This window comes from uncultured Fibrobacter sp. (assembly GCF_947305105.1).
GTDB lineage: Bacteria > Fibrobacterota > Fibrobacteria > Fibrobacterales > Fibrobacteraceae > Fibrobacter.
On record NZ_CAMZCS010000021.1, the window covers coordinates 1 to 56,492 of the forward strand.

At 51.3% G+C, this 56,492-nt stretch carries 53 protein-coding genes; 24 read left to right on the forward strand and 29 right to left on the reverse strand.

Translation table 11 applies throughout. From position 1 onward, the window contains the following. Positions 1-270 precede the first annotated feature (270 nt). The 9 genes from Q0Y46_RS10025 to Q0Y46_RS10065 all read left to right on the forward strand — a co-directional run bounded on the left by Q0Y46_RS10025 (position 271) and on the right by Q0Y46_RS10065 (position 9,734). On the forward strand, positions 271-1,578 hold the full coding sequence (locus Q0Y46_RS10025) for a deoxyguanosinetriphosphate triphosphohydrolase (protein ID WP_295679174.1): 1,308 nt from the start codon (positions 271-273) through the stop codon (positions 1,576-1,578). Then, positions 1,578-2,231 carry a pyrimidine 5'-nucleotidase gene (locus Q0Y46_RS10030; RefSeq protein WP_297947093.1) on the forward strand — a complete coding sequence of 218 codons (654 nt, stop codon included), beginning with the start codon at positions 1,578-1,580 and terminating at the stop codon, positions 2,229-2,231. The genes Q0Y46_RS10025 and Q0Y46_RS10030 overlap by 1 nt, the downstream gene beginning before the upstream one ends. Before the next feature lie 21 nt (positions 2,232-2,252). Continuing rightward, positions 2,253-3,377, forward strand: a complete 1,125-nt coding sequence (locus Q0Y46_RS10035; protein ID WP_295679178.1) for a hypothetical protein — start codon at positions 2,253-2,255, stop codon at positions 3,375-3,377. A gap of 95 nt (positions 3,378-3,472) precedes the next feature. Continuing rightward, positions 3,473-4,285, forward strand: coding sequence for a PDZ domain-containing protein (locus tag Q0Y46_RS10040; protein WP_295679180.1), 813 nt, complete (start codon positions 3,473-3,475; stop codon positions 4,283-4,285). Positions 4,286-4,418: 133 nt separating this feature from the next. Next, a complete protein-coding gene (locus Q0Y46_RS10045) occupies positions 4,419-6,887 on the forward strand; it encodes a putative LPS assembly protein LptD (RefSeq protein ID WP_297947095.1) in 2,469 nt (822 codons plus the stop codon). Between the two features lie 11 nt (positions 6,888-6,898). Beyond that, positions 6,899-7,507, forward strand: a complete 609-nt coding sequence (locus Q0Y46_RS10050; RefSeq protein ID WP_297947098.1) for a Maf family protein — start codon at positions 6,899-6,901, stop codon at positions 7,505-7,507. Further along, positions 7,504-8,496, forward strand: a complete 993-nt coding sequence (locus Q0Y46_RS10055) for a helix-turn-helix domain-containing protein (protein ID WP_297947100.1) — start codon at positions 7,504-7,506, stop codon at positions 8,494-8,496. The genes Q0Y46_RS10050 and Q0Y46_RS10055 overlap by 4 nt, the downstream gene beginning before the upstream one ends. Beyond that, positions 8,496-9,080 (forward strand): imidazoleglycerol-phosphate dehydratase HisB, encoded by a 585-nt coding sequence (gene hisB / locus Q0Y46_RS10060; protein WP_295679193.1) that lies wholly within the window; start codon positions 8,496-8,498, stop codon positions 9,078-9,080. Before Q0Y46_RS10055 ends, hisB begins: the two co-directional genes overlap by 1 nt. A 75-nt stretch (positions 9,081-9,155) precedes the next feature. Further along, positions 9,156-9,734 carry a hypothetical protein gene (locus Q0Y46_RS10065; protein ID WP_295679194.1) on the forward strand — a complete coding sequence of 193 codons (579 nt, stop codon included), beginning with the start codon at positions 9,156-9,158 and terminating at the stop codon, positions 9,732-9,734. Positions 9,735-9,782: 48 nt separating this feature from the next. Here the strand turns inward: Q0Y46_RS10065 and Q0Y46_RS10070 are convergent, their stop codons facing one another. Next, positions 9,783-11,543, reverse strand: a complete 1,761-nt coding sequence (locus Q0Y46_RS10070) for a glycosyl hydrolase (protein ID WP_297947102.1) — start codon at positions 11,541-11,543, stop codon at positions 9,783-9,785. Positions 11,544-11,713: 170 nt separating this feature from the next. Between Q0Y46_RS10070 and Q0Y46_RS10075 the strand changes: the two genes are divergently transcribed. Continuing rightward, a complete protein-coding gene (locus Q0Y46_RS10075) occupies positions 11,714-12,559 on the forward strand; it encodes a TIGR02147 family protein (protein WP_290958738.1) in 846 nt (281 codons plus the stop codon). Then, a complete protein-coding gene (locus Q0Y46_RS10080; RefSeq protein WP_297947104.1) occupies positions 12,556-13,764 on the forward strand; it encodes a hypothetical protein in 1,209 nt (402 codons plus the stop codon). The genes Q0Y46_RS10075 and Q0Y46_RS10080 overlap by 4 nt, the downstream gene beginning before the upstream one ends. 15 nt (positions 13,765-13,779) lie before the next feature. On the opposite strand, the gene Q0Y46_RS10085 is transcribed toward Q0Y46_RS10080, so the two are convergent. The 6 genes from Q0Y46_RS10085 to Q0Y46_RS10110 form a co-directional block, all read right to left on the reverse strand. Beyond that, positions 13,780-14,376: a phosphatidylglycerophosphatase A gene (locus tag Q0Y46_RS10085; RefSeq protein WP_297947106.1), complete on the reverse strand. Its 597-nt coding sequence runs from the start codon at positions 14,374-14,376 to the stop codon at positions 13,780-13,782. A gap of 38 nt (positions 14,377-14,414) precedes the next feature. After that, positions 14,415-15,641 (reverse strand): GTPase HflX, encoded by a 1,227-nt coding sequence (gene hflX / locus Q0Y46_RS10090; RefSeq protein WP_297947108.1) that lies wholly within the window; start codon positions 15,639-15,641, stop codon positions 14,415-14,417. Positions 15,642-15,648: 7 nt separating this feature from the next. Continuing rightward, a complete protein-coding gene (locus Q0Y46_RS10095; RefSeq protein ID WP_297947110.1) occupies positions 15,649-15,789 on the reverse strand; it encodes a hypothetical protein in 141 nt (46 codons plus the stop codon). A 74-nt stretch (positions 15,790-15,863) separates the two neighbouring features. Beyond that, positions 15,864-17,963 carry a radical SAM protein gene (locus tag Q0Y46_RS10100; RefSeq protein ID WP_295679211.1) on the reverse strand — a complete coding sequence of 700 codons (2,100 nt, stop codon included), beginning with the start codon at positions 17,961-17,963 and terminating at the stop codon, positions 15,864-15,866. 63 nt (positions 17,964-18,026) lie between these two features. Further along, the gene (locus Q0Y46_RS10105) at positions 18,027-18,485 is read right to left on the reverse strand and encodes a hypothetical protein (protein WP_297947113.1); all 459 of its coding nucleotides are present in this window, start codon (positions 18,483-18,485) and stop codon (positions 18,027-18,029) included. Positions 18,486-18,752: 267 nt separating this feature from the next. Beyond that, positions 18,753-19,244 carry a hypothetical protein gene (locus Q0Y46_RS10110; RefSeq protein WP_297947115.1) on the reverse strand — a complete coding sequence of 164 codons (492 nt, stop codon included), beginning with the start codon at positions 19,242-19,244 and terminating at the stop codon, positions 18,753-18,755. A 157-nt stretch (positions 19,245-19,401) separates the two neighbouring features. Between Q0Y46_RS10110 and Q0Y46_RS10115 the strand changes: the two genes are divergently transcribed. From Q0Y46_RS10115 to Q0Y46_RS10135, 5 genes are all read left to right on the forward strand, one after another. Next, positions 19,402-20,481, forward strand: a complete 1,080-nt coding sequence (locus tag Q0Y46_RS10115; RefSeq protein WP_297947117.1) for an ABC transporter permease subunit — start codon at positions 19,402-19,404, stop codon at positions 20,479-20,481. 28 nt (positions 20,482-20,509) lie between these two features. After that, on the forward strand, positions 20,510-21,328 hold the full coding sequence (locus Q0Y46_RS10120; protein ID WP_366522518.1) for a patatin family protein: 819 nt from the start codon (positions 20,510-20,512) through the stop codon (positions 21,326-21,328). Between the two features lies 1 nt (position 21,329). After that, positions 21,330-22,463 (forward strand): ABC transporter ATP-binding protein, encoded by a 1,134-nt coding sequence (locus Q0Y46_RS10125; RefSeq protein WP_297947121.1) that lies wholly within the window; start codon positions 21,330-21,332, stop codon positions 22,461-22,463. Positions 22,464-22,641: 178 nt separating this feature from the next. Continuing rightward, a complete protein-coding gene (locus Q0Y46_RS10130) occupies positions 22,642-23,757 on the forward strand; it encodes a hypothetical protein (RefSeq protein WP_297947123.1) in 1,116 nt (371 codons plus the stop codon). A gap of 134 nt (positions 23,758-23,891) precedes the next feature. Next, positions 23,892-24,833, forward strand: a complete 942-nt coding sequence (locus tag Q0Y46_RS10135) for an Rpn family recombination-promoting nuclease/putative transposase (RefSeq protein WP_297947125.1) — start codon at positions 23,892-23,894, stop codon at positions 24,831-24,833. Positions 24,834-24,861: 28 nt separating this feature from the next. Here the strand turns inward: Q0Y46_RS10135 and Q0Y46_RS10140 are convergent, their stop codons facing one another. After that, positions 24,862-25,548: an NAD-dependent deacylase gene (locus tag Q0Y46_RS10140; protein ID WP_295679236.1), complete on the reverse strand. Its 687-nt coding sequence runs from the start codon at positions 25,546-25,548 to the stop codon at positions 24,862-24,864. After that, positions 25,545-26,930 carry a M20/M25/M40 family metallo-hydrolase gene (locus Q0Y46_RS10145; protein WP_297947127.1) on the reverse strand — a complete coding sequence of 462 codons (1,386 nt, stop codon included), beginning with the start codon at positions 26,928-26,930 and terminating at the stop codon, positions 25,545-25,547. The genes Q0Y46_RS10140 and Q0Y46_RS10145 overlap by 4 nt, the downstream gene beginning before the upstream one ends. A 35-nt stretch (positions 26,931-26,965) precedes the next feature. Here Q0Y46_RS10145 and Q0Y46_RS10150 point away from each other — a divergent pair, with 35 nt between their 5' ends. The 3 genes from Q0Y46_RS10150 to Q0Y46_RS10160 are packed head-to-tail and all read left to right on the forward strand — an operon-like array spanning position 26,966 to position 29,489. Then, the gene (locus tag Q0Y46_RS10150) at positions 26,966-28,141 is read left to right on the forward strand and encodes a dihydroorotate oxidase (RefSeq protein WP_297947130.1); all 1,176 of its coding nucleotides are present in this window, start codon (positions 26,966-26,968) and stop codon (positions 28,139-28,141) included. After that, a complete protein-coding gene (locus tag Q0Y46_RS10155; protein ID WP_297947131.1) occupies positions 28,138-28,704 on the forward strand; it encodes a hypothetical protein in 567 nt (188 codons plus the stop codon). Before Q0Y46_RS10150 ends, Q0Y46_RS10155 begins: the two co-directional genes overlap by 4 nt. Positions 28,705-28,715: 11 nt before the next feature. After that, a complete protein-coding gene (locus Q0Y46_RS10160) occupies positions 28,716-29,489 on the forward strand; it encodes a thioredoxin-like domain-containing protein (RefSeq protein WP_295679243.1) in 774 nt (257 codons plus the stop codon). Positions 29,490-29,551: 62 nt separating this feature from the next. Here the strand turns inward: Q0Y46_RS10160 and Q0Y46_RS10165 are convergent, their stop codons facing one another. After that, positions 29,552-29,908 (reverse strand): hypothetical protein, encoded by a 357-nt coding sequence (locus tag Q0Y46_RS10165; RefSeq protein WP_295679246.1) that lies wholly within the window; start codon positions 29,906-29,908, stop codon positions 29,552-29,554. Positions 29,909-29,932: 24 nt separating this feature from the next. Between Q0Y46_RS10165 and Q0Y46_RS10170 the strand changes: the two genes are divergently transcribed. After that, a complete protein-coding gene (locus Q0Y46_RS10170) occupies positions 29,933-30,466 on the forward strand; it encodes a hypothetical protein (RefSeq protein WP_297947133.1) in 534 nt (177 codons plus the stop codon). A 167-nt stretch (positions 30,467-30,633) separates the two neighbouring features. Here Q0Y46_RS10170 and Q0Y46_RS10175 read toward each other — a convergent pair whose 3' ends face one another. Genes Q0Y46_RS10175 through Q0Y46_RS10200 form a run of 6 tightly spaced genes read right to left on the reverse strand, consistent with a single transcriptional unit; the run spans position 30,634 to position 38,497 of the window. Then, the gene (locus tag Q0Y46_RS10175) at positions 30,634-31,890 is read right to left on the reverse strand and encodes an SUMF1/EgtB/PvdO family nonheme iron enzyme (RefSeq protein ID WP_297947135.1); all 1,257 of its coding nucleotides are present in this window, start codon (positions 31,888-31,890) and stop codon (positions 30,634-30,636) included. Between the two features lie 23 nt (positions 31,891-31,913). Further along, entirely contained in the window at positions 31,914-32,735 is an 822-nt protein-coding gene (gene cdaA / locus Q0Y46_RS10180) for a diadenylate cyclase CdaA (RefSeq protein WP_295679254.1), read from the reverse strand. Beyond that, positions 32,722-33,636 carry a dihydropteroate synthase gene (gene folP, locus Q0Y46_RS10185; protein ID WP_295679256.1) on the reverse strand — a complete coding sequence of 305 codons (915 nt, stop codon included), beginning with the start codon at positions 33,634-33,636 and terminating at the stop codon, positions 32,722-32,724. Before folP ends, cdaA begins: the two co-directional genes overlap by 14 nt. Before the next feature lie 20 nt (positions 33,637-33,656). Continuing rightward, positions 33,657-35,768, reverse strand: coding sequence for an ATP-dependent zinc metalloprotease FtsH (gene ftsH / locus Q0Y46_RS10190; RefSeq protein WP_366522520.1), 2,112 nt, complete (start codon positions 35,766-35,768; stop codon positions 33,657-33,659). Between the two features lie 5 nt (positions 35,769-35,773). Continuing rightward, a complete protein-coding gene (tilS, locus tag Q0Y46_RS10195) occupies positions 35,774-37,264 on the reverse strand; it encodes a tRNA lysidine(34) synthetase TilS (RefSeq protein ID WP_297947138.1) in 1,491 nt (496 codons plus the stop codon). Between the two features lie 9 nt (positions 37,265-37,273). Next, entirely contained in the window at positions 37,274-38,497 is a 1,224-nt protein-coding gene (locus tag Q0Y46_RS10200; RefSeq protein ID WP_297947139.1) for a hypothetical protein, read from the reverse strand. A 57-nt stretch (positions 38,498-38,554) separates the two neighbouring features. On the opposite strand from Q0Y46_RS10200, the gene Q0Y46_RS10205 reads away from it, so the two are divergent. Beyond that, positions 38,555-38,770: a hypothetical protein gene (locus Q0Y46_RS10205; RefSeq protein ID WP_295679267.1), complete on the forward strand. Its 216-nt coding sequence runs from the start codon at positions 38,555-38,557 to the stop codon at positions 38,768-38,770. Here Q0Y46_RS10205 and Q0Y46_RS10210 read toward each other — a convergent pair. Genes Q0Y46_RS10210 through Q0Y46_RS10240 form a run of 7 tightly spaced genes read right to left on the reverse strand, consistent with a single transcriptional unit; the run spans position 38,767 to position 45,557 of the window. Then, positions 38,767-39,738 carry a hypothetical protein gene (locus tag Q0Y46_RS10210; protein ID WP_297947140.1) on the reverse strand — a complete coding sequence of 324 codons (972 nt, stop codon included), beginning with the start codon at positions 39,736-39,738 and terminating at the stop codon, positions 38,767-38,769. The genes Q0Y46_RS10205 and Q0Y46_RS10210 overlap by 4 nt on opposite strands. Positions 39,739-39,750: 12 nt before the next feature. Further along, positions 39,751-41,091 carry a histidine-type phosphatase gene (locus Q0Y46_RS10215; protein WP_297947142.1) on the reverse strand — a complete coding sequence of 447 codons (1,341 nt, stop codon included), beginning with the start codon at positions 41,089-41,091 and terminating at the stop codon, positions 39,751-39,753. Between the two features lie 17 nt (positions 41,092-41,108). Further along, positions 41,109-41,648: a hypothetical protein gene (locus Q0Y46_RS10220; RefSeq protein WP_295679273.1), complete on the reverse strand. Its 540-nt coding sequence runs from the start codon at positions 41,646-41,648 to the stop codon at positions 41,109-41,111. A 35-nt stretch (positions 41,649-41,683) separates the two neighbouring features. Beyond that, positions 41,684-42,040, reverse strand: coding sequence for a phosphoribosyl-AMP cyclohydrolase (gene hisI, locus Q0Y46_RS10225; protein WP_297947144.1), 357 nt, complete (start codon positions 42,038-42,040; stop codon positions 41,684-41,686). 27 nt (positions 42,041-42,067) lie between these two features. After that, positions 42,068-44,140 carry a hypothetical protein gene (locus tag Q0Y46_RS10230; protein WP_297947146.1) on the reverse strand — a complete coding sequence of 691 codons (2,073 nt, stop codon included), beginning with the start codon at positions 44,138-44,140 and terminating at the stop codon, positions 42,068-42,070. Then, the gene (locus tag Q0Y46_RS10235) at positions 44,140-45,009 is read right to left on the reverse strand and encodes a PHP domain-containing protein (protein ID WP_295679281.1); all 870 of its coding nucleotides are present in this window, start codon (positions 45,007-45,009) and stop codon (positions 44,140-44,142) included. The genes Q0Y46_RS10230 and Q0Y46_RS10235 overlap by 1 nt, the downstream gene beginning before the upstream one ends. Further along, positions 45,009-45,557, reverse strand: coding sequence for a hypothetical protein (locus Q0Y46_RS10240; RefSeq protein WP_295679285.1), 549 nt, complete (start codon positions 45,555-45,557; stop codon positions 45,009-45,011). The genes Q0Y46_RS10235 and Q0Y46_RS10240 overlap by 1 nt, the downstream gene beginning before the upstream one ends. A 48-nt stretch (positions 45,558-45,605) precedes the next feature. Here Q0Y46_RS10240 and Q0Y46_RS10245 point away from each other — a divergent pair, with 48 nt between their 5' ends. Beyond that, positions 45,606-46,214: a ribonuclease H family protein gene (locus Q0Y46_RS10245; protein WP_297947149.1), complete on the forward strand. Its 609-nt coding sequence runs from the start codon at positions 45,606-45,608 to the stop codon at positions 46,212-46,214. An 8-nt stretch (positions 46,215-46,222) separates the two neighbouring features. Here Q0Y46_RS10245 and Q0Y46_RS10250 read toward each other — a convergent pair whose 3' ends face one another. From Q0Y46_RS10250 to Q0Y46_RS10260, 3 genes are read right to left on the reverse strand one after another with little or no spacing between them, the layout of a single operon-like run. Beyond that, positions 46,223-47,518 (reverse strand): hypothetical protein, encoded by a 1,296-nt coding sequence (locus tag Q0Y46_RS10250; protein ID WP_297947151.1) that lies wholly within the window; start codon positions 47,516-47,518, stop codon positions 46,223-46,225. Positions 47,519-47,530: 12 nt separating this feature from the next. Continuing rightward, positions 47,531-48,811, reverse strand: a complete 1,281-nt coding sequence (locus tag Q0Y46_RS10255; protein WP_297947153.1) for a hypothetical protein — start codon at positions 48,809-48,811, stop codon at positions 47,531-47,533. 14 nt (positions 48,812-48,825) lie between these two features. Further along, complete coding sequence (locus Q0Y46_RS10260; RefSeq protein WP_297947155.1) at positions 48,826-49,848, reverse strand: agmatine deiminase family protein; 1,023 nt, start codon at positions 49,846-49,848, stop codon at positions 48,826-48,828. 116 nt (positions 49,849-49,964) lie between these two features. Here Q0Y46_RS10260 and Q0Y46_RS10265 point away from each other — a divergent pair, with 116 nt between their 5' ends. Continuing rightward, complete coding sequence (locus Q0Y46_RS10265; protein WP_297947157.1) at positions 49,965-51,569, forward strand: fibrobacter succinogenes major paralogous domain-containing protein; 1,605 nt, start codon at positions 49,965-49,967, stop codon at positions 51,567-51,569. 108 nt (positions 51,570-51,677) lie between these two features. After that, complete coding sequence (locus Q0Y46_RS10270) at positions 51,678-52,715, forward strand: fibrobacter succinogenes major paralogous domain-containing protein (RefSeq protein ID WP_297947159.1); 1,038 nt, start codon at positions 51,678-51,680, stop codon at positions 52,713-52,715. A 95-nt stretch (positions 52,716-52,810) separates the two neighbouring features. Here Q0Y46_RS10270 and Q0Y46_RS10275 read toward each other — a convergent pair whose 3' ends face one another. The 3 genes from Q0Y46_RS10275 to Q0Y46_RS10285 all read right to left on the reverse strand — a co-directional run. After that, positions 52,811-53,875: a Fic family protein gene (locus Q0Y46_RS10275; protein ID WP_297947161.1), complete on the reverse strand. Its 1,065-nt coding sequence runs from the start codon at positions 53,873-53,875 to the stop codon at positions 52,811-52,813. Positions 53,876-54,017: 142 nt separating this feature from the next. Beyond that, positions 54,018-54,881 carry a carbon-nitrogen hydrolase gene (locus Q0Y46_RS10280; protein WP_297947163.1) on the reverse strand — a complete coding sequence of 288 codons (864 nt, stop codon included), beginning with the start codon at positions 54,879-54,881 and terminating at the stop codon, positions 54,018-54,020. A 54-nt stretch (positions 54,882-54,935) separates the two neighbouring features. Further along, positions 54,936-56,492, reverse strand: a 1,557-nt coding sequence (locus tag Q0Y46_RS10285) for a proline--tRNA ligase (RefSeq protein WP_297947165.1), incomplete at its 5' end; no start/stop codon positions are given.

Consider the following 56,492-nt stretch of genomic DNA (forward strand, 5'->3'; position numbering starts at 1 on the left):
AACGCTTGCGTTTCGGCATGGCTGAGCCGACGAGTCATGCGCCTGCGAATGACAATTTTTTTTTAGGCTCCAGGCTCGAGCAATGAGCAGTGAGCAATGAGGTTTCAGATAATTGGTAAGCAGTTAAAGGGCAAATGCAGAATCCCCCTAACCACCAACCACTAACCACTGTCTACTTCCTACTGCCTACTTCCTACTTCCTACTTCCTACTGCCTACTTTCTCTCGTCTCTCGTCTTTCGTCTCTCGTCTAAATTTTATATTTTCCCCCATGTTACAATGGGACACGCTTCTTTCTGCGACTCGCTACGGGCACCCGGCCGATCCGGACCCGAACCGCTCCGATTTCCATCGCGACTATGACCGCATCGTTTTCTCGACGGCATTCCGTCGCCTTGGCCGCAAGACTCAGGTTCACCCGTTCTCGGTGAACGACCATGTTCATAGCCGCCTCACGCACAGTCTGGAAGTTTCCAGCGTGGGCCGCAGCCTTGCCATTACAGTCTACCACTTGATCAAGGAACACTTGCCCAAGTACGTGAATGAGTACCAGTTCGGTACGATTGTCCAGTCGGCGTGTCTCGCTCACGATATCGGCAATCCGCCGTTTGGCCATGCGGGCGAGGCGGCAATTCGCGAGTGGTTCCGCAAGAACCGCAACAGCGCTCCGCTCAGGGATTTGGGCGACCGTGAAATGGCCGATTTCGAGAATTTTGACGGCAATGCCCAAGGGCACAGAATCCTGAGCAAGCTGGAATATCACTTTTTAGACGGCGGCATGCGCCTCACGTACGCGACCATCGGTTCGATGATCAAGTACCCGCGCCTCGCCATGTACGGCACGCCGACGAGCCTGTTCTCGACCGAGGCGGACCTTTACCGCGAAACGGCGGATACGCTCGGCTTGCCGGAAGTTGCCAAGGGCCAGTGGGTGCGCCATCCGCTGGTGTACCTGATGGAAGCTGCCGACGACATTTGCTATTCCATCCTTGACGTCGAAGACGCTATTGAACTGGGTATCCTTTCTTTTGCCGACGTGCGTGGCATGTTCTCGTACCTTTGCGGCCCCGACGTGGATATCGACCGCGAATACGAAGAAAACGGCCAGAACTTCCGCGACTTCTTGAGCAGCATCCGCGGGCACGCCATCCAGAACCTGATTGACGACGTGGCCGTCCTTTTCATGAAGCATTACGAAGAAATCATGAACGGGGCGCTCCAGAAGCATTTGATTGACCTCTCGCGCAGCGAGACGATGGAAGGTATCCGCATCGCGAAGCGCCTGGGCGTGGAGCGCATCTACCCGGACCGCCGCAAGACGGAACTGGAAGTGGGCAGCTACACGACGCTCAGCACCGTGCTCGATGCCTTCATCAACGGCGTTCACGATTATCGCCTGAACGGCAAGAATTCTTACCGTGCCGACCGCATCGTGCGCCTGATTGGTCAAGCAAAAATCGGCCAGAGTGTCACAGCTGCAGAAGCGTACCACCAGGTGCTTGACTTTGTGAGCGGGATGACGGACAACTATGCGACCTACCTGGCGCGCCAGATTGGCGGGTTGGTCATGGGGCTTTAATGGTCTGGTTGTTCGACTACGACCTGACTTTGTACGGCGAAGAGGAACGCCATGTCCTCGTTTCCCTGGACCGTCGCATTTCGGCTTACGTGCAAAAGACGATTGGTGGTACGTTCGAACATGCCTCGGAAATCCGGACGGAGTATTTGCACCGCTACGGCACGACCCTTGCGGGGCTCATGGCTTTGCACGGTACCGATCCGGACGACTTTTTTGATTTCATCCATGATGCTCAATATCTGGTGTACCCGGTCCCGGCACCGGCGAAGCGAGACCTGCTGCTTTCGCTGAAGGGCCCGCGCGGTGTGTTTACGAATGGCCGCCACGATTGGAGCGAGGCGGGGATGCGCTCGATGGGAATTCTGGACTGCATGGATTTCGTGTTCGACCTGAAGGCCCTCGGTTGGGTCGGCAAACCCCATGACATCGCTTACGAGAAGATGGAAAACTTCCTGAAAGGGCGCCTTGGTGCCGATTTTAACGCATCCGGCATCGTCCTTCTGGAAGATTCCTTGCGTAACTTGGAACCTGCCCATGCCCGCGGCTGGATCACGATTCTTGTCAATCCGGTTGAAAACGCTCCCGATTGGGTGGATTTTCATATTCCCCATTTGCTAGATTTAGACAAGATAGTCAATAAATTACCTTGCTAGAAACGTTTTTGAAAGACTCTTATGAATAGAATTTCTCTCTCCGTGATTTGCCTCCTGTGCCTGATGTTGTCCCCGCTGTTTGCGTCCCCGGCTATTCCGGTCGCTGCGCGTAACGGGTTTAAGAACATGACCGTGACGACGGAGTATTCCGACCTGCTCAAAGAAAAGAACGCGAGGAACGATTCCCTGCTCCCCGCACTCGATGGCGACAAGGCTTTTGCCGAGGTGCTCCGCCTGAACCCGAATTTCTGGAGCCTGGGTGGCGCTATCGACAAGGAAGCTTCGCTTGTGACAAAACTGAATGCGAAGGTCATTTTTATCGACGGTATCCGCGAGGAACCGTACTGCGAACTGGAAAAGGGCTCGTCGAGCGATGCCGGCACCTGGAACGTGCGCATCGGTGTCGACTTTGTGTCGGGTGGCTCGAACATCGTGCATATCCACGTGCAGCAGTGCTTGGACTATGTCCGCGACGAACTGGGTTATGCCGTAAAGAAGGGCGACAAGGTCATTGTGGTCCCGCCCAAGAAGGTTCTTGACAAACTCAAGAAAAGTGAAATTCCCGATGCCATTGACCTTGACTTGCAACAGACGCTCCTCAAGGCTCACGAAGAAGTCGAACTTGACGGAAAGTGCCCGAAGAACATTGAGGCCTATGTCATCCTGATGAACGTCTACAATCAGGTGAAAGACAAGAAAATGGATTACGTTGTCATCAACGACCAGTTGAATAAGCAGAAAAACGGTGGCTTGCGTGTGCAGAGCTGCGCCTTCAGTCGCGAATGGAACAAACGCTACCAGGAAAGCGCAAGTTTCGAATGCGATATCGACAATGACCGCTGCCTGTACCGCCAGGAAAACGACGGCGATACGGAATGGCATATAAACTATGACCAGGACCGTTTTGAGTATATCAACAAGAAATTCTTGTTCTTCAATCGCAACCCCAAGAGCATCCACAAGGGCGGAACCATGCTGGATTTGCGCCTGATCCGCCTCTCTACGACTCTTTATCTGGAAGCCTATATCAACCTGAAGGGTGAACCTGTGACACTCGGGCTCGTGATTGTCCCTGGCGAGAAGACCATCAAGGATTACGAAGATAACAGCGCCACTGCCGAAGAAGATGGCGAAATGATGGAATAGATACGTTTTTTTTCATAAAAAATTACTTTGATTGTCGGATTTCCGACAATTTTTATTATATATTTAGAATGGAATCTAATTTATAAGGAGTCCTTATGAAGAATCTTGTCAAGTTGTCCCTTTTGGCCGCAATGGCCGTTGCTCCTGTTATGGCCGATGAATCTTTCGGTGGTATCGGAGTGACTATTTATCAGATCCACGAAGGAGTCAAGGTGGCCGAGGTCATCCCGGGTACTCCCGCAGCCGAGACTAAGCTCCAGGCGGGCGACGTGATTACCGCTGTCGACGGTGTCAGCCTCCAGGGCAAGGATATCGAAGCTTCCAAGGAAATGCTCCGTGGCCAGGTGAACAAGCCGCTCGAGATTACTTATGTGAGCGCAGGCGAAACCTACAAGGAAACGGTCCGCCGCACCCAGATTACCGTGAAGGAATTCGAAGGCAAGTCTGTGCAGAACTGGTATGGTGACAAGGAAAATGTGAACTCTCACGAACTTGAAGCCTTCGCCAGCGCAAAGCAGAGCGACAAGCAGCTCGTGGCTGTCCTCCAGAACGGCAACCTCGTGAAGGAAGACGTCAAGGCCGCTTCTGCTGGCATCAACGGTGTCTACATCGAAAGGGTGAACGAATTTGAACCCAAGGTCCAGAAGAAGAATGTCGTTCGTTCCAGCGACGCTCGCCTCCGTGGCTTTACGCGCAAGGCTGTGAGCTTCGGCCTCAAGTCTTCGGGCAAGGCTGTTGTCTCCATCTTGAACGCTGATGGCGAATTGGTTGCCACCCTCCGTGCCGACGACGCTAAGGCCGGCATCAACACGATTGCTTGGGACGGTAGCCAGCTGACGAGTGGCCGCTACATGGTGAGCATTGACCATAACGGTTCCGTTAGCGGAACGATGGCTGTGCTGAAGTAGCTCCAGTCCATAACTTTTAATGGGACCGGTCAGAAGTGGCCGGTCTTTTTTTGTCGTGTTTGTTTGAAAAAAAATCAATTTGGTTCCTACTGAAGAACTGCGATTTTCTATCTTATCGCGCAACGTGTTTTTATTGAGAACCCATAGTCTCCTGTGGGCCGTTTTGCTGTTTGCATTGGCTGCCCTCTGTGCTCCTGCCGCGTTTGGCGAGGAGATGACCCGCTTTGAACTTGAAGAGCGAGTCCAAGAGGAAGAGGACACGACGGAAGTCACCTGGATGAATGACACTTCTGGAGTGGATACAATCGAGTATCGTGCTGTAGACCTTGTATATGATGTGGAAAAATCCACTTTCAACTTGAACAACAACGCCCAGCTGAAATACCGCACTGCGACGTTGGATGCCGATACCATCCTTTTTGACCAAGAGAATAGCATGCTCGTGGCGAGCGGCGAACCCGTACTCCGAGAGACGAAGAACCCTTCGTTGTCAGGGATGCGCCTCAAGTACAACATGAAAAGCCGCATCGGCGAGATTTACTATGCGACGACGTATCAGGATAACCAGCAACTGAACGGCATGGAGGTGCGGCGTCTGCCAGACACGCGTATCCAGATTGCCCGAGGGGATTTTAGTACTTGTAACGATTCAACGCATCAGCACTTCTACTTTTACGGACGGCGCATGGTCGTGAAGCCGAAAGAGACCATCACAGCACGTCCCGTGGTTCTGAATATTGCCGATGTCCCTGTGGCGGTCCTCCCGATGATTGTTTCTCCCTTGAAGAGTGGTCGCCGTTCTGGTTTGCTGACTCCGAAGTTTGGTGGCGACCAGAAGCAGGGCTTTTACATTAGCAATCTGGGTTACTATTACGCACCCAATGACTACTGGGATGCAACGATGAAGGGCGATATCATCGAAGGCGAGGAGGGACGGTTCGAACGTTCCACGTTGACGGGGGAAGCGCGTTACAAAATCCGCTACGTTCTTGATGGGAACATTTCGTACACCAGTTACCTTGAAGAATTTGATTTGGCGAATAGTGGCTACGATGTGAGGTTTACGCACAACCAGAATTTGACTCCCGACGGCAAGAATACGTTGAGCGGCTCCGGTTCGTTTGTAAGTGACCGCAGCGTGCGTAAGAAAAACGCCCTGGATGCAGAAACGATTTTGAATCAACAGGCGAATGCTCAGTTGACGTATTCCGGTAAGTACGGCACCAATAAGAGCCTCACGGTGAAGTTGAGCCAGCAGCACAACTTGACGACCGATTTGATGGAACGCCAAATTCCCGACGTGCAGTACAGGCAGAGTGGCCCGCTTTTCAACTTTGAACTCGATGAAGACGAGCTTGCGTCTGACGATGGTTCAATTGAGACGTACTTGGAAAAGTTCAATTACAGCTTTACGAATAGGGCGAACATCTTTACGCGTCGTGCCCAGGATACCGTCAACAATGTGGACACGACGGCGAAGTATTATGGTTATACGGGTAACTACTCGTTGGACTATTCTGGTTCGCTGTTCGATGTCATCAACCTCACGCCGAGGGCGTCGTTCACGGGTTACTGGACGGGCCGCTCCTGGATCAACCCTGAAGATTCGGCAAAGTACCGCAGGGCGCGCACGACGCTTGAACCTTCCGAAGGAAATTTTGGTGAGGTGGCGTACAACCACAACTACAGCCTCACCGCCGATACGAAATTGTACGGAATATGGGTGCCTGAATTAGGCCGATTTACGGGTGTGCGACATGTGCTTTCGCCAAGTGTCTCGTACACGTATGCCCCCGAAATCGATACAGTGAAAACTTTTGCACCGCACCCGTTGCTAGGGCAAACTCCATACCAGATTGAGCAGAAAACGGTGGGATTCGGCTTGAACAACGACTTTGACCTCAAGTACCTGAAGGTGGTCGGGCACAAGGCCGACACGACCAAGGGGGATACGGCCAAGTCCGTCGAAGACCAGTATGGGACACGCCGCTTGCTCACGACCCGTCACAGCACTTCGTACAACTTTGCCGCCGATTCGTTGCAGTGGTCCGATATCTCGTCCAGTTTCGGTCTCCAGGTATTGCCCGATTACATGTTCACGGTCCGTACCACGCACAGTGTATATCACAAGTACACCGATAACCCGACCAAGGCGCAGTTCCCTGAACTCACATATTGGGGCTACGAACTTTCTCGTGCATTCCACTGGAACGGTCAATTCAACGCGGGGTTGCCTTCGCAGATGGGCAAGTACGAGATGCTCAAGTGGGGCTTTGGCCTAGATTACCGCTATACGTTCTCGAGTACGCGCGTGGCGAGGGACTTGTTCAAGGACAACGTTTCACATTCCACTGAAATTTCGGCTTCATTCCAGCCTACGGTTAACTGGGAAATGACTTACAGGACGCGCTACGACTATAACGAGGGCCGTTTCGTGACTCATGCGTTTACGTTCAATCGTTCCTTGCACTGCTGGCAACTTGATTTCAGTTGGACTCCGACCGGGCCTGCTGCTGGCTGGAGCTTCTCCATCTACGTGAAGGAACTCCCGGATATCAAACTGAATGCTGGCAGCACCGACACGAAGACTGGCAGCTACTAAGTGATTGAAAAATGGAAATTACAAACAAAATAACAGATTTGAAGCCGTCCGCTTTTGACGAAGTCGTGCTTGCGAGCGGCTCTCCCCGCCGCAGGGAAATTCTCTCGCAAATCGGGATGAAGTTTAGGGTGGTTGTTTCCAATGACGAAGAATCCCCCAAGTCGAATAATCCTCTGGATTTTCCGCGTGAAAATGCGAGCGCAAAAGCGCTTTCGGTTTCGGCCAAGGAGCACGATTCTTTGGTGTTGGGCTTTGACACCCTGGTTTTTCTGGACGGCGAGCCTCTCGGCAAGCCCGGAACCCCCGAAAAGGCCCTGGAAATGCTCAAACGTTTGAACGGCCGGTCCCATAAAGTGATTACCGGGGTGGCTGTAGCCTGGAATGGAGCCATTCTCAGCGCTACAGAAGAGGAAACGGAGGTGTTTTTCAGGAACAACACCTTACAAGAACTCGAAGATTATGTAAATTCTAAAGACCCGATGGATAAAGCGGGGGCTTACGGCATCCAGACGCAGGGTGCGAGGCTCATTAGCGGAATCCGAGGGTGTTACTACAACGTTGTCGGGTTGCCGGTAGCCCGGCTCCTGGATGTTTTGGGAAGGTTGAAGGAAAAAACATGATTCCTGTTGAAGATAAACGTACTGACGAATCTTTAGGTGCCTATTTTGCGCGTGTCCGCGAGGCACATTCCCTGACTGTCGAAAAACTTTCTGCCGAGACAAAGATTTCGGTCAAGCATATCACTTCTATAGAAAAGAGTGATTGGAAGGCGTTCCCTGTCGAAGCCTATTTGCGTAGTTATTTGAACTCTCTTTGCTCCAAACTTGGCCTGGAAACCAAGAAGGTGATGGAGTGGTATACGAAGGAAAGTGGATCCCAGTATATGAACGTATCTCTAGATACGGCAATAACTTCCACGATTTCACCCATGGCCGAGGAGAACGTGAAAAAGCATAGCAAGGCGATTCCTATCGTCATCATTTTGCTTGGTCTTGGGTTCTTGGCCGCAATGCATTTCATGGACCAGCTAGGCCGGTTCGACGAGTCTGGCGATGCCGCCAAGAGTGATTCTGCTGTTGTCGACGAGTCCGAAAATGTCACTCCGTCCGAAATTCCTGAGGGTGCTGAGGCTGTTCCTGCAGATTCCCTGCGCGCCGATTCCATCGCTGCTGCCAAGAAGGATTCTGCCGAACGCAACGGCTCGGTGAGTCAGGCTGTCGTGGACGAGGCCATCAAGAAATCCGATCGTCCTGCATCGGCCACGATTTTCATTTCGTCTACGTCCAAGAAGGAAGACAAGGCTGAGCAGCCAGCGTCTAACGACGGCAATACAAGGTTTGAACTTATCGGTTCCGGCAACGCCCGCACGTGGATTGGCCTCAAGCATCACGACGAGGATGATGCATTCCTCAAAGAATCGAACATTTCTGTTGCAGGGACAAAGATGGTTTACAACACGAAGGACACAATCCTCGTGATTATCGGTGAACCTCGCGCTATCGCGAAGATGATCCTGAATGGTGTGGAAACTCCGCTCCCGGAAATGCAGTTTGGCCGCGTGACCCGTTTCCATGTGTATGACGGAAAAATTGTCCGCAGGGGTAACTGATGCGAATTTCGAAAATTTCTCGCAAGACGAGCGAAACCTCCATTGAACTCGCTCTGAACTTGGATGAGGCCGGTCGCGGAAAGATTGATTCCGGCAATGCTTTTTTGGACCACATGCTCGATTTGTTCCAAGTCCATGGCGGATTCCGCTTGGATTTGACCTGCAAGGGCGACGTCGAAGTCGACATGCACCACAGCATGGAAGATATCGCCATTGTGCTCGGACAGGCACTGGTGGAATGCCTGGGCGACAAGAAGGGTATTGAACGTTACGGATTTTACTTTGTTCCAATGGACGAGGCCCTGAGCCGCGTTTGCATTGATTTCAGCAATCGCATTGGCTTTGTCTGGAATGTGCAACTCCCTGCCGCAATGGCTGGTGGTATTGAAGCGAGCATGTTTGAACACTTCTTCAAGAGCCTTGCCGAAAATGCCCGCATGAACTTGCATGTGGAACTGTTCTACGGTAGCGATAACCACCATTGCCTTGAATCGATTTTCAAGGCGTTTGCCCGCGCCGTGGCGATGGCTGTTGCTCCTGGCCGCAACAAGAATGCTATCCCCAGCAGTAAAGGTGTGCTTTAGACCGGCGTGGGGGACCTTCTAGGTTCCCTCGTTAGCGCTGGTTTCTGATGCGTCACTTTTGCTATCTTGATTTCCATGCGTTTATTTCAATTTTTCTTGCTCGTATTAATTCTTGTTTCCGCAAGCTTTGCGGTGACGGCTCCGAAGTCTTCTGCTGCGGCGAATAAGCCCCAGCAAGTTCCCGCAATTTCCATTTCTCCCGAGGAAATGATGATTTTCATGGCTCTCCTGCAGAGCCCTGCATTCAAGGATAATTTTGTGCGTTCCTGCTCGGCACAATCGGAGGAATGGCTTGGAGCTACGCAGGCGAACAAGTCGTGTGCTTGTGCTTTTAATCGGCTTGCTGGCGACCAGGCTGCTTTGAATAAACTTGTTAACGCGGTCGCTCTTGATGGCAGCGGGATTAATTTCGAAAAGATTGGCTTTAGTGTCGTGGAACCTTGTATTCCTAACGAATATCCTTCTGAAACGGATAACGCCTTTGTGAAGGAATGCCTTAAGCAGAAAGATTTGAACAAGCCTACATGTGAATGTATTCTCAAGTCGGTCAAGAGGGATTATACGGTCCATTCCCTGATAAAGCTCGCTTTTGAAAACCAGAGACAACTGGAAACGGATCTCAATTTGAAAACGGCTCAGTGCCTTTCCAAATAAAAAAGATTCCGACCTAATGGCCGGAATCTTGGAGAGGAGTGCACATTTCTATTTCTTGATGTACAGTGTGTTCACGGTAGAACCCTGTATTTTGGAGCGGACGACGTAGCGGCCCTGCGGCAGTGCGTTTACGCTTTTGCCCATGAAGTGGCCGTTCATATCGAAAATTCCGATGGTGGTTGCTGTCCCGAGCAGACGCGGTGCTGTCGCGAGGTGGGTCTTGCCTGAGTCGGGAGGCGTTACTGTTGTATCGGGCGATGTTACTGTCGTATCGGGCTGTGTTACGGTTGTGTCGGGCGGAGCTACTGTCGTGTCGGGCGGAGTTACGGTCGTATCAGGACTGATATTCGCCGTGTACTTGTCCCAGCCGGGCATGTCCTCGAGGCTGATGATGCGCTCGTCTTCCATATTGCTTTTCCATACGGCATCCTTGGTCTGTCCGGGCCAGGTCCCGCTCCAGGTGCTGTACCACGGCATCCACCAGCTCCATACCGCTTCGTCGGCGTGCATGTTGTTCACGTCGGGGATGGGGCCGTTTTCGCTGAGCGCGAGAATCTTCGTGCCGTTCGATGCGCTCTTGAACTTGTCGAAGGCGCTCGCGTTGCTGGAATGGTCATTTGCGTTGTTGTAGATGTCGATGGAAAGCACATCGTAGTATTCGCTGCCCGGATCCCAGGAGGTGACGGTGCTCCCTTCGGGGTTGAACACCCAAATCATGTTCTTCACGCCCTTGACTTTCACCATGCGGTCATAGACAAGGCGATAGAGGGCGGCGAACTGGTCGCCCGAATTGATGCTCCACCAGAACCACTTGCCGCCCGCTTCGTGCAGGGGGCGGAAGATTCCTGCCACGCCTTCTTTCTGCAGTTCGAGGAAATAGTCGGCGATGTGGTCGATGTCGGCGACGATTCCCTTGTAGGCCGCGCTTTCGGTGTTCCATTCGGTGGTGCCGGGCTTGAATCCGGTCGCGAAGTCAAAGGTCGTGTATCCCTGCCCGTTATCGGCGCCCTGGATGTAGAATGCGTCTTCCTTGTCGAGAGGGTCTTTCCAGTGCCAGGTGAATGCGGGTATGCCGCCGGCTTTCCAGAGACCCTTTGCGATAGAAATCGCCTTGTCGGTGTATTCCTTGTTCCAGCTTTCGTTGGCCTTGGGGCCGGTTGCAAACAAGAAATCCAGCCCGACGATGACGGGATATTTCTGGGTCCTTGTATAGATGTACTTCACGTCGTCGTGGGTCTTGAAGTCGGCCCCCAGCGTGAACCCGCTCATGTCGCCGGTCATGATGCCGCTGATGGTCTTCTTGCCGAAGTTTTCGCGCAGGAAACTGTAGAGCTTTACCGCACTCTCGGTCGCGTTGGGGGTGACCGGCTTTGCGGAAAGCTTGAAGGGGGCTGATTCGTATGGTTCCACGTCGATGTAGTCCACGCTAATCCATCCCCAGAATTTCTGGAGGGCGATTGTATTTGTACCTGCCTTGAGCGTGACAATTGTCGAAACGTCCTTCCAAGTGGAAGCTTCTTCGAAATCTACGGTGCCCGATGTCGAACCGTTCACGGCGATGTAGTTTGCTTTGAATTCAGGAGCCTTGTAGTGGATTGTCACTTGGTATTTCCCGGCTGTTTCCGCGGTGACGCCTTCAAACGAAATGTTGCCTTCCTGCATGTCGGCGTAACCCGTTCCCGAGTCCCCACCGCTGTTGACAATTTTGGCACCTTCCGAAACGGTTGCCGATTCACCTTCGTACTTGGTGGCAAAAGCTGCCACCGCCAAGCCGAGCCCGATGATTATGATGTTTTTTCCAATAAACATATACACTCCTTATATATTCATAAAATATGTTTTTTCTTTATAAAACGCTGTGATGGAAATCAAATGGTGTGGACAAAAATGTCTACGCTCCCGTAAAAAAAATGGATGTTTCCCGAAAAAGAATGGATATTGATATTGAATAATGTATTTTTGGCAATGGTAGGTCTCCTATGTTTGCAAGGAACAAAATCAACATTTTCGACTATTCGGACTACCGCAAGTTCTTGCGGGAGTTTTACGAGGTTGAAAAGTCGTTAGACCCGACGTTCAGTTACCGCGTGTTCGCCACGGCGGTCGACATGGACGCGAGCCTGCTTCTCAAGATTTTGCAGGGCAAGCGCCACGTTTCCCCCAAATGCATTGAATCGTTCGTGCAGTTCTTCCGGTTCAAGGAAGGCAAGGCGGAATATTTCCGCGAGATGGTCGCCTACGGCAAAGCAAAAAACGACGAACAGGTCCGCCGGCATTTTGAAACTCTACAGAAAATGCGCCCGTTGGCTTGCCGCGAACTGGACGAGGCGCGCTATCGCTATTTCCAGCAGTGGTTCTACCCGATGATCCGCTCTGCGCTGGATGTCTTTGATTATCGCGGGCCGCAGGATGCAGCCTCCCTTGGGGATTCCTGTGTCCCGAAACTGACTGCAACCCAGGTGCAGGGCGCTGTGGACGCCTTGCTGCAACTCGGGCTTGCCCAAAAGCGGAAGGATGGCCGTATTGTGCCGACCGAGGCGCATATCAAGACCAAGGAACGCTGGTTCAGCGCTTCTATTAGCGAGTACCAGCAAAACATTGCCGACTTGGCCCGCCGCTCGATTGCTGAAACGCCCAGGGAAGAGCGCGATATCAGCACGCTCACGATGGCTCTGGATTCCTCCCAAATCGAAAAAATACGTGAAATTCTCGCTGAAACGCGCAAATCTATCGTAAATGTGGTGAATGCGATGCCGTCCAAGATTTGCGACAGCGTTTATCAGCTAAATTTCCAGTTGTTCCCGATGATGAAAAAGGTAAAATGATGAAACGTTTAATTTCGGCAGTTTCTCTGTTGTCTTGTTTGTGGGCTTGCTCCAGTTCCGATCCGGATACTGCCGGCGCGACGAGCGAGACGACGAACGGGATCGCCGTTATGGTGGTGGATGCCGCAACCAAACCGGTTCCGCAGGCGCGCGTTACCTTGTTCAAACGTTCTGGAGCCGTTCCTGCGGACAGTCCGTCCGAAGTCCAGGATGTGACGCAGTTCCTCCCGTCCTATGTCTCTGCGCTGGAAACCGCCACTGCAGATGATTCTGGAATGGTGCAGTTCGAGATTTTGCCGGATCAGTGCCAAAATGCAAGGTGCTATGTCGAGGGAATTGCGGGCGAGGACTCCTCGCTCATGGTGTGGACGAAACTCAATGCGGCTGATTCCATGACAGATAAAATTGAACTCTTGCCGTCCGTGTCGCTTACGGTGTACACCGGGGCGTCTTCCTCTGACTCTACAGTCTTGGGCGCAACATTGATGCTTGATGCGACGCCCTATTGGGCCCAAAATGAAGGAAGCGCGTTTGTCTTTTCGCATGTTCCGGCTGGTTTATATACCGTTGTCGCAGATAATCAGCCCGTTGCTGAAGTCTCGCTTGATGCCGGAACTTCCGTCGATACGCTCGTGCCCCTTCCCGGACTGACCCGCGAATTCGTGTTCGAAGATTTCGAGGATGGTGACAGCCTGAACAACCTTGCGAAAACTTATCCGAACTATGGCTGGTATTTCTCCGCATTTAAGGGGGCTTCCTGGACCAAACCGGATTCGTCAGGCTTTGCCGCTGCGCTCAAGGACGATACCTCCCACGGCAAGTTCCTTGCGACGGATTTTGCTTTAGGCGATACGGGATATGTGCTGATGGGGACTCGCCTGGGCCTCGATACCGCCCATTATGATTTGAGTGCGTTGACCGCTATCCGCTTGACGGTGCGCGGCGATTGCGAATTCCGTGTCGCGCTGGAGCATTACCTCGATGTGGGTGACAATAATTTCAGGAAGGCCCTCTGGCTTGCAAAGGCGTCCGACGACTGGACCGATGTCGTGTTGCTCCCCGGCAACGAACTTCTGGATGAGTTCAGTTATCAGGTGCCGTGGGGCGAGGTCTCGAAGGAAATCGGCCTCTTCAGCATATTCATCACGAGCGGTACGCACCTGGAAATAGACAGGATTGTCTTCGAAGGGATTGAACTCCACTGAATGTTTTGAGTTGCTTTAAACAAATAAGAAGAAAAGAATCAATCCAAGCGTAAGTACGATTCCCGCATAGACGCCACCTAAAAGGTCGTCGGCCATGACTCCCCAAGCTCCGGGGAGTTTTTCCATTTTATGGATGCCAAGCGGCTTGAGAATATCGAAAAAGCGGAACAGTCCGAATGCAATGGCAAGAATCCAAGGGTGGGCGAGGATGATTTCGGCCGGGATGAACGCGAGGCTCATGAAGATGCCGCAGACTTCGTCTATCACAATCCAGCCAGGGTCTTTGGTGCCGGTGTCCTTCATCGCTTTGTTCACGAACGGGATGGAGGCGAAGAATACGATGAGGGCTGCGACGAGGAAAAGCCCGTATGTGCGGGTTCCGGTGGCCTGCTCGTTGATGGCGTGAGTGTACTGGAACCAGTATTTGGAACTCAGGATGGCCAAGGGGTAGGCGACAATCGCGGCGGCCAAGCTTCCCATGGTGCCGGGCGCTTTTGGCGACATACCCGAGCCAAAGAATGTCACGATAAGAGCGGTGAGCTTGTCGGTCCCGCGCCACTCGTGCGGCACGCGCTTCTTTCCGTATTTTTCTTTCAACTCAGCACTATTCATTTCTCATTCCTCACTGCTCACCGCTCATTGTTCACTGCTCATCGCTCATCGCTCACCGCTCGTTGCTCATTGCTCTTGTCCGAGATGCTTTCGGCAGGGTGTAACGGCCAGGGCGATTCCACGACTTCCTTGATTTTTTCGGCCTGGGCCTCGCGCTTCTTTTTCCAAATTTTCAGCTGTTCCTTGAAAGCGTTCTTCAGCCTTTCCATGCCGATGTTTTCCTTGGCGCTCACCTGGATGGCTTCCGGGTAGTTCTCGCGAAGTTCCGAGCGGCGCGCTTCGTCGCAGATTTCGGCCTTGTTGAACACGCGGATGCGCGGAGTGTCTTTGCTGATAATGCCTTCGAGTGTCTTGTGCGTCACTTCCAGGTGCTCGCGATAATCGGGGGCAGAGCCGTCCACAACTTCGAGGATGCAGTCGGCGTGCGCAGCGACCCCGAGCGTGCTCTTGAAAGTCTCGATGAGGTTGTGCGGCAGCTTGCGGATAAAGCCCACCGTATCGGAGAGGATGATGTTTTCCCCGTCGAGGTAGAGCTTGCGCGTGGTGCTGTCGAGGGTCGCGAACAGCTTGTCTTCTACATAGACGTCGGCGCCGGTAAGGCGGTTTGTGAGCGTGGACTTGCCTGCGTTTGTATAGCCGACAATGCCGACCTGGAAAATGTCGTTGCGTTTGTTCGCCTGGCTTTCGCGGGCCTCCTCGATTTTCTCGAGTTTTTTCTTGAGTTCCTGGATGCGCTTGCGAATCATGCGGCGGTCGGTTTCGAGCTGCGTCTCACCCGGCCCCTTGGTGCCTATGCCGCCATTGTGCTGGCGGCATAGGTGCGTCCACGCACCGGTGAGCCGCGGCATCATGTACTGCAGCTGCGCGACTTCCACCATCAGGCGGCTTTCTGCCGTGATGGCGTGCTTTGCGAAAATGTCGAGGATGAGGCCCGTACGGTCGAGCACCTTGATTCCGGGCAGGCGCTGTTCCAGATTTCTCACTTGGGAACCCGAAAGGTCATCGTCGAACACGACCATCTTGGCGTGTTGTTCTTCGAGGGCGCGCTTGACCTCGTTTACCTTGCCTTCGCCGATAAGCGTTGCCGGGCTAAAGTTCTGTACGCGTTGCAAAAAGCTCTGCACCACCTCTGCTCCAGCGGTTTCGGCGAGCCTTCCCAGCTCCGCGAGCTGTTCTCCGGCAAGCCACGGACGTACCTTGGGTGTCGAAATGCCTACGAGAATGCAGCGCTCTTTTTCGGGTTTGTGCTCTGTTATTTGCTTCATTAAAAAATTACTTGTCGTTTCCGCTTAACTTTAAAAACCAATAGTCTTCGCTATTGATGGAACTGGCGTTCAGAATCGGATCGTCGGCCAGATTTTGGGCTGCGTCATTTGGCGCTTTGTCTTCTTTTTCAAGTTTTTTATCGTCCATGATTCTAATATAAAAAAACTGGCCAATTACTTGACCAGTTTAGTGTAATATTCCTGCAGAAAAGTTATGCTTGGCTAGATGATATTGGGTGGTGCTTGTTCAAGCGTTTTCCCTGCTAGGCAATCTAGCCCGATTTGTAGGCAAGACGTGTCATCTCCAGTTTTGTTCAAGAGGAATACGAGGTTCTTTTTCCACAGTTTATCTTCGCCGATAGACGAAAGCTTGACCTGCTGTGAAAGCCCCTTTTCGTTGAGGGTAATGAGGAGAATGTTCAATGTTTCGATGTCTTTTTCGGTATCGCTTGAGTTTGACAAGATGATTATATCTTTTTCGCCTAGTTCTAGACTTTCTAAATCTGAAAGGATTTTCTCCATAGAATCTGGAGAATGAACCAAAGAGATGTATAAAGGAATATTGCATTCCTTGTCCTTACGGCATTCAGTGAATTTTTTGATTAGCGGGTTTATGCTTTTGCCGTCTGTTGTAAAATCAAGTTGGACCGCTTGGATATTTGATTTTACGAGTAAATTGTATATGTCATCACTGGCAATAGTTTCATCATTGGTGATGATGTCGTAAGTGACATATCTCTCTTTTAAAAGTTCAAGAATTTTAGAGAATTCGGCGCAATGACTTATCTTGTCGATTCCAATATGGAGTAAGCATGTGTCGTTGATGTTGTGGGTGTTGAGGAGTGCTCCTAATAGTTCAACATCCATGACATCGTTGTTGTATGGTTCCAAAGAAATGAAAATGTTGCGTGTTTTTTTATTTTCGATTTCTGGGTCAATTATATATGGAATACTTGGATCTTCGGCTATTTTTTCTATCAAGAATGGAATTATTTTTTTGTTGAATGAGCAGACTTCTGTTTCGTCTTCTTCCTTGATTCCAGAATAGTACTCTTCTGAATAGCAGAGTCCTCCGCACAGCCCTTGCCATGTGCAATTTTTGCATCGTTTTAGTTTTTCTACGCAGCGGGATTCCGCCTTTTTTCTGACCGGACTATTGAGAATTTGGTCTTTTATATGTCCCTTGTCTAGGGCCCCCATCAAGAAATCCTTGTCGCCGGTAAAATTGTCGCAAGCGTAAAGATTTCCGTGAACGTCTATTCCGAGTATTTTACGAGAGGCTCCACAAGGTGAGTTCATGCACATGAATTTCTTTTGATTTAAATAAATGCTTTGAACGAAATTACTCAAAACGCGTTCCGAAACCCATTCGTTCTTTGCGTGATTCTTATTGTGAGCCACAATTCGTTCAAAAATGATTTTGTAAGCCTCAAATATTGTGTCTCCATCCACATAATAATTGGATTCGTCTTTTCCGCGGCCGTTTTTTTGGATGGGAGAGAATGATAAAGTATTGATCTTGTTTTCTATAAAAAAATCAAGAGTTTCGTTCATGTGTTTTGCATTCAGGCCATTCAGTACGGATATGGTTCCAAAGTGAACATCGTGCTTTCTAAGAATATTTATTCCTCGCATTACCTGTTCAAAAGAACCTTTACCACCAAGGTAATGTCTTGATGCATCTTGAATGAACTGAGGGCCATCAATGCTTATGCCGACTTTTACATCGTATTTTTTGAAGAACTCTGCAATTTCGTCATTAATCAATGTCCCGTTTGTTTGAATGGCTAGGTCTAATTTATCGCGATAAGGTTTTACATATTCCGCGACCTTTTTCATTAAATCAAAGTTTAATAATGGTTCTCCTCCATGAAATGCGTAATTAATCATTCGTTCGTCATTTTTGTGCATCTCCAAATATTCATCGGCAACTTGGAATGCAATTTTTTCAGACATCTTGCAAGTTTTTTTGCTTTCCGCATCTATGTAACAGTAAGAACAATTTAAGTTACACTGCTCTGTTAGTTTTACGACAGCCAAAGTAGGTAATGTGTTTGAATCTCTATCCTTACGTACGTTATTTATTGTTTCTTGTATGCGGAATTCGTTTTCTTGTAGTGCTTTAAGAATATCTAAAATTTCTGATTGTGATAGATTTGGGAACTTGTTTATGACACTCTCGATGTCGGATGTCTTTTCCATTTCTTCGACGACATCTTTGTAAGATTTGTCAAGGAGGACCCATGCTCCAGTTGGAACGTGAATCGCCAATAGTCGGTTCTCAAAAGGAATCCATTCTCTTTTTACTTGATTTAAAAGCATTTTTGTTCTCGTTATAATAAAATAATAACCAGTCTTGTATTACAAGACTGGCTGTGAAAAATACTAGAATTCTAATAGTGTCTTAAGATCATTATCTTTAACGAAACATTCGAATTCAGCTGCTTTTGCTGCGGGAATTGTCAATGTCTTATTTTCTATTTTCGCACCATAATTTTGAAGTTGAAGAATATGGTCCTTGTTTAGACTTGCTCCTTCTGCAAGATGAACGACGATGTTTTCACGTTCTGCGACGAAAATGTCTGTGTGAACGTCTTTATGAGGAATGAGATCTTTGTACGGAGGATTGAAGTCTTTGTACGGAGGTGTGCCACAGCGCCTATACGGAGGTGGGGCAAAGTCCTTATACGGAGGTGGAATGACAACTTTGTGAGGGTTAAGGTCTATATGAACTTTGCCAGGTATTCTTGCTTGAGCGCTTACGCTTGCTGCTGGCTTCACGACTTTTTCAACTTTCTTGGCGGCTGATAGATCCGTTCTGTTGGCTTTTTTTATGTCTGCCATTTTGTTTTCTCCTGTTGGGGTTATAAACTTATTCCAAAATAAATAAGTTGTTTATAACATTAATTTAATTTATGGGAAAGAGAGTGTTTTTTTTCAAAAAAAAAGAGGATTTTTGTGTAAATTTTTCGGAACAAAGTTTGTTGTGATTGATGGATGTATGTTCAACGAATGAACAATGTATTACAATGTAATCCGTTGTGCCAAGACAATTTGGACGAATTTATCGAGAGAATCTAAAAACGTGATTTTCAGATTCTCGTTTTGCCCTTAGTTGCCGTTTTCATTGACAATTATGCTTGGAAAATTCCTGTTGCCGTTTATATAAAGAATTTTGGCAGATGTCATCTCGTCTGGGATTTCGAAATCAACGACCGAAATGCAACTACAGGTGGGGACTCCATCGCTATCGTAACTAGTGTTTACGAATAGAGTATCGTCAATTCTTTTTGTATGTAGTGAAAAATCCAATCCACAGTAGGTGGGAATCTTTAATTCAACAAATATAGAGCCGTTTCCCGTTTTTCGGAAATAAACTGTATCTACTTTTATAGCATCATCAAAAATGTTACTTCTTGTTTTTTGTGGAATGGTTCGGCGTAGTGCTTTATCCGATAAACTATCTGTGAGACTTTCTTGCTTATCTTCCACTAGACAAGCTGCTTTCAATTCATAGGGAATTCCTGGCTTTTCATCGTCAGAGCACGAACATACTGTTACCCATGTTGCCATTAGCAAAATCCATGCGATGTTTTTTACCATTTTAGGACTCCTTTATGGGGTTATGGATATAAAACTAAATCTGATGCGTAAGAAATGTAACGGCTTACGAATAAATTTACAAATGTTTTGCGTTTTTTTATGAGCCTTTCTGTTCTTTGAATAAAATGAAATTGGCTAAATTATGTAAATTTACTGCATGAAATTTCGCCTTTCGACAGAGACTTTGAACCGCCTGAAGCGCTTCCGCAAGAACAAGCGTGCGTTCTGGTCCCTTGTCGTCCTTGTGGTGGCGTACCTGCTCTCGCTTACCAGCCCCTGGACGGTGAACGACGAACCCCTTTATTTAAAGTACAACGGTAAGTCCTATTTCCCGGCGTTTGCGCGTTACAGCGATGCGGATTTTGGCGGGGATTACCAGACGGAAGCCGATTACGCGAAGATTTTTGCCGAAGTGCGCGAGTGCGAGGAAGATGCTGCCGAGGGCTTTACCCGTGCCGGTGGTTGCCCCGAGACCTGGGCGATTATGCCGCCCATTGCACACGATCCCTTGAAAGCGGACTTGAGCGAAGACGGAACGCCCCCGTTTGCTCCGAGTGCAAGGCACTGGCTCGGCACCGACAGCAACGGCCGCGACGTGCTTTCTCGCCTGATTCACGGTTTCCGCATTTGCATCAGCTTCAGCCTCCTGTTGACCATCCTCGGGACTTTTCTTGGAATTGTCATTGGTGGCATCCAGGGCTACCTGGGCAAATTCTGGGACACGGGTATGCAGCGTATGATTGAAATTTGGTCGTCGTTGCCGATGCTTTACGTGGTCATCCTTATCGGCAGCATTTATGGTCGAAGTTTTTGGCTCCTGATTCTCATCATGGCGGCGTTCAACTGGATTTCGCTCAGCTACTACATGCGCGCGGAATTCCTGAAGTTGCGCAGCATGACTTACGTGCAGTCGGCGAAGGTGCTGGGCTTGGGCCACCGCCATATCTTTTTCAAGGAAATTTTGCCGAATGCGCTCACTCCCGTAGTGACGCTTTTCCCGTTTACGCTTATTGGCGGTATCGGGAGCCTCACTTCGCTGGACTTCCTTGGTTTTGGCCTGCAACCGCCCACACCGAGCTGGGGCGAACTCATGAGCCAGGGACTCAATAATTTGTATGCACCGTGGATTTCGGTGAGTACGGTTGCCGCTTTGTTCGTAACGCTTTTGTTGACCACCTTCGTTGGCGAGGGCGTGCGCGATGCCATGGACCCCAAATCGGGAGATCGTTATGTCTAAAAAGGGCTTGGTTCTTGAGGGGGGCGCAATGCGCGGACTTTTTACCTGCGGCGTTCTCGACCTTTTTATGGAAAAGGGGATTGAGTTTGACGGCGCGGTAGGTATTTCTGCCGGAGCCTGCTTCGGATGCAACCTCAAGTCCCGCCAGCCGGGGCGTGCTTTGCGCTACAATCTGCGCTTTGCGGGCGACAAGCGGTATTGCAGTTTCCGTTCCCTTTTCAAGACGGGCGACATCTACAATGCCGATTTCTGCTACCACAAAATCCCGCAAGAACTGGATCCGTTTGATTTCGATACGCTCAAGAAAAATCCGATGGAATTCTACATGGGCGTGACGGATGTCGAGACAGGCGAGGCGGCGTTCCCGCAGCTTGTTGACGGATGCGACAAGGACTTGGAATGGATGCGCGCTTCGGCCTCGATGCCCCTGGCCGCGAAGATCGTGGAGATTGATGGCGGCAAGTATATGGACGGAGGCATTGCCGATTCCATCCCGCTGCAGTTCATGCAATCAAAGGGCTACGACCGCAATGTGGTCATATTGACGCAACCCAGAAATTACGTGAAAAAGCCCAACAGCCTCATGCCGCTGATACGCTTAGTTTATAGGAAATATCCGAATTTTGTCCGTGCGGTGGCATGCCGGCACGAGATGTACAACGCCGAGACTCGCTATATATTTGAACAGGAAAAGGCGGGGAATGCCTTGGTGATTTGCCCTGACGCTCCGCTGGGCATCAGCCGTATCGAGAAGAAAGGCGCTGAACTGCAGCGCGTGTACGACATGGGAAGGAATATTGCGGAACGTCGCCTAGACGAAATTACGGAATTTCTTTCGAAGGGTTGATATGTCGGAATCAGTGCGTTTACCCGTTCTCTCGGTGAAGTCCCTTTCGGTTGCGTTCGGTTTTGATAAAAACGGGACGCCGCGCGATGGCATCCCGCCGCTGCAGGTGACCGACAAGGTGAGCTTCGACATCTATCCCGGCGAATTCTTTGCACTGGTGGGGGAGTCGGGGTGCGGAAAAAGCGTGACGGCCATGGGAATACTCCGCTTGTTGCCGCAGCCGAGCGCCCGCATTGTCGATGGCTCCGTTCTTTATCGTTCAGGAGCTGCCGAAGGGAACGATGCTTCGCTGGATTTGGCAAAAATTCCGCTGGCCGATTTGCAGAAAATCCGTGGTTCCGAAATCGCTTGCATCTTCCAGGAGCCCATGCAGGCGCTGAATCCCGTGGTAACCATCAAGAAGCAGTTGCTTGAAGTCTTCCGCTATTCCCAGCGCTCTTCTGACAGCCGTTCTAAGCATTCTTCTGATTGTCATTCCCGGCTTGACCGTGGATCTCCTTCTGACAATCTCGCCGCAATCCGCGAAATGCTCACTTTGGCGGGCTTCAAGGACATCAACCGCGTCCTGGATGCTTACCCGCACGAACTTTCCGGTGGAATGCTGCAGCGCGTGTGCATCGTGATGGCGCTGCTGCCCAAGCCCAAGATCATTATCGCCGACGAACCGACGACCGCCCTCGACGTGACCGTGCAGGCCCAGGTGCTTGCCGTACTCAAGGACATGGCTGGCCGCACGGGTACGGCAGTGCTTCTGATTACGCACAACATGGGAATTGTCTCGCAATATGCGGACCGCGTGGCTGTCATGTATGCCGGACGCATCGTGGAAACTGGCCCTGTCCGCGATGTCATCGACGCCCCGATGCATCCTTATACGCAGGGACTGCTGGCCGCCATTCCCGAAAGCCATGGCGACATGCGCACGATGAAGTCCATTCCGGGAAGTGTCCCGCATCCGAGAGATTTTGCTTTAGGCTGTCGGTTTGCCGACCGTTGCGAAAGATGCGCCAGCGGCAATGCCGAACTGCAGGCGATGTGCCGTTCGGCCCAAGTCCCGCCGCGAGTGTTCGCCGACAATTCGACACAACACGAAACGAACTGCTTTGGGATGGTTATTCCACGACCGGTCTCATAATCATTATGTCCTCATAGCTAAGAATAAGGAGCTTATTCAGTTTCGGGGGCCCGATGTACCTCAAGAAGCTTTTCAATTTGATATGAATCCTGCTGATCCTGTGATTCTGAATCGTTGGAGTATAGATGAAAATTGGGGCTGGAAATGGGATTTTAGATATAGGTGGTAAGATTCGATTATGAAATGTATGCTTCTATGTGTATTGCTTAGTGCGACATTTATGCTGATATCGTGTTTTGGACCTTTCCCAAAAAAGAATCCTGCCGAAAAACAAACGGCGGAAACGCATGAGATTTGGAGCAGTCGATTCTCTTTTCCAAATAGTCCAAATGTCATTTCGTATCGCTTCCATAACCCTCAAATAATGTTTGATGCGTGGGAAAACATTCAAATAGACTTATCGTGCAATGAGGATAGCGTTGATATTCTTGTAATTCGTTCGTATATGGAGTGGAATAATTCGCCAAAATCTGTAAAAGAAGAACATTATAAGGCGCCTTATTCTTGTAGCATGTTTAATGAATTTATAAGACGTCTTGCCTCTGTTAAACCAGAAAAATGTGAATCACGTAATGCTTATTCGATTAATAGCGACATTAGTCCAACTATAATTTTTACTGATGGATCGAATACGCTTCGTCACGTTTCGTACTATGGGAGGTTCTGTGCGTTTGGTCGTAATGAAATGGAACGGACCCCGTTAGAGTCAATCGACTATGACTTGAGAAAGTTTATAATGGATGCGGGAGCCTGGAAAAACTTGGTTGTAAACCGTCCTTTGCGGATTATTGATAATCCAGATGCGGTGAAATATTCTATGACATCGTCGTTAAAGAATTTTGACAAACGTTTCATGAAAAAAAAGCAAATTTTATCATTGAATCAAGACACTTCTTTTACGTTTGTTGAAAATCTAGATGTCCTTCCATATTTCAGGGCTTATATAGAAGATAATCGCGTTGTATATGAACTCAGCGAAAATGGGAAAATTTTGAAGACAAGTGAAGATACGGATGTCCTTTCATTTGAGAAAATGCTGGAGTCATTGAGGTCTTACAAGATTGAAACATGGGTAATTTCTGCAAGTTGCAAGGGACCGTGGAAATCTTTTTATTGGAATGATGAAAATTTCTTAAATTCAATTTACTTCCACTGCGAAACAGAAAACCAGGAAGTTTGGTCGTTGCGTAAAAAAGTAGAGGATTGGTTTAAGTCGAAGTTAAATATGTTGGAAGAAAACGAAATGAATACAGATGGTTCCAAAAACGAACCGGGCAATCAGGGAATACCATAATTATATAGACGTTCCAGACGGAATTTTTGTCCACTTTTTTTTGGAAAATTAAGTTTGCTTGACAAGCTTTTCTTGCCGGTTTATATTGTTCGTGTTTGAAATTAAGAACGACAATATCGACGGGGGAATGTACAATGGCCAAGCGCAAGCCGCTCAAGGATTGTATCGTGAAGCCGGGCGAGAGGAGCCCGTTTGCAAACTTGCTGGTGGATCTGGCCTTCAAGAAGGCCTTTGACCCGGATAAACCTTCAAGCCGTGAAAACCTTGTGAACCTGCTGAACGACCTGCTGGAACCTCAGCTCAAGCGGCCCATCAAGAACGTGTGGACTCGCAACGTGGCGAAAAACCTGAGTGGCAGCAGGGAATCCCGCACGGCGATTTTTGATTTGCACTGCGAAGACGATGCCGGAAATTTGATCGAGATTGAAGTGCAGATTCGCAAGTTGAGAAATTTTCGCAAGCGCCTCGCTTTCTATGCGAGCGAATTGGTGGCAAACCAGGCGGAGCCCGGCCAAGAGTGGAAATTTGACGTAAAGCCGACCTACGTCATCGCGTTTGCACAGCATAACGTATTCGATGATGACCGGATTGTTCATCGTGCAACAACTACAGATTTGGAAACGGGAGAGCAGTTTGTCGATACCTACAATTATACGGTTGTCGAACTTCCGAAAGTTCCGTTCTTCATTGATAAGAAATCCGACGATTTGAGCAAATGGCTCTTTTTCTTCCGTTTCTTGAGTCGGCTCAAGGAACTTCCTGCCGAATTTTCCGAGCATAAGTTCGAACGCTTGACGGAAAGCTCAAAAGTATCTAATTTCAGTAAGGAAGAATTCGAGGCATATCAAAAAATGTACCACAAGGAATGGGACCATAACGCCATGGTCGACGGCGTCTTTGAGGAATTCGCGAAAGAAATAGACGCGAAGGTCGAGGAACGTGTGTCTGAACGCATTTCCAAGGAAATCAGCGAAAGTAAACGCGAAATGGCGAAGGCTATGCTCGCCGATAATGTCCCTGTTGAGAAGATTGCCGCTTATTCCGGCCTTTCCAAGGAAGAAATCGCTCAGCTCTAGTCTCTAGATTCTAGCCTCTAATCCTTAACTACTCAAACTCTTCTGCCCATTTGGGGACGACTTCTGTTGCTTTCCCTTGAATCACGACATCGGTGTAGGGGTCGTTTTCTGGAACTTCAAGGTTCAGGCACGTGACTTTTGCGCCGCAGCTCTTGGCGAAGCTCTTGAAGCCTGCCGCTGGGTAGACGACGCTGCTTGTCCCGATGTAGGCGAACTCGTCGCAGTTCCGCAAGGCATCCTGGATTTCTTCCATGTAGAGCGGGACTTCCCCGAAAAAGACGATGTCGGGACGCACAGGGCTCCCGCAAATGGGGCAGCGCGTATCCATGGTTTCTTCGCCCCGGAATTCGAATTCGTGGCCCGCATGTGTGCAGCGGAGTTTCATCAGGTCGCCGTGCATGTGCAATACGTTCTTGCTGCCGCCGCGTTCGTGGAGGTCGTCGACGTTCTGGGTAATCAGCAGGAACTTGTCGCCCAGGCGTTCTTCCAGTTTGGCGAGCGCGATGTGCGCTGCGTTCGGCTGGTGCTCGGGCAGGCCCTTGCGCAAGAAGTTATAGAAATCCTTGACTCGTTTGGGATCACGACGGAGTGCATCGGGTGTGCAGACGTCCTCGATGTTTTCGTGTTCCCACATGCCGTCGTTGCCGCGGAATGTGCGGAGTCCAGATTCGGCGCTGATTCCGGCACCGGTAAGTACGACCAGTCTTTTTCTCATTTTCCCTCCTTGGCGATGGATGCGAAGAATAAAGTCTCGGCAAGTATTCCGTGCTCGAAATCGGGCAGGTAAAGGCTTTCATTTTCCCCGTGGGCGTTGCATTCCGGGTCTTCGAGGCCGGTGAGCAAAATGGGAATGTCGCCGAACGTGTTGCGGAAAAGCTCCGCACCCGGGATGCTCGCTCCGCAGCCGATGAACTTGGTGGGCGTTCCGTAAGCGTCTCCCATGGCTTCGCTCATCTTCTTGAAGAACGGGTGTTCGGTGTCGGTGACGAAGGGGTTCGCGCCGTCTTCGCGTTCGACCTGGAATTCCATGCCGTTCGGGACGCGTTCCTTCAAAAAGTCAATGAGCATGTCGGTGCATTCTTCGGCGTCCATGCCCGGCGCGAGGCGAATGCCGATGCGTGCGTAGGCGCTGTCTTGCAGTACGTTGCCTGCATTCTTGCGGGAACCGATTTCCATCGCCGTGACGACAAGGCTTGGCTTGCGCCAGAGCGAAATCAGCAATTCGCTTTCAGGGACATGTAAGACAACGTTGTTTAAAACGCCACCGTCGTTGCGGAATATCGCTTCGGTCATGCCGAGGCTCTTGTAAGATTCCAGCTCTTCTTGGGTTGGCTTGACAAGTTTGTCTTCAAAATGCGGGATGAGAATATTGCCGCTTGCATCCGTGAGGCTTGCGATCATCTTGCAGAGTGCCTGGCCCGGGTCGGGGATGGGACCTGACCACGAACCGGAATGGAGCGGTGCCTTCGTGGCGCGGAGCGTAACCGAGATAGCGCTCATGCCGCGGAGCGTCGTGGTGATGGAGGGCGTTCCCTTGGCGAAGTTGCCGAGGTCTGCGACAATCACGGCATCGCATTTCAGGAGTTCAGCATTTTCCTTAAGGATTTGGGCGAAACCGGCACTGCCGGATTCTTCTTCGCCTTCGATGATAAACTTGAGGTTCGGTCCTTTGTTGCCGAGCAGGTTGCGGACTTGTTCCGTGGCGGCAAAGTGCGTAATGATGCCCGCCTTGTCGTCGGCGGTGCCACGCCCGTAAATGCGGTCCCCCTTGACGATTGCTTCGAAGGGGGGTGTGTCCCAGAGTTCGGTGCGCATGGGGGGCTGCACGTCGTGGTGTGCGTAGAGCAGGACTGTCGGCTGGTCTGGCGAGGTCAAACTTTCGGCGTAGACGGTGGCGCGTCCGCTGGGCGGGCGCAAAAATTGGATGTTCTGGAACCCGGCTTTCGCGAAGAGGCTTTTGACCGCATTCGCAGAATCCTCGACGTGTTTTTGGTCGAAATTGTCAAAACTGATGGAGGGAATGCTGACTAGGGCCTTCAGCAGGTCCAAGTAGCGCGGAATGGATTGGTTTATATTTCTTTCTAGTGCGTTCTTCATGGTTTTTTCGCTCTTTTTTATCTAATTTACTTATTATGGCTTTTGATTGCATCAATCACGAATATTATTTACGTTCTGGCGACAAGATGCTGGCTCTGATTCGCAGGATTTTCCATAAATATCCCGAATTCAGGCACGATTCGTTCAAGCATGTCGCTCGGCTCGCTCCGTTCATCCCGTTTTTGGGTGGAAGGCCGTCCAAGAGCAAGGTGCTCAAGAAGGTGGTGACGTTTGCGGACCATAGCAATTCCATTTACATGAGTGCTCCGATTATCCTTGCTGCCGGAGCGAACAAGACGGCGAATCGCATCAAGGATTATGCGAACGTCGGGTTTGGCGGCATTACGGTGGGCACGGCTACGCGTCATTTCCGCGAAGGCAACACGCATCGCCCGAGAATTGGTTTTTTGGAAAATGACCGTGCCATTTACAACAGCATGGGCCTCAATAACGAAGGGGTTGATGTTGTTGCCAAGCGGGTCGATTCCCAACTGGTGGCGGCGCACAAAGTGGGGCTCAGCGTGGGTATTTCTGTCGCAGAGACTCCGGGCATTACCGACGAGCAGGAAAAGCTCAAGGACATCCTCGAAAGTTTCTCCATTGCCTACAAGGCGGGTGATTATATAGAAATTAACGTCAGCTGCCCCAATACCGGTGAAAACCGCGTGGACTTGGACATGAGCTTCTCCGAGAAGTTGTTCGGGGAAATCATGAAGTTCCGCAATGGCCAAGGGCTGCGCAAGGCCGTGTATGCCAAGCTGAGCCCGGACATGTCGGAACGCCACTTGATGGCGATTATGGACATGCTCGTGCGTACTGGGGTGAACGGTGTCGTTATCGGCAACACTTACCCGACGGCGAAGATCAGCGAACTTGGGACCCAGACAAAGCGCGAGGACTTGCATCCGTTGCGTGCCGATGGCGATTGTGGCGGGCTTTCGGGCCGTCCTCTTTACGAGAACATGGTCTGGAACGTGAAGTTTATCCGCGAGCACTATCCGCAGATGAGCGTGATCGCTTGTGGCGGCATCGATAGCGGTTACAAGATTTTTGACCTGCTCAAGATGGGCGTTGATGCAGTCCAGTGCTATTCCGTGGTTGCGTTCCGCTGGATGGCTGCACATGCGATGCGCCTTGAACTCGAAGATGCCTTGCTTTCCGAAGGCTACTGTTCCATTGCCGAATTTGACGACCGTAATCCAAAGAAATGAAATTTACAAATAAAATAATTTTAATCCTCGTGTTGCTCGCGGGCTCCAGCTTTGCGTCGTATTTTCTAGATGACCCTACGGCGAAGGCGGTGGCTTCGGCACCCGAACTGCCCACGTGGCGTTTTGGCGCGACCTTTTCTCCAGCTTTTTACTTGAATACTTTTGGCTTTGGGGGCTCGCTTGCTGCGGAATACAGGCTCCACAAGAATCATTCCATTGATGTCTTTGCCGGTTCCATTGTTACGCAACCGCTTTACGAGGCGGGCATTGACTGGAGGTTCTTCTTCACGGGGGACCTGATGACGTCTCACCATGACGACTTCATTTTGCTGGGGGCGTCGGTGCTTGCCTTTGAAAGTTATGACGAGTATTACTATCCGCCTCGTGCTTCTGTAGGGTATGGCCGTGACATGCTTTTTTTTGACAAGGCGGATTTCCTTTGCCGTCTCGCATTCCGTTTGACCTATATCTTCGGGGAACCGATTCCGGAGAAGGATGCTGAACTGATGACGAGAAGTGCTAATTTCGTGGCGTATTTTGACTTCTCGATATATTTCTTCTAGGACTTTATAAAATGAATAGTTTGTTCAAAGTTTCTCTTGTGGCACTTGCATTTTCGAGTGCCGGATTTGCTGCTCCTTGGCTCGGTGTTACGTTTAAGAAGGCCCAGTACGAAAATCATCTTGCGCTTGCTGTGGTTGGTGTGCATCCGAATTCGGGTTGCTTTTCGATTGGCCTTGCTGCTGGGGATACGATTATTGGTATCGAAGGGAAAAAACTGGAATCGGTAGCCCAATTGCAGGACATTGTTTCTAAGGGCAAGGCTGGGCAGAAGATGTCTGTCGAGTATATTCATGGGGGCAAACGGATCAAGAAAGATGCGAAACTCACCGAGAGGCCCGATGACATCAGCAGCCTGACAGGTTCGGCTATCGGTAGCAAGATTGCCGAGTTCGGCAAGAACTTCTACCAGAACGGGGACAAACGGTTGGCCAAGCCCAAGGCGACGTTGCTCGATTTCTGGGCGACCTGGTGTGGCCCGTGCCGCAAGACGCTTCCGGTGCTTGCGAGTGTTTACAACAAATATTCGTCGAAGGGGCTCGAGGTTATTGGTGTCGCAAACGAATCGGTGAGCGTGCTGAACCAGTTCTACAATACGCAGCATGCGTCCCCTTATCCGCTTTACCGCGATGCCGACCAGAGCCTGTGGCGGAGGTACGGGATCAGTGCTGTGCCGACGCTGATGTTACTGGACGGGAATGGCTATATCAAGCGCGTGTGGAGCGGAGCTCCGAGCGAAGCTATGGTTGAAAAACTCGTTCTTGAAATCTTGAACGAAAATCCCTAATAATTTCTGGATACCAAAAAAAGGCCCGGGGTTGGCCCGGAGCCTTTTAAAAGCGTATTTGCTTATTCGTTAGAAGCGCCCTGCTGGCCGGCGAGAATTTCGTCGTACTTCTGCTTGGAGATGCGGGCGTAACCGGTGACGATGCCGCTGAACGTGTAGTATGCGGAGTCGCCCTTGACGGCCATCTTGTATTCCATGTCAAGGGAGTTCTTGCCGCGGAGCGTGTCGTCTACGATTGTGGCGTTCAGGTCGCCATTCACGTTGCGAATGATGTAGTCCATGCCGTTTTCGGTGAGGACTTCGAATACCATGTTGGCTTCACCCTGCCAGTAACCGATGAAATTCGGGGTTTCCTTGCTGCAGGCGAAGAACATGACGGACAAAAGAAGAAGAGCGATAATAAGGATTTTCTGTTTCATGCTAATAAAATAGTATTTTTGATTGTGAAAATGCGATATGTTTATCTAATTGCTCCGATTTTGGTGATTTTTTTACTTTTGGGCGCTTACTGGCTAGTCAAGACAAACGATCGGCCTATCCCGAAATTTGAACCACCGGAGGACCCGCTGGCGACATGGAGCCCGGAGGAATATTACCGGCATTTGCAGATGAAGCCGATTAACGGCAAACGCGTTCATAATTTGCTCATTCAACGGACTCGGCAAAAGCCGGGGGTTTATCTGGAAAGTTTGCTGCCGGCCATGGATTCTGCTGGGCTCAAGGTCATTCATGTCTACCATGTCGTGGTGGGGGATGACTATACGCCAGTTATCACCAGTGGGAACGATTACCCTTACCACGCGCGAAATTCAAAGCATTATTTCAATGCGGCCATAGATTTCCGCATAGTCGATGTTCCCATGAAACTCAGGAAGCAAATCGTGGAATCGTGTACGGAGCGACTCGGACCGCGATTCAGGGTGTTGTGGGAGCGCGGCGCGAAAGAACACCTGCATGTGGAACTGATAGAGCCGTGAGCGGTGAGCAGTGGGTATAGAAACCTCACACTTCAAAGGGGCTTTAGCCCCGACCTCATACCTTTTAGATGAATGGCAGAGATTGCTTCGGGGCTTTGCCCCTCGCAATGACAAAGCTTAACCACCAACCACTTCCTACAGTCTACTTCCTACTGTCTACTTCCTACTTACTTACAGCAACGGAACCCGACACTCGGGTACTGGTTCTGCGGGTAGAAGCTGAACTTGCTTTCGCCGCAGTGGCTTCCGTTATTCGTATTCCATGCACCGCCGGCCACCAGGTACTTGTCCGGGTGCTGCTTGTGCGTGGTGGACGTCCATTCCCAGAGGTTGCCGTTCATGTCGTACATGCCCCACCAGCTGCGGCACTGTTCCTTGCGACCGCTGCGCTTGGCTGCGTTCGTGTTGGTGTTACACTTGCTCGGCTTGTAGGCGTCGCCGTAGGAATAGCGCGTCTTGTCTTTACCGCGGCAGGCAGCTTGCCATTCTTCCAGCGAGCAGAGGTGTTTGCCTTCTTTTTCGCAGAGGGCGGCGGCTTCTTCGCGGCTGACCATGTCCTTCGGGTTCTCGTCGGCGACGTTCGGGTATTCGTAGGCGTCTACGCAGACGGTCTTACCACCGACGGGCACGGGGTAGGCGTTCTTGCCGCAGAAGTTGTCCGAGGCCATGTCGTACTTGGCTTCTTCCCACTTGGTGCGGTTGCCGACAGAGTCCTCGGCCTGGAAAAATACGCTGCCAGTCTTGTTGTAGTCCACGGCCTTGCTTGCATCGACGGGGTGCAGCGTGTCACCGACGGAGAGGTATGTCTTGCACTTGATTTCGTCGCACTTGACCTTCAGCTTGATGGGGTCGTAGTACCTGCCGGCGGGCGGTACGATTTCTGCGTTCGGTGGAATCTGGTCGGCGGCGCGGATGCTGTCCTGGATGCGTTTTTTCTCGAGGGAGTCCTGACGGGCTTTTTCGAGGGCGGCAAGCGAGTCGGCTATACGGGCGAGGCTATCGGCGCGAGCCTTTTCAAGAGCGGCGAGAGAGTCCTGGATGTGCTTGAGGCTGTCGCGCACATGGCGCAGGCTGTCCCAGTTGGTATTTCCCTTGAGCGCAGCGAGGGAGTCGGCGATGCGGATGCTGTCCGCGATACGGGCCGCTTCGGCCTGGGCGATGCTGTCGGCGATGCGCTTGGCGTTGAGCACGCTGTCGTTATACATTTCCAGAGCGCGGAGGCTGTCCAAAATGAACTTCTGGCGCGCTTCTTCCTCGGTCTCTTGCTGCCTGCGCAGCGCGTCCTGCTTCATCTTTTCCAGGTGGCATTGCACAATAAAAAGGCAGAGCAGCAAAAGGAACATCAATGCGAGAATGACAAGGTTCTTCTTCTTGCGGCTTTTTTTCTGCTGTTCGTTAATGTCGGAATGCTCTTCGTTCTTCACAATACGGGTTCCATGTTAAATGTTTAGTTGTCTTCGAGGTTGGAAATCTTGTTGGCGTCGAACAAGTCTTTCCAGTGACGCTTGATTTCGGCTTCCACTTCCTTGATGGATAGCTTGCGGCGCAGCGTGTTGCGGTAGGCGATGGAAATGCCACCGGTTTCCTCGGATACGACGATGACAATGGCGTCGCATTCTGCGGCAAGAGCCTTCGCTGCGCGGTGGCGCATACCGTAACCGGCATCGCCTTCGGCGTTGCCTGTGGGCATGGGGAGGATACATCCGGCTGCGACGATACATTCGCTGTTCAAGATGACTGCACCGTCGTGCAAGGCGGAATTGGGGAAGAATAGCGAGCGCAACAGTCTGGAGCTGATTTTTGCGTTGAGGATTTCACCGGTCTCTTCGTAGTTGCGGAGGCCGACTCGCTTTTCAAGGACGATCAGGGCGCCGAACTTGTTCTTGGCCAAATCTTGGACTGCACTGCAGATGGCTTCGGTCACGCCGTCAAGGCCGCTGCTGTGGAAAAAGATGCTGCGGAGGTTCGCTTGGCTCACGGACTGGCCGATTCGCGTGAGGGCGCTTCGGATTTCGGGCTGGAACAGGATGACGACCGCGACGATACCCATGGTCGCAAGGTTACTCAGCAACCATACCAAGGTGTTGAGTTCCCACCACTGAGCCAAAAGCCATGCGAGGATGAGCAGGAGACCGCCGAAAATCATCTGTACGGCGCGTGTCCCGCGGAACAGGAGGAATACGTAATACAAAATGATGGTAATAAGGAGGATATCCAGGATATCCGCCATGCGAACGTCGATGATGTCGAACAGTTTAAATAGAACCATCGCTTTGCAGCGCCTCCAGGTAGAGCATGGACTCCTTGGCCTCGAGTACGTCGTGCACACGTATGATGCTCGCTCCGCCCAGGGCGGCGACGATTCCCGCCGTGACGGTCGGGATCAGACGGTCGCTCTTTTCGAGGCCACTCATTTTACCAATATAAGATTTTCGAGATGTGCCGACCAGTACAGGATAGCCATCATCGAGAAAATTTTCTACGGATTTCATCAGGTCAATGTTGTCCTGAACCGTTTTCCCGAATCCAATGCCCGGATCGAGGCAGATTTTTTCTTTTTTCACGCCCAGCGCCATCAGCTTTTCGGCTTGGACGAGCAGTTCTTCGCGGACTTCCTGCACCACATTGTTGTAGGGCTTGAAGTCCTGCTGCATCTTGCCGAAGCTCCCGCGCATGTGGTTCAGCACGACGGAGGCTCCCGTGTCGGCGACGGCGGCGGGCATGTCGGGGTCCATGGTGCAGGCGCTGATGTCGTTGATGATATGCGCGCCGAGCCGCATGCATTCGCGGGCGACCTTGGCTTTCACCGTGTCGACGGAAATGTAGAACTTGCGGTTCCCCGGATTGTCCAGGTCTTCGGAAATGTTCGAAAGCTGTGCGAGTGCCTCGACGACGGGGCAGACGCGGTCCAGTTCTTCCTGTTCGCTGACAGGCTCGCTTCCCGGGCGGCTGCTCTCGCCGCCGATGTCGAGAATGTCTGCGCCTTGCTGCAAAAGGGAAACCGCATGCTCGTAAGCGGCGTCCGGCGTGTTGTGCTTGCCTCCGTCAAAAAAGCTGTCGGGCGTGACGTTGACAATCCCCATGATAAGCGGGGACGGGCGGCAGGGGAGCACTTCGTTTCCAATCTGCCAAGCAATGGCGCGTGACTTGTCAAGAACAGGAAATAGCATAGGGGGGGCGAAAAAACTTATTAGTTCTGGGTATTGTTGACGGAATTGGTGGCGGTCTCGTTCCCGGCCGCAGGCTTGGGCTGCACTTCGCTTACGGGCGCGTCGGCTACGGGGGCCACGGGCGGCTGCTTTCCCGGATCAGGCGGGGGAGTTTCCTCGCGCTTTTTCTTCTCGGCGAGTTCCTCCATGGCCTGGTACTGGCGGCTCTTCTTGGTGCCGGTGAGCTTTTCGCCCGCCATGACCTTGTCGATTTCTTCGCGGTCGAGCACTTCGAATTCGAACAGCGCTTCGGCGAGGTCGATGAGCTTGTCCTTGTTCTCTTCGAGGAGCTTGCGTGCGGCCTGGTCCATACGCTTGATGAGGCTGTTGATGGCGTCGTCGATCATCTCGGCCATCTTTTCGGACATTTCCTTGGGCTTGCTGATCTCGCGGCCGAGGAAGATTTCTCCGTCGTTACGGCTGTAGCATACCGGGCCGATGTTGTCGTCGAATCCCCATTCCGTGACCATCTTGCGGGCGAGTTCGGTGGCGCGCTGGATGTCGTTGCTGGCCCCCGTGCTCTGGTGGTTGAAGAAGATGAGTTCGGCGAGACGGCCGGACATCATGATCATGATGCGTTCTTCGGCGTATTCGCGGCTGTAGCTTACCTGGTCGCGTTCGGGCAGACTCATGGTCACGCCGAGGGCGCGGCCGCGCGGGATAATTGTAATCTTGTGGAGCGGGTCGCTGTGCTTGCACAAAAGCGTCATGAGGGCGTGGCCCGCTTCGTGGTAGGCCGTGTGGCGCTTTTCCTCGTCGGTCATCAGGAGGGTGCGGCGTTCGGCGCCCATGCTGAGTTTGTCGCGTGCTTCCTCGAAGTCGAGCATCGTCACCTTCTTGTTGTTGAAGCGTGCGGCGAGGAGGGCTGCTTCGTTCACCAGGTTTTCGAGGTCGGCGCCGGCAAGCCCCGGCGTTCCCTTCGCGATGGCCGAAACGTCTACGTCCTTGTCCAGCGGAACCTTTCTCTTTTTCAGGTGAACTTTCAAAATCTCTTCGCGGCCCTTCAGGTCGGGCAGCCCGACCACGATTTGCCTGTCGAAACGTCCCGGACGCAGCAAAGCCTTGTCGAGCACGTCGGGGCGGTTGGTGGCAGCAATCAGGATGACGCCTTCGTTTGCAGCGAAACCGTCCATTTCCACGAGCAACTGATTGAGCGTCTGTTCGCGTTCGTCGTGCCCGCCACCGAGGCCTGCGCCACGCTGGCGACCCACGGCGTCAATTTCGTCGATGAACAAAATGCAGGGCGCGTTCCTCTTGCCGGTCTCGAACAAGTCGCGCACGCGGCTTGCGCCTACGCCTACGAACATTTCCACAAAGTCCGAACCCGACATGCTGAAGAACGGCACGCCGGCTTCGCCTGCGACTGCACGGGCAAGCAACGTCTTGCCGGTACCCGGAGGGCCGACAAGCAGCGCACCCTTCGGAATGCGTCCACCGAGTTCGTCGTACTTTTTCGGATCTTTCAAAAATTCTACGAGTTCCTGCAGGTCCTGCTTGGCCTCGTCGCAGCCAGCGACATCGCTGAACATGGTCTTTTTCTTGTTGTTGTTCAACTGCTTCACTTGGCTCTTGCCGAAACTGAACGGGTTCTTGCCGCCGCCGCCCATCTGCCTGCTCGTCATGATCCAGAAGAATGCGATGAGGAGGAGGACCGGGAGGAATGCAATCAGAGTGTCAATCCATGTGGTCGATTCGTGGATGACCTTGACTTTGACGCCCTTGTAGGTTTCCCATGCCGATGCCATCTCGTTTGTGACATCGAGCATGTGGGTCTTGAAATGCTTCTTATTCGAAACCTCGCTGCCGGCCTTGGTAAAGCGGGCGATGGCGCTCTGTTGCTGCTTGGCCTCGGCGATTTCCTTGTCGCTCATCATGCGGGTGCCCTCGACAATCACACCGTCGGGAGTCCTTTGCAATGAGAGCTCGGTAATGACCTTGGTGGAGTCGCCCATCATGGCGAGGAATTCCGTGCGCGTCATTTCTTCGTTGTTGTCGTTCGTTGCGAGCGGGAACATGACGAAGAGGAGCAAAATCATAATAATCAGGACGATGAAGTTCCTGTTCTTGAAGGGGGAGGTGGGCTTTCCCTGCATCTGGCTCATTTCAATCCTTTTCTTTTCAAATTCTCTGTTCGGATTCCGGATACGAATAAAACCCTTGTTCCCTGCGCAAACACCTGGAGCGAGTCGCGTTCCCAGCGGGGAATGCCTTTCTCTTGCAACCATTCGGCAAGTTTGCGGGGGGAGATTTTCATATCCATCGGGCTAAGGATGTCGCCTTGTTGCGGGTGACGCCATTGCCCGGAGATTCCGGAAAATCTTTGTTTTTCGTTGGAAAAATACAAATTTGACGGCGCTAAGATTGTGTTTGAATCGTAAATCCAGACGATATGGCGACATTTCTCGATAAAGCGCGTGCGGAACGAGAGCGTGCGCATCGTCTGGGAATTGCCCGTGTAGATGGGATTGGGCTTGGCAAACGTGTCGACGGGGAAGCGGAATCCCCGGGAGTCCAGCCACAGCCTCAGAAGTTCCGGGTAAGGCGGGATGGAGGCGAGTGCACCGGCATCGAGTGCGAGGACCTTGCCGTATTTGGCGCAAGAGGCTTCGAATGGCCAGGTGTCGGGCGGGACGATGGCGGGGGCGTATAGCTTGTCCGCAGCGTCCAGGACTTTCTTGTAGGCACGGTCGGCAAGGCTTGCGATGCGGCAAAGCTGTGCTGTCGCGCCGGGGCAGGATTTCTCCAGCTGGGGCAGCGATTCGTGCCGCACCTTGTTGCGTGCAAAATTTACGTCGGCATTGCTTTCGTCTTCGCACCAGGTGAGGTTGTGCTCGCGGGCGTAGGCGAGGAGGTCTTCGCGGGTAACGGAAAGGAAAGGACGGTAGATGAATTTTGATTGATGATTGATAATTGATGATGGATGATTGATGATGAGGGGGGAAGTATCCCCCTGATTGCAGCCCGTTGCACGGTCTTCCATCACCCCCTCTAGCGGGGCTTCAGACGTCAGCCCCGCAACGCCCTGGCTATTGCCTAAAACGCGGATTTCCTGAATTCCCCTTAGTCCCGCAAGGGTTGTGCCGCGGCGGAGGCGCATGAACATCGTCTCTGCCTGGTCTCCAGCATGGTGAGCCGTGACGATGGAGGTACGAGGCTCGAGGCTCGGGGCACGAGGTTCGACATTCTTTTCTGTCATCCCCGCGGAGGCGGGGATCTCCTTTTCCTCATTGCTCACTGCTGATAGCTCACTGCTCATCGCTATTTCGACCAGCGCCTTGTACCTTGCATCCCTCGCGTTTTCTTCGAGCGAGCCGTCCATTGCCTTGAGCGCTTCGCCATCCAACTTTTTCAAGAAAAACGGAATATTGTGCGACTTCGCAAATTCCTCGACAAATGCAGCATCCCTGTCGGCAGTGCCTTCGCGCAGCCCGTGATGCACATGTGCAATGCCGAGCCATTCAATACCCAAAGCCTCTTTGTTCTCAATAAAATAATGCGCCAAGCAAATAGAATCTAACCCGCCCGAAACCGCAAGCAGCAGGCGCTTGAAACCATAATGGCGAATATTTTCTGCGAAGGAACTTTTCAAAAGAAACCTTTATTTCAAATTAAATTGTTTTATACATTCTTTGAACTCATCGTTATTGTCGCTGTAGCTGACTAACTTATCAACGTATGTTCCGAGAATCGTGCTGTAATCTTTTTGAATAAAATCTAAATCAGGGTTGTTGTCTTCGCAATACTGTTGTGTAATATCAAGGTTCTTATACCAAGAGGTACAGGTCGTTCCTTGGTATGATATGTTTTTTGTTTGTACAATGTAGGTTGTTGGTTGCGCATCTATTGTGTATGTAATATTGACTTCAAAATTTTTGTTGCCTATCAAAATATTTGCTGCGGTAGGATTTTTCTGCACAATTCGTAAATCGTTATCTATAAGCAATGTGTCTGAAGAGGGTTGTTGGTTTTTCTTGAAGTAATTAAAACAAGTTTCTTCTTTTGATTCGTCTTCAAATAATTTGTAAATTAAATAGCAGTATTCATATGGCTCATAGATTTCGTTAAGGTTCCTGTAGCTAGTTCTTACTGTTCTTTGGTTTGGCTCTAATATAAGTGTGATTTTGAAATAGGGCTGTTTGGGAGTGTATACTCCTTCGTAAATTCGACCAACAAATTCCCATGTAGAAAAAATAGATTTTGATGTTCCTACATATACATATGCGTTTTCGATTGTATCACAGGCATTACCATAATAATCACATTCGTATAGGGTGTCGTTTGATATTTTGAAGCCGTATGAATGGTCAATTATGTATTTAAGTGAATCACCATTATACTCGGATTGGAGTAAGGCGGAATCGTATTTGTCAAATACTCCAGTGTAATTTTCTGCGACCCATATGAATTTACCTGTGGATGAATCATAATCACATTCGTCGTCTAGTAAATAGTATCTCATGTTTTTTTCATCAAAAAAAGAAAAATGATTGATTTTTACCGTAGTAATCCAGTTGTCATCTGAAATGAATTCTTTCGATGAAGATGATTTTTCTTTTGCTTCCAAAGACGAAGATGTGGTGTTGTTGCTTGAAGAACTTGCTTTTTGGCTGCTCGAAGAAGATTTTTGTTCATTCTTTTTTTCGGAGGACGAACTGTTAATCTCGTTGTCCGAAGATGATTCAACAGACGTTTCTTCCACAGAAGAACTGAGAGTTGTTTTTTCAGAAGACGATGAAATGTCATCCGTTGCAGAAGATGAATTGTCGTCACCGCAGGCGATCATCAGTAGGGCGGAAAACAGAACGCAATATGCTTTTTTCATATCAATCCTTTGTATGTCCTAAAAAATAATTTATATTTGCCCCTTAAGGAGGCCGTTATGGCTAAAAACAAAGCGAAGGCGCTCGGCAAAGTTGCCGAAACCGCCAAGGAAAGCGCAAGGCTCAGAACGCTGCGCATCGACGGCTCCCAGAACGGAGCCACCCTGCGGACCAGAATCGTCCGCGACAAGACAAAGTATAACAGAACCCTTAAACACAAGAAATCCCTCGCCGAAGCGGGGGATTTCCCTTTATTGAATCTTTGTTTTAGTTAGTTGAATGTGCGGTTGAATTGGCCGAGGAAGTTCAGGGTCTCTTCCGTAAACAGTTTTTTCACACATTCGTTATATTCTTCGTTGTTGTCTACGGAAAAGCCGCTTACAGGACCATCTTCATAATAGTAGCGTTCTTCACTTTTATCCCTAGCGCTAAGCAAGAAATCTTCGCTTTTCTCCTTACACATTTTTTCAGTAATGAACCCTAGTGTCTGAATGTTGGTGCAGGTCTTTCCGTTGCTAGACATGGTGCGGATGTAGTTCATTCCCGTAGAGTCAAAACGGGCGTCGCCCCCTTCGGTAAATTCCTGATTGTGGATACGGAATTTCATGTCGAGAAGTTGCTCGAGTTCGTTTGCCTTAATAAGCGAGTCTACCGTAAGGTCGCCCACATTATATCCAGTGTATCTATTGATAATGTTATCGAAGTTGGTCTTGTACGGATGAGTGCCGGAGCTTATGTCGACTACGGTTTTGTTGTAGACGGAATCTTCGGTAAAGGTCAAAGTCTTGGCTATGCCGCTCAGGCTAGCGATATACGCTGTACATTTTATTTCTGTTTGACCGAGATTTCGCTTACAACCCGTAACGTTCCATGTTCCCAAAATGCCGTTATGGTTGGTGCTTAGCGCTAAAGTTTCTGAATTGTAGTAATCAGAGTCTTCTACAATGTCTTTGCTTGTGGGACCAATCCACATCGAGTCCCCGACAATTTTAATGGCTTTGGCTTCAATTGATTCTGGATTTTCTTCCCATGCAAACGTTTTTGTGTCAGCGTGGTAATTGCAGGAAAAAGTACCTTGATAAATGATGCCCGAGGCTTGATCGTAGCGGTACGGCATGGCGTATACGTAACCATCACCAAAATTATGACCTATGTCTTGTTGGTTGTTAGCAGACGTAGAATTGTCGTCGCCACAGGCGACCATTAGTAGGGCGGAGGAAAGAATGTAGGATGTTTTTTTCATAATGGAATTTTTTTATTTCCCGTAGAAAGCTCTCACGTCTTCCCAGCGGTAATAGGGGGCGGCGGGGCAGTTTTTGACGGTCGTGGAATCGCATGTCACAGGCAGTTTCTGTTCGATTTCGTTAAGCATCACCTTCACCAAAATCGGGGTGCCCTTCTTGCTGGACTTGTAGAATACAAATTGCACGTTTGCGGCCATCGGGCTGATTTCGTAGTCGCGCCAGACCTTGTGCAGGTTTTCCATGTCGGCGGTTTCGATGCCGGTATTCTGTGTGCCGTTTTCCAGTTGCAACAAGACGGCGAACGGGAAGATGACGGTGTCGTGGCCAAAGCGGAGCGTCGCGGACGTTTTCTTCGGAGCGTTCTTTGCCGCGGTCTTGTCGACCTTTGTTGTATCCGCTGCGATTACCTTGTCTGCAACTTCAAGGAAGTTCTTCAGGAGCGGCCTTGCGTTTTCGAGTCCCTGTTTCTTGGCGAAGGGATTGTTGCCGAGAACGCTGTACCACCAGGCGTTCTGTGCGCGCCAGCGTTCGAACTTGTCTTCGGCGGTCCATAAGTCATCGAAGTTGAACTCAATTTCGGGGCTGCCTTGGAGGCTGTTGCCGATTTCGTAAATCTTGCTGTAAAGGTCGCCAGCATTCACCTTCTTCTTGATGTAACTCGTGTCGTTGAAGATGGCGCGCATCATGCGTGTCGGGTCAACGTGGCTGTAAAGCTTTTCGTTTTCTTTTTGCCATGCGGGTGTATTCGATTCGCCGATGATTTTACCGAAGTCGAGCGGACTGATGAAGCTCATGAGGTATTTGCCCGATTCCTGGTGGATGTCGAGCTTGGGCTTCTGGGCGCGCAGTTCTTCGAGGAAGGCGGCCATGCTCACGACGCAACGTACGCTGGTGCTCGCGTAGGCTTCGATGTAGGCGTCGTTCTTGAAAACTTCAGGGAAGTTCTTGACCATGCGTTTCGCGATGCCCTGGTGCTGCGCAACGCCGAGCTGAGTGAGGTCACCTGCACGCGGGGCGGCGTATTCGTCCAGATACTTGGCGCGTTCAAGCAGGTTCTTGCCCAGATCGGTGAGCTTGCCTGCGGAATCGGCTTTGGCCAGTGTATTGTAAAGGTCGTGATAGTGGTCGGCGGGCTGGTGGAAACGGCTGCCGTGCCTGCCGTAGTGACTCAGGTAGAAGGGCTTGTACCCAGCGGGGGCCTTGGTGTACTTGGCTTCAGGAGTGGGATAGGCGTAGTAGTTGCTGCCCAACTTGCGGAAGTCCTTGATGATATCGCCTTGGACCGAGTCCGTTTGCGCAAAAATCGAGCACGCCAAAAAGGCAGAAATAAAAAGGGTTGCCTGAAATTTCATAGATGGAGTTTCCTTTTTTATAGACGGAACAGCAAATTTATTCCGGCAGAGGAATTGTCGAATCCAAAGGTGGGGATGAAGTCTATGTTAATTTGCTCGCTTCTTCGGCGTTTGTAGATTTCGTAGATTTTATCGTAATTGTGTGTTTTTTTGGATCTCGGGGCGTCGCGGATGATAGCATACGTATTGTAGCTGATTAAAGTGGCTCCGATGATGTGAAATGCGATAGATGTGCTGAGAAAGGCTTTTGAACTTGTTGTAGAGGACTCGTCTATTGTGTTGTATTGTTTTGAGTAGACAATCCCGGATGTTCCGAAATCAATGATGAATGCCCCGGCTGCGCACCCTACGATATTCTCCCATATAGTAGGAAGCATTTTCTCTTGCTTGACGAGTTTTTGGTAGAAGTCGTCGTAATCCCTGTAGGTGTCGTCGGCGTTTTGTATAGCCTTAAGGGAATCTCTGTAAAACTGGGACTGTGCGTTATACGTACTTGGAACGACCTGCGCAAGGCCGGCTACCGTCATCGTAAGCAATAACGCAATCACCCGTTTCATTTCCCGTCCACTTCCTACAGTCTACTTCCTACTGTCTACTGCCTACTGTCTACTTTTTTAAAAAAGCAACTCCTCGCTCCCGTGTGGCATGCCACCTGCGGCCCCTGCATGCGCACCTTGAACAAGAGCGCGTCGCTGTCGCAGTCGGCGGCCCATTCCACGACGGTCATCACGTTGCCGCTCGTGTCGCCCTTGTGCCAGTATTCCTTGCGGCTGCGGCTCCAGAAAACCATCTCGCCACATTCGTGCGTACGGCGCAGAGCTTCTTCGTTCATCCAAGCCATCATGAGTACATCGCCTTTGTCGGCGTCCTGCACGATAGCCGGGGCGAGTTTCACGCCGCCGAATTCCACTTCAAACTTGATTTCCTTGATGATTTCTTCGAATTTCATAAGATGAAAATAGAAAAGGTTGGATTGTTAGTTGCTGAATGTCCATACGATGCCGTAGGCGAATCGCAGGCCTTCCGGCGTGTATCCCGCTTCGGGCATGTAGATGCTGTGATTGAAGTTCTCGATTCGTGTATAAAGTTCAAAGGAGAGAATTTGCATGCGCGCCTCGAAATCGAGGGCGAGGTAGTGGCTCATCTCAACCAGTTCGGGGATGTCGTGTTCGTTGATGGTGCAGTCCATCCTGTTGTTGAACCACTGCCAGTCTACGCGAACGCTCACGCCCAGCCTGTCCTTGACAAAACGGTTTTGCCAGTGGATGCTTCCCTTGTAGTAGAGTTCTGGCGTGTCGATGAGTTTTCTTGAACGGTCGATGACCTGTCCGCGTTCCAGGTAGAACTTCCAGTTCCCAAGACGGAATCCGACTTGCAAAATCCAGTCGAGCGTGTTTGCCTCGTCGATGTTTGCCCAGCGGTAGAGCGTCTCGATGGAGTCCGCCGTAACGATGGTGTCGACGATTGTTTTTTCCCCATATTCTCGGGTATTGTACGTAACCGTGCTGTCGACGCTGCCCTTCTTGACCCAGTAGGGCCTCATCAGGTTCTCGACTTTTTCGTAACGGAATCCCAGCCCGTAAAAGACTTCGCGTGAATGCCAGCCAACGTGTGTGGCATAGCGGTCCCGCTTTTCGTATTTCAAATCTTCGTTCGGGAACGAGAGACGGCCTGTCTCGTAAATCTTGATTTGGTTGATGTCGGGGAACCTGTTGTCGTGGCGGATGTTCCCGTTCAACTGGAAGTGGTACGGCAAGAATATCGTTGCATCGGTAGAATAGGCGGGGGCGTATTCTTGTTTGTCGAGCAGGGAACTGTTGCGCTGCATGCCTGCCTGCGCACGGAACATCGTGAATGCGATGGTGTCGGAAACTTGCATGTAGCCCACTTCGCGGTCCTGGAAGTATTCGCTCTTTTTGTCGTCGCGAGCATCATCGGCGTTCAGGAATTCGTAGCTGAACTTGAGTGTGGGGTTGAGGAGTGTCCGGTAGCCGAGCTCGAAGTTGCCGAGGATGGTTTCGTATTCGAGTGTGGTGGTCGTGTCATAGTAGATTTCGTCTACGCTGGCAATCCCGTTTTCGGCGATGACGGTTGCGGTGTCCTTAAGAATGGAGGGGAGGGAGTCTTCTTCGATTTCATGCGTGCCGTACTGGAAGTCTGTCGAGAAGAAACTTTTGGAGGTGGGATAAATTTCGAAGCCTGCTCCGTAGGTGACGGCCTTGATGTCGATGGAGTATGGGTTGGTCTGGAACGTGCGTATGGAATGGTCCATGGTGTCGAGCAACACTTTGTGGTTCGTGTTGTCTGCATTTTCCAGGCTCAGGTAGTTCATTTTGAGGTACGCCTTGCCAACCCCGAAGCGCCAGGTGAGCATGGGTTGGATATGCATGCTGTTCATGGCGATGTTCCTGCCGCCGAACGGGATTTGCGTGGAGTCGCGTCCTAGGGCAAAATAGGGCGAGTGCGTGACGTTCTGGTACGTGTAATCCTTGGAGTCGTGGTTCGAGTGGCTCTGGACGCCAAAGTCCAGCATCACGGAATCGGTGACGAGTCTGCGGAAGTCGAGCCGGAGTGCGTTGCCGTCGAACGAAGAACGCTCCCAGTTCAAGTCTGTTATGGGCGTGTCAATCGGGATACCGTGCCGTTCTTCGAATAGGATTCCGTTCTCGCCGTTCAGGGTGAGCGTGGTCGCGTCGTAGCCCAGTCGCGTCGTGTAAAGGCCGGCCAACTTGCTCGGGTAGCGGGTGGAAAGGGACGATATGCTTACCGCCATCGGGTCGAGTTCGGGGTGGCCGAGGATGGAGGTCCCGAGGACCCATTCGGATTTTTGACCCGACACGTCGAAGGTGCGCTGCATGACTTCCCGTAGCGGGATGGCCCAGCGTCCGGCGTCCGTTTCCCGGACTGCGGGGTCCGGCCTATCGGGGGAATCCCACGAGGAATCCTGGGCTGCCGGTATCGTATAAGGTTTTGCCGGGATGATATCGGCAAGGGCACTTGTAGCAAGTGCTACCAAAAGTACGGCTATGGTCTTGAACGATATTTTCATTAGTACCATTCCGCACGGGATTTTTCGCGCCTTTCGCGAAGCGCCTGGACTACACTGTAAGGCATCTTCATGCAACCGGGCGGGTATGTGCCGCTTTCGGTGTGGAAGTCGGAACCTCCTGTGCCGATGAGCCCGTACTTGTGAGCCATGTCTTTGTACTTGCGAGCCACGGCGCCCTTCTGGGCGGGGCTGTAGACCTCGATACCCTGGATGCCCCATTCCACCATGTTCTCGATGAACTCGTCGCTGAGCCCGGACTTGTACGGGTGGGCAAGCACGGCGATGCCGCCGGCGTTTTCGATGAGGCGGATGGTCTGTTGCGGGTTGAGTCCCTTCTTCTCGACGAAGGCGACGCAGCCGTCCCCGAGGTATTTCGAGAAGGCTTCGGAAAAGTTCGAGATATATTCTTCGTCGACCAAGGACATGGCAATGTGCGGTCGCCCGATGACTTTCCCCTTGCAGTAGGAATTCACCTTTTCGAACGTGATGTCGATGCCGAGCGCATTCAGTTTCTTGATGATGGCCTTGGCGCGGCTCACTCTCTGCTTGGCGAAGTCCTCGAGCTCCATGTTCAGGGCGAGGTTCGTCGGGTCGCAGAAGTACCCCAGGATATGGATGTCCTTGCTTTGCCACACGGCAGAAATTTCAATGCCCGGGATGATTTCGAGCCCGATTTGCTTTGCGGGTTCTTCGGCCAGCTTGAACGAGTCGAGGTTGTCGTGGTCGGTGATGGAAATGCAGCGCAGTCCCTTGCGCTTGCAGAGCCGGAGCAGTTCTTCAACTTCCAGGTTTCCGTCGGAGAGCTTTGTGTGGAGGTGCAAGTCCGCGAACCCACCGCTTTCGGTGATGATGGTGGATCCCTTTTGCATTAGCCGACTCCGTAATACTCGGAGATAGTTTGGGCTTCGGACTTGTTGTCTCTGTGAAGGCTCAGGTTGAGGAATGGATAGTAGTTTTCAGTGGCAAAACCGATGCGGCAGGGGGCACCGCTGGTTTTGGCGAGGAACAAGCGGGGGAGGAACGGGTCGTCGAGGTACAGGCAGACCTGCGGAGCGAACTCCTGAATCTTGCGCTGGATTTCGTTGAAGACGGGTTCTCCGAAACGGCATTCCTTGTCGCTGTAGTACACGGCGTGGGAGCGCCTAGAAGAAATCAGGGAATGCTGCGACTCGTGCGTGCAGAACAGCATGTTCTTGAACCAGGCGTCAGGCATGGCGCGCATGAACTTGTTGGCGCGTTCCAAGTCCTTCGGCAGGAACGTCAAAGTCTTCGGGTGGTCCTTCAGAATGTTCGGGAAGTCAAACGCGGCGGAGTCTTCGCCAGCCTGCCTCAGGAACCACTGGAACAGCCTGGGGGCGGAATAGAATCGCTTGAAGAAATAGCGAAATGTATCTGTAAAATAGGGCGAAGGTGTCACGTTTGCTCCAAGTCAAATATCCGATGGATAATATACTAAATTTACGCCATGCCTAAAGTGAAGTTCTACGCCATAAAGGCCCCCGAAAAAAGTCAAATCGTGACTTCGTGGGCCGAATGTGAATCCCTGACGCACGGAATTAAGGGTGTTTTGTTCAAATCTTTTGCGACAAAGGCCGAAGCCGAGGCCTGGATTGCCGGAATCGAGGCTCCGGTCCCTGCCGGGATCCGCGTTTTCGTGGATGGCTCCTTCTCGCCGACTTTCGCTCCGGCCGGGTGGGCTTATGTTGTCGTGGATGGCGACAAGGAACTTGCGCGCGGGTCGGGAATCACGGCGTTCCCCGCCGAAAGCCGCAATATCGACGGCGAGGTGATGGCGAGCTACCAGGCCATGCGCTGGCTCGATGCCAACGACAAGAACGGCGTCATCTGCCACGACTACGAGGGCATTGCCCGCTGGGCCAAGGGAGAATGGCAGGCCAAGAGCAATGTCGCCCAGCAGTACGTAAAGGCGGTCAAGCCCTACCTGCACCGTGTACAGTTCGAAAAGGTGGCGGCCCACACGGGCGTCAAGTGGAACGAACTTGTAGACAAACTAGCTAAAGAGGCTATTGAGAAAGCCAAAAAGGCTTCTGACAAATCGGAGAAAAAAGACTAGCGTCGAGCTTAGTCGCCGAGATTCGTTCTCCGCACACTTCTGTGCTTTTTGCCGTAGTCCTTGACGTTTAGCCTAGACAGCGGTTGCCTTCCTTCGAAGGTGAACCCCAACAGGAACTGACTGACCATGCCCCATTTTTTTCGGTCGTCGATGGGGTCGTCAAAATGGATTACCTTGGCAAGCCACTGGAATTTTGGAGAAATGTAGAGGAGGTCCCCCACGGGGAGCCGCTTTGTGAACTGGATGCTTCCCAGGTAGGCCAGGTTGTCGGAGGAGTCGCTTTCGAATAAGAACTGCGCATATCCAAGACCGCCCATGACATCGATGCCGTAATTGCCGAATTCAAAAGCGTATCCGGAGAGCCCGTTAAAAGCGACTTGCTTGAGCTTTGAGCCGTTGAATATTGCGTCTAACTGGATTTGGAACACCAAATGGTTGATTTGGAGGCGCCCTTGAGGAAACCCGATAGAGAAGGATTCGTCCACGTTGTCGAAGGCGGACGTCATTAGGGCTTTGCCGAAGGATAGTGTTACACCAAAACTGAAAACTCCGTCTTCTTTGTCGTAATTCCGCAATTTGTTGCAGACGTCGTCGTCCATGATGGCGTCTATTGCCGCCTTGTAACGACTTTCGGGGTATTTTTCCAAGAAGTTGTTCCTGGCTTGCAGTATCCAGGTGTAGTCGTTGTCGAATTTGGGATGGCGTCCAATTGGACTTTCGTTTTGGATCCAAAGCCCCGCCCAGGATTGCATCAGGTCGAGAGCCGCATCAGAAGGAGGCTTTCCTATTTTGCGGGCGAATCCTGCGATTTGATTTGTTGAGATAAGTTTGTTTAAAATCAGTTCCCCAAGCACCGTAGGACTGAGTGGTGCGTTGCTCAGCATTTCCTTTTTTTCGTAGGCGAACCAACTGTCATACTTGGCTATCATGTAATCCAGGAGCATGTTGTACATCGCGTTGTCTTCTTCCGTTATCGTGCGGCCATTAATTTCCCGATTCGCGATAAAGGCGTACTTTGTATAGACGTCGTTATATTCGTGTTTGCCTTTTTTTTCGTCATAAAGTGTGTAGGCTATCCGCACCAGTTTTTCCCGTCGGGATTCAATCGCACATATCTCCGGATCTGCCATGTGCCCGTATTCTGCGACAAAATCCAAAAGCTCCAGATGCCTCGTGGTGTCTTGCGAAACGGTAATTTCGTTGAACATACCAAGAACGTATTCGTCGAATGTGCAGGCGTCGATTTCTGCAGAAAGGGAATGCGTAGTGCAAAGCAAGTACAGGATAAGGAACAGACGCTTCATGCCGGGTATATCCTAAATTTCAGAGAGCGGAATAAGAAAATCGAGGGCTATGCCGAAATAAAACTGATTTATATAAACACGGCGTTTGCGTTTTGTTATGGGAGAATCAAATTCGAGTGTTTTTAGCGTCCATTGCAACTTGGGCGTGAAAGCGCCGATTGCTCCAAAATAAAAATGCTTGAAACCCTGAATTCCCGCTAACAGAGCGCGACTCGTTGTGGTGTCTTCGCCCATGAAGAATTGGTCGAATCCGATGCCGACCAAGAAATCGGCCCCGAACGATTTGTATTCGAGGCTATAGCCGAACAGCCCTTCCAATCCCATGGCGGATGTGCCGTCGCCGATGTACATGTCCCCCTGCAGTTGCGCTACCACATGGATTATCTGGAGTCTAAAGTTGGGGACGGAAACGGAAACCTTTTCTTTCATGGGCTCCATATTCGAACCGAGCAGAGTCTTTCCTACCATGACGCCTAGGCCGAAACCGACGCGTCGGTTGTCTTTCTTGTAGGTCTGGATTTCTTCTTTTTCTTCGGTCTGGGCGAGGTCCTGTATCAACTTTTCATCGGACATAAAAGAAAATGTCGCGGTATAAGGGCTTTCGGGATATTTTTTTGCGAAGTTTTGAATGGGTCTCTGCAACCAGCTATACTTACTTGCGCTCAGTTCTTTGGAAGAGTTCTCCGTAATCCATAAGCCGGCCCAGGAGTTTTCCCGTTCCTTTTTTATTTCGCTTGCGGGCTTGCCTTCGATCATGGACGACTTGGATATTTCCAGATCTTCGAACAAGGCGTCGATTTTTGAAGCGTAGCCGTACTTGTTCATGTCGCCGTTCATGGCGGCAGATATCATGCTGTGTTTTACGTTGGCGAATCGCTTGTCGTATTTTGCGATGATGTAGTCAAGTACGATGTTGTATGCGGCGTTGTCTTCGTCGGTAAACGTTTTTCCGTCTTCTTCGCTCCCGGTAAAATGGGCGTACTTTGTGTATGCGACATCATACTCTGCGACGTACCGGGCGGTATTGCTCGTGCGGAAAAGCGCCGTAACTTTTTTCGAGATGTCCTGCGACTTTTCCTCGTCAGGGCAAACTGCATTGTTCGGGGGAAGGCTGTCTTGCTGGATGAAATCGAGAACCTTGGCGTAGCCGGAATGGGACTGGATGCTTTCTGTTAACGCATCGACGAGTTGCTCGTCGAATGCGCAAATGTCCAACTCCGCTGCACCTGCAAACGTAAACCCGAAAATGCAGAGGCCAAATGTGAACTTGTTGAGCTTGCGGACAAAGTTCATGCGGACTTCCGGTTTTACCTGGATTCGTGCTTGCTCATGCAGTGCAGGCTTCCGCCCTCTTCGATGACGGTGCGGCAGTCGATGCCGATGACGAACCTGTCGGGGTAAACGCTTTCGAAGTACTTCTGGGCCACGGCGTCGTTCGCGCACTTGTATTTCGGGTAAATCAAGCCGCCGTTCACGTAGATGTAGTTCATGTAGCTGGCCGGGAGAATCTGCCCGTCGTCGAGCTTGCGCTGCGGAGGCAGCGGGAGCGTATCTACCTTGGCGTCCTTGCCGTAGTGGAGTTCGAGGAATTCCTGGATGGCGGCCTTGGCTTCTGCGAGGTACTTGCCGTTGGCGCTGTTCGGGGCTGCGAAATCGAGGACAATGCGGTCCTTGGCGATAAATCGCGCCACGTTGTCGATGTGCCCGTCGGTATGGTCGCCCACGAGCCCCTTGGGGAGTACCAGCAGCGCTTTGAGACCAAGCATGTCGCAGATGGCCTTGATGATTGCGCTCAGGTCGGCCGGCTTGTTGCGGTTCTTGCCCACGAGGCAATCCAGAGTCGTCATGCCGAGCCCGTCACCGTTGACTTCGATGGCGCCGCCCTCGAAAATGTAGGGAACGCTTACGCCCTTCTTGTATTCGAAAATTTCGGCGATGCGCGCGGGAATCTGGTTGTCGTTTTTCCAAGGCGGGAACTTTGCGCCCCAGGCGTTGAACGCCGTTTCGGAAACGACAGTCTGTTTGCCCTTCTTCACGAAAAACGGGCCGTAGTCGCGAATCCAGATGTCGTCGGTCTTGACGGTGTAAAAGCTGGCGGGGAAGGGCCTGTCGGCGACGGCGAATTTCTCTTCGGTCGTGAGGAAGTTCTTTTTCGGGACGAGGACGTTTACCGGCTGGAACTCGCTAATGGTACGGATAAGGTCAATATAGAACTTGCGGATCTTGACGCCGCGTTCGCCGTGCCAGTTCTGCTTGTTGTGCGGGAAGGCGAGCCAGGTGGCTTCTTGAGGTTCCCACTCTGCGGGGTAGCGGTAAAGAGTTTTTTTCATGGTAAAAAATCCTTTTATTGCCCTAAAATATAGGTAAAGATGATGGATTTCCGTATGATTTAGCTTATATTATGTTGCGAAGAGAACTTTTGCCTTAGGAAACGGAGTTGGTTGTTATGTCTTTGAAAAAATGTATCCCTGCAATAGCGGCATTCCTTCTCGCAGCTTGCGGCGGAGATAACAATAAAGCTAGTGATCCGGACCCTTCCGCCGAGGCCGATTTTGTGGTGGATACCTTCGGCGACCTTTCTGTTTGCACCGACAAACGCGAAGGCGCAACCGCTTACGTGAAAGACGAAGAAAAAGATTACATCTGCACCGACGGTGGTTGGACCATCGACACCAACGCCGATACTCGCAAAAAATCCAGCAGCAGCAAAGACAAAGCGAAGTCTGGCAGCAGTTCGGGGAATCAGAAAGCCGCATGGGTTTATTTGAATCAAGAAATTGATTATGGCGAAATGGTCGATGACCGCGACGGTCAGATTTACAAGACGGTGAAGATTGGCGACCAGGTGTGGATGGCAGAGAACCTGAACCTTGTGACAGAAAACAGTTGGTGTGGCGGTGGAAGTTATGAGAATGAAGGCGATTGCACTAGTTTCGGTCGCCTTTATACCTGGGCGGCGGCAATTGACTCGGTGAAGCTTGCGACCGATGCTGACAACCCGCAGGACTGCGGCTACCTCAAGACTTGTGCGCTCCCGGCAAAGGTGCAGGGTGTTTGTCCGCCGGGCTGGCACTTGCCTGATACCACGGAATGGAAAACGCTGTTTACCGCAGTGGGTGGAGAATACACTGCAGGCAGGATGCTCAAATCGCAGACAGGTTGGGAATATTACCATGGTACAAGTGGTAAAGGTACGGACGCCTACGGTTTCTCTGCGTGCCCTGCTGGTTACATGTACCGCACTGGCTACTTCTACGATGTGGGTCACTTCGCTCACTTCTGGAGTGCCACTGAGAAGAATAGCGACTACGCCTACCGCATGCTTCTGTACTACAACTACGAGAATGCGTACTGGAGCGGCTACGACAAGAACTACGCCGTTTCGGTTCGTTGTCTCCAGGACGATGCATCAGGGCAAACCGCACAATCCTCGTCCAGCGAAACAAGCGAGTCTGCCGGGACCATGACGGATTCCCGCGACGGTCAAACCTACAAGACAGTGACAATCGGTACGCAGACCTGGATGGCCGAAAACCTGAACTACAAAACGGACTCCAGTTTCTGCTACGAAAATGAAGAAACCAACTGCACCAAGTACGGTCGCCTTTACACGTGGGTGGCAGCCATGGACAGCGCTGGAACGTGGACAACAAACGGCAAGGGCTGCGGATATAACAAGACATGCTCGCCGATATACCCTGTTCGAGGAGTTTGCCCCGAAGGCTGGCATCTGCCGACCCTAACGGAATGGAATACCCTGTTTACGGCAGTAGGAGGTGACGTAGGCACAAGGCTCAAGTCCACATCTGGCTGGATCGATTACAACAAAGATGAAAGTGGCAACGGCACTGACGCTTACGGTTTCTCTGCGCTCCCTGCTGGCCATTACGATGGGGATTACATCTCCGAGGGCAGCATCGCGCACTTCTGGAGTTCTATGGAGTGCGGTAGCGACGGCGCATACTACATGCTCGTCTCCACCTACCGCTATGCGGAGCTGTACAGCAGCCTTAGGTATTACGGGTCTAGTGTTCGTTGCATCCAGGACTAGCCAATGGCGATTCTTTCCGTCAACCTTGTTCAATGGCTTTCTTCTTTTGAGTGCAATTTTTCATAAAAGAATGTAAATTAAGAGAAATCCTTTGCGAAAGAGCGGCTTATGTCTTTGAAAATATGTATTCCTGCAATAGCGGCATTCATTCTCGTGGCATGCGGCGGCGACGGCAATAAAGCCAGTGATCCGGAACCCTCTGCCGAGGCCGATTTTGTGGTGGATACCTTCGGCGACCTTTCTGTTTGCACCGACAAACGTGAAGGCGCGACCGCCTACGTGAAAGACGAAGATAACGCTTATATTTGCACCGACGGTGATTGGACCATCGACACTAACGCCGATACTCGCAAAAAATCCAGCAGCGGCAAAGACAAAGCGAAATCATCCTCCTCGCGTTGCGAAGATTGTAAGGATGGTGCAAATTCTAACGGCAGTTCGGGGAATCAAAAAACCGCATGGGATTATTTGAACCCAAATATTGATTATGACGAAATGGTCGATGACCGCGACGGTCAGGTTTACAAGACGGTGAAGATTGGCGACCAGGTGTGGATGGCGGAGAACTTGAACTACAAAGTGGACTCTAGTTTTTGCTACAACGATTCTCTCGAATATTGCGAAAAGTATGGACGGCTTTACAAGTGGGCTGCGGCGGTTGACAAGTCCGAAGAGGAATGTGGCTACGGCAATGTTTGCAGGCTTTCCGGCAAGGTACGTGGTGTGTGTCCTGAGGGCTGGCATTTGCCCGATACTACGGAATGGATAACGCTGTTTACCGGAGTCGGCGGACAATTTGTCGGAGCCGGCGTACAATGGACTGCGGGCAATATCCTGAAATCGCAGACTGGTTGGAATAATGATGGCAACGGTACTGATGATGATGACAACATGAATGAATTAATGTCGCAGATGGGTTGGAATGGTAATGGCGATGGCTCAGACGCTTATGGTTTTTCCGCGATTCCATCGGGCTACAGGAACAGCTATGGCTTCTTCCGCAACAACTCCTCCTACTTCTGGAGTGCCTCTGAAAACGATGGCGACTACGCCTACTGCATGTCCCTCTTCTACTACATCGAGAATGCGTCCCTGAGCTTCGGCGAAAAGAGTGAAGCATCTTCTGTTCGTTGTCTCAAGGACTAGAAAGGCGAATGTCATGACATTGTGCTGGCACAATGCCATGACTGAGCCGCTTGTCCTGCGCTACGAAGTAGCGCCAGGACTAGCTTTAGGCACATTTACCGGGTTATGATCACGCGCCATTCCCTGTTTTCTGTTCGGACAATGTAGCCCTTATCCATCATTGATTTTAGCTGTTTTTGTATGGCGGACATGTTTATGCCGATATTCTCTCTAAGTTCGGCGTAGGTTATGTCCGGATAATCAGAGAGTAGTTCCAGAATTTTGCTGGAATTTTCAGTGCGGAACTGCACTTGTTCACCATCAAACCACCAGACTCCGGGGCCTTGCTCCTTGACAAATCGCACGTTGAACATAATTTCGTTGGCGTACATTTTTCGGAAATAGTTCCGGAAGGGGCGGATTTGCGTTAGTGTCGCCCGAGCTCCGTCGGATGGAGCGGGGCCCACATTTAAATCAGTTTCGTGAAGTGCTTCGAGATAATCGTTCTTTTGGCGGCTGCGCACTACGAGCAACGGGTAACCATGCCTTGCAAGGATATAGTTGACCATCAGTCGGGCTATTCTTCCGTTTCCGTCTTCAAATGGATGTATTCGAATATACCGATAATGGAATAGGGCGGCAAGGTCTACCGGCGATAGCTTTCCTTCGCTCTCGCTCAGGTTGTACCAGTCTACTAGATCGCTCATCAGCGAGGGCGTTTCCTCGGGCGATGCGTAAGTGAATATGTCCCCATAGCGGGTGACGACGCTGTTCGGCCTTGTCTTGTACTGGCCTGCGTGAATTGTGTAGGATGAAGCGTTTCCGTCGGGACGAACGTAGTGGACCTGGTAATCTTCTCGAAGAAGGGTCCTGTGCAACTGCCGTATAAAGTGCTGGGTAAGGGGAAAACTTTTTTCTTGCGACTCTGCCAGAGATAGCTTTAGACAGACGTTGCTTGCTTTCATTTCTTCGCAATCTTTTAGCTTGGCGGTCCCGCTTACCTTTCCGAAGAAGAGCAGGAGTTCCGTCTGCCCGTAAGTGAGGGTGTTGCCCTCGATGTGGTTGCTATTGTAGTTGAAATCGATTGTAAACCGTCTGTTTAGGCGATGCTTGTTGTACTCGCAGAGGGGCTGCAGCGAATTCCATGATTCCAGGGCTTCTTCGAGATTTTTCGACGTCATGATTTTAATATAATAAAAAAAATGTGATAAAAGTGGTGTTATACCACCTTTTATCATGTTTTTCTTAATTTAATGCGCGAAAAATAGCCGAAAAGGTGGTATTATGCCACTTTTACGGCCGAAAATTGTATTGTCTTTAGGCTCAGTCGCCCCAGATTTTCAGGATGTCCCCGTACAGGTCGATGCGGCGGTCGCGGAAGTGCGGCCACCAGCGGCGATTCTCTTCGGTTTCGGCGAGGTCGATTTCGACGGTGGAGACCCCGAGGAATTCGGGGGAGCACTTTTCGAGAATGTAGCCGTCGGGTGCGGCGGCAAAGCTCGTGCCCCAGAACGTGAGGTGGCCTTCGGTGCCGCCACGGTTTGCCGCAATCACGAAGGTGCGGTTCGCAATGGCGTGGCCGCGCATGACGGTCATCCAGCTGTCCTGCTGGCGCGGGTAGATTTCCTTGGGTTCAGAATCCATCCAGCCGATGGCGGTGGGGTAGATGAGCACGTCTGCGCCCTTGAGGCTCATGATGCGGGCGGCTTCCGGGAACCACTGGTCCCAGCAGATGAGCACGCCCAAAGTGCCTGCGCTTGTCTTGATGGGCTCGAAGCCCGTGTCGCCCGGGATGAAGTAGTACTTTTCGTAGAAGGCGGGATCGTCGGGAATGTGGCTCTTGCGGTAGAGCCCGGCGATGCTGCCGTCGCGCTCGAATACGAAGGCGGAATTGTGGTAGATGCCGCGGGCGCGCTTCTCGAAGAAGGGGAACACCACGACGGCGTTCAGTTCCTTCGCGATGGACTGCCACTGGCCCACAATCGGGTGGTCCTTTTCGATAGCGAGGTCAAAGAAGTCCGCGTTCTCCTCGAACGGGAAGTACGGCGTGTGGAAGAGTTCCGGCAACACGACCAGGTCGTAGCCCTTGCCCTTGAGGGCGCGGGCCTGTTCCACGTACCAGGCGTTATTCGAATCGAAATCGCCCGTCCACTTGCCTTGCAGCGTGGCTACTTTAATCTTGCTCATAAGTCATTCCCGCGATTATGTTGTTATTCCTAACCACTAACCACCAACCACTGTTTACTTCTCAAAGAACTCCTTCGCCTTGGCGACAACGTCTTCCACCTTGACCATGGTGAATTCCTTCTCGTTGCGGAACTTCCATTCCACTTCGCCGTTCACGAGGCCCTTCTTGCCGATAGCGATACGCACCGGAGAACCCCAGAGGTCGGCGTCCTTGAATTTGACGCCCGGGCGTTCGTCGCGGTCGTCCACCAGCACGTCGATGCCGGCTGCTTCGAGTTCCTTCTCGAACTTTTCGGCGAGTTCCATGAGTTCGGCTTCCTTGCCAATCGGAACGATTTCCACCTGGAACGGGGCGATGGACTTGGGCCAGATCGGTCCGAAGTCATCGTGGCTGTTTTCCACGACGGAGGCCATCAAGCGACCCACGCCGATACCGTAGCAGCCCATGATGGCCGGAGCGGTGGTCTTTTCGGCAGTGAGGAACTTGGCGCCCATAGATTCGGAGAACTTGGTGCCGAGCTTGAAGATGTTGCCCATTTCGATGCCGCGAGTTTCCGTGAGGAGTTCACCGCAGCAGGGGCACTTGCAGACTTCGGATGCTTCGGCAATGTCGGCCACTTCGAACTTCGGGAAGTCGCGCTTCGGGTTGCAATGCTTGAAGTGGAAGCCTTCTTCGTTGGCGCCGGTCACGAGATCGAAGGAATCGGCGATTGCTTCGTCCACGATGATGCGGGTGTCGTGAGAATTGATCGGGGACGCAAAGCCCGGAACCATGCCGCAAGCCTTGATGAGGCTGTCTTCGGCCGGGTAGAGTTCCTTGGCCTTCAGCAAGTTGTGGAGCTTGATTTCGGAAACATCGAGGTTGCCCGGAACAACGACCGTGATGAGCTTGCCTTCGAAGTCGAAGAACACGCACTTGGCGGTCGATTCAGCCGGGACGTTCAGGAACTTGGTGAGTTCGTCGATGCTTTCGCTGTTCGGCGTGGCGACCTTTTCGAGCGTAGCGTTTTCGTCGCCCTTGAACGGGACGCGCTGGAACTTCGCAATTTCGCGGTTGGCCTGGTAGCCGCACTTCTTACAAAGAATCAGGTAGTCTTCGCCGTTCGGGGTGTCGAGCATGAATTCGTGGGCCACCTTACCGCCCATGATACCCGTATCGCTCTGCACCACCACCGGTTCAATGCCCACGCGACGGTAAATGCGGAGGTAAGCATCGTATTCTTCCTGGTAGTGACGGTCGAGGTCTTCTTGGCTGGTGTGGAAACTGTAGGCATCCTTCATCAGGAATTCGCGGACGCGGATAAGGCCGCCGCGGGCACGAGCTTCGTCACGATACTTGGTCTTGAACTGGTAGAGCATCACCGGCAGCTGCTTGTAGCTGTTGAGCACGTAGCGCACGAGGTCGGTCATGGCTTCTTCGTGCGTCATGGCGAGCACCATGTTGTGGTTGTTGCGGTCCTTGAAGCGCAGGAGTTCTTCGCCGATGGCCTGGTAACGGCCCGATTCGCTCCAGAGTTCAGCGGTCTGCACCACCGGCAGGTCCACTTCGATACCGCCAATCTTGTTCATTTCTTCGCGGATGATGTTTACAATCTTCTGGATCACGCGGAA

What these genes read in the sequence shown, in the direction of transcription:
- Q0Y46_RS10025 (WP_295679174.1), top strand. Translation starts at nt 271, where the DNA reads ATGTTACAATGGGACACGCTTCTTTCTGCGACTCGCTACGGGCACCCG.
- Q0Y46_RS10030 (WP_297947093.1), top strand. Translation starts at nt 1,578, where the DNA reads ATGGTCTGGTTGTTCGACTACGACCTGACTTTGTACGGCGAAGAGGAA.
- Q0Y46_RS10035 (WP_295679178.1), top strand. Translation starts at nt 2,253, where the DNA reads ATGAATAGAATTTCTCTCTCCGTGATTTGCCTCCTGTGCCTGATGTTG.
- Q0Y46_RS10040 (WP_295679180.1), top strand. Translation starts at nt 3,473, where the DNA reads ATGAAGAATCTTGTCAAGTTGTCCCTTTTGGCCGCAATGGCCGTTGCT.
- Q0Y46_RS10050 (WP_297947098.1), top strand. Translation starts at nt 6,899, where the DNA reads ATGGAAATTACAAACAAAATAACAGATTTGAAGCCGTCCGCTTTTGAC.
- Q0Y46_RS10055 (WP_297947100.1), top strand. Translation starts at nt 7,504, where the DNA reads ATGATTCCTGTTGAAGATAAACGTACTGACGAATCTTTAGGTGCCTAT.
- hisB (WP_295679193.1), top strand. Translation starts at nt 8,496, where the DNA reads ATGCGAATTTCGAAAATTTCTCGCAAGACGAGCGAAACCTCCATTGAA.
- Q0Y46_RS10065 (WP_295679194.1), top strand. Translation starts at nt 9,156, where the DNA reads ATGCGTTTATTTCAATTTTTCTTGCTCGTATTAATTCTTGTTTCCGCA.
- Q0Y46_RS10070 (WP_297947102.1), bottom strand. Translation starts at nt 11,543, where the DNA reads ATGTTTATTGGAAAAAACATCATAATCATCGGGCTCGGCTTGGCGGTG.
- Q0Y46_RS10075 (WP_290958738.1), top strand. Translation starts at nt 11,714, where the DNA reads ATGTTTGCAAGGAACAAAATCAACATTTTCGACTATTCGGACTACCGC.
- Q0Y46_RS10080 (WP_297947104.1), top strand. Translation starts at nt 12,556, where the DNA reads ATGATGAAACGTTTAATTTCGGCAGTTTCTCTGTTGTCTTGTTTGTGG.
- Q0Y46_RS10085 (WP_297947106.1), bottom strand. Translation starts at nt 14,376, where the DNA reads ATGAATAGTGCTGAGTTGAAAGAAAAATACGGAAAGAAGCGCGTGCCG.
- hflX (WP_297947108.1), bottom strand. Translation starts at nt 15,641, where the DNA reads ATGAAGCAAATAACAGAGCACAAACCCGAAAAAGAGCGCTGCATTCTC.
- Q0Y46_RS10095 (WP_297947110.1), bottom strand. Translation starts at nt 15,789, where the DNA reads ATGGACGATAAAAAACTTGAAAAAGAAGACAAAGCGCCAAATGACGCA.
- Q0Y46_RS10100 (WP_295679211.1), bottom strand. Translation starts at nt 17,963, where the DNA reads ATGCTTTTAAATCAAGTAAAAAGAGAATGGATTCCTTTTGAGAACCGA.
- Q0Y46_RS10105 (WP_297947113.1), bottom strand. Translation starts at nt 18,485, where the DNA reads ATGGCAGACATAAAAAAAGCCAACAGAACGGATCTATCAGCCGCCAAG.
- Q0Y46_RS10110 (WP_297947115.1), bottom strand. Translation starts at nt 19,244, where the DNA reads ATGGTAAAAAACATCGCATGGATTTTGCTAATGGCAACATGGGTAACA.
- Q0Y46_RS10115 (WP_297947117.1), top strand. Translation starts at nt 19,402, where the DNA reads ATGAAATTTCGCCTTTCGACAGAGACTTTGAACCGCCTGAAGCGCTTC.
- Q0Y46_RS10120 (WP_366522518.1), top strand. Translation starts at nt 20,510, where the DNA reads ATGCGCGGACTTTTTACCTGCGGCGTTCTCGACCTTTTTATGGAAAAG.
- Q0Y46_RS10125 (WP_297947121.1), top strand. Translation starts at nt 21,330, where the DNA reads ATGTCGGAATCAGTGCGTTTACCCGTTCTCTCGGTGAAGTCCCTTTCG.
- Q0Y46_RS10130 (WP_297947123.1), top strand. Translation starts at nt 22,642, where the DNA reads ATGAAATGTATGCTTCTATGTGTATTGCTTAGTGCGACATTTATGCTG.
- Q0Y46_RS10135 (WP_297947125.1), top strand. Translation starts at nt 23,892, where the DNA reads ATGGCCAAGCGCAAGCCGCTCAAGGATTGTATCGTGAAGCCGGGCGAG.
- Q0Y46_RS10140 (WP_295679236.1), bottom strand. Translation starts at nt 25,548, where the DNA reads ATGAGAAAAAGACTGGTCGTACTTACCGGTGCCGGAATCAGCGCCGAA.
- Q0Y46_RS10145 (WP_297947127.1), bottom strand. Translation starts at nt 26,930, where the DNA reads ATGAAGAACGCACTAGAAAGAAATATAAACCAATCCATTCCGCGCTAC.
- Q0Y46_RS10150 (WP_297947130.1), top strand. Translation starts at nt 26,966, where the DNA reads ATGGCTTTTGATTGCATCAATCACGAATATTATTTACGTTCTGGCGAC.
- Q0Y46_RS10155 (WP_297947131.1), top strand. Translation starts at nt 28,138, where the DNA reads ATGAAATTTACAAATAAAATAATTTTAATCCTCGTGTTGCTCGCGGGC.
- Q0Y46_RS10160 (WP_295679243.1), top strand. Translation starts at nt 28,716, where the DNA reads ATGAATAGTTTGTTCAAAGTTTCTCTTGTGGCACTTGCATTTTCGAGT.
- Q0Y46_RS10165 (WP_295679246.1), bottom strand. Translation starts at nt 29,908, where the DNA reads ATGAAACAGAAAATCCTTATTATCGCTCTTCTTCTTTTGTCCGTCATG.
- cdaA (WP_295679254.1), bottom strand. Translation starts at nt 32,735, where the DNA reads ATGGTTCTATTTAAACTGTTCGACATCATCGACGTTCGCATGGCGGAT.
- folP (WP_295679256.1), bottom strand. Translation starts at nt 33,636, where the DNA reads ATGCTATTTCCTGTTCTTGACAAGTCACGCGCCATTGCTTGGCAGATT.
- ftsH (WP_366522520.1), bottom strand. Translation starts at nt 35,768, where the DNA reads ATGCAGGGAAAGCCCACCTCCCCCTTCAAGAACAGGAACTTCATCGTC.
- Q0Y46_RS10200 (WP_297947139.1), bottom strand. Translation starts at nt 38,497, where the DNA reads ATGAAAAAAGCATATTGCGTTCTGTTTTCCGCCCTACTGATGATCGCC.
- Q0Y46_RS10205 (WP_295679267.1), top strand. Translation starts at nt 38,555, where the DNA reads ATGGCTAAAAACAAAGCGAAGGCGCTCGGCAAAGTTGCCGAAACCGCC.
- Q0Y46_RS10210 (WP_297947140.1), bottom strand. Translation starts at nt 39,738, where the DNA reads ATGAAAAAAACATCCTACATTCTTTCCTCCGCCCTACTAATGGTCGCC.
- Q0Y46_RS10215 (WP_297947142.1), bottom strand. Translation starts at nt 41,091, where the DNA reads ATGAAATTTCAGGCAACCCTTTTTATTTCTGCCTTTTTGGCGTGCTCG.
- Q0Y46_RS10220 (WP_295679273.1), bottom strand. Translation starts at nt 41,648, where the DNA reads ATGAAACGGGTGATTGCGTTATTGCTTACGATGACGGTAGCCGGCCTT.
- hisI (WP_297947144.1), bottom strand. Translation starts at nt 42,040, where the DNA reads ATGAAATTCGAAGAAATCATCAAGGAAATCAAGTTTGAAGTGGAATTC.
- Q0Y46_RS10230 (WP_297947146.1), bottom strand. Translation starts at nt 44,140, where the DNA reads ATGAAAATATCGTTCAAGACCATAGCCGTACTTTTGGTAGCACTTGCT.
- Q0Y46_RS10235 (WP_295679281.1), bottom strand. Translation starts at nt 45,009, where the DNA reads ATGCAAAAGGGATCCACCATCATCACCGAAAGCGGTGGGTTCGCGGAC.
- Q0Y46_RS10245 (WP_297947149.1), top strand. Translation starts at nt 45,606, where the DNA reads ATGCCTAAAGTGAAGTTCTACGCCATAAAGGCCCCCGAAAAAAGTCAA.
- Q0Y46_RS10250 (WP_297947151.1), bottom strand. Translation starts at nt 47,518, where the DNA reads ATGAAGCGTCTGTTCCTTATCCTGTACTTGCTTTGCACTACGCATTCC.
- Q0Y46_RS10255 (WP_297947153.1), bottom strand. Translation starts at nt 48,811, where the DNA reads ATGAACTTTGTCCGCAAGCTCAACAAGTTCACATTTGGCCTCTGCATT.
- Q0Y46_RS10260 (WP_297947155.1), bottom strand. Translation starts at nt 49,848, where the DNA reads ATGAAAAAAACTCTTTACCGCTACCCCGCAGAGTGGGAACCTCAAGAA.
- Q0Y46_RS10265 (WP_297947157.1), top strand. Translation starts at nt 49,965, where the DNA reads ATGTCTTTGAAAAAATGTATCCCTGCAATAGCGGCATTCCTTCTCGCA.
- Q0Y46_RS10270 (WP_297947159.1), top strand. Translation starts at nt 51,678, where the DNA reads ATGTCTTTGAAAATATGTATTCCTGCAATAGCGGCATTCATTCTCGTG.
- Q0Y46_RS10275 (WP_297947161.1), bottom strand. Translation starts at nt 53,875, where the DNA reads ATGACGTCGAAAAATCTCGAAGAAGCCCTGGAATCATGGAATTCGCTG.
- Q0Y46_RS10280 (WP_297947163.1), bottom strand. Translation starts at nt 54,881, where the DNA reads ATGAGCAAGATTAAAGTAGCCACGCTGCAAGGCAAGTGGACGGGCGAT.